Here is a 55,931-nt window from a genome sequence, read left to right as displayed (position 1 = left end):
GGCGCATCTGCAGGAGATAGCGCGGAACGTAGTCGGCGGGCGGCTTCTCCCGGTAGGCCTGCAGGCGCTTCAAGGCCTCCGCGCGCAGGTCGTTGACCTGCTCGGCAGGCAGTCCGTTGAGGCCGCCGAAGTCCTGGAGCGGACGCGCTCTGGCCAGCAGCAGGTCGCCCTTGATCAGGTGAGCCAGGCGGTAGTTGGGATATTGCTGGAGCAGGGACTCGGTCAACTGCAGTGCGTTGCCCAGATTGCGTCCCTCGATCTCCCGGAAAATCCGGGCCAGTTGCGATTCCGGTCCGGCGTCACCAAGCGTGGGCGGAAGGCCGGTGGGCTCGGCCCCCGTGTCGGCACGCACCGGCCACACCGGCAGTTCGCCGGCATGGCTGGCGGGTGCAGCCGCAGCAGTATCGGGTTCTTCCTCGCCCTGGAAAAAAAACACCATCGCAACAACGACTGCCAGCCCCAGAAGGGCGGGCAGGACCAGCTTCAACTTCTGCATCAGCGAGCGTTTTCTTCCTTGATCAACCACTTGCCACCGGTGCGGACAAAGACCAGGGTCTTGTTGCTGGAGCTATTCAGGCCGGGGGCCTTGTAGTGCTGGCGGAAACGTGCGGTGGCGCGATCGCCGTCGATGGTGATGCGCGGTTCGTCGTAGGTGACGGAGATGCTGCCCGGGCGATCGCCGATGCGCTGCTGGCGTTCCGCTTCCCAGGCCTTGCGGCCGCCCTTGCCCGAGGTGAAATCACTGGTGTAGGCCGCGAAATAGCCCTTCATGTCCTTGCGCGACCAGGCACGCGCCCAGGCGGCAATGGCCTTGGCCACATCGTCGCGGGCGCTGTCCTGAACAGGTGCCGGCTGGGCCGGTGCCGGACGCGGTTCGCTAGCCACCGGTGCCGGGCTGGAAGCGGCCGGCGTCGTCGCGACGACAGTCGCCGTCGGCGCAGGGGCGGCCGGCTTCGGCTGCGGGGCAATGGCGGCGGCAACCGGTGCCGGTGACGGCACGGGAGCCGGCGGGCGAACATTGCCCTTGCCGGAGGTGCTGATCAGGTCGCGGATCAGGGCCAGCTTGTTCTGCGTCGTGGCATTGGCGCCGTCAAGTTGCAATGCCTTGTCGTAGGCCTGGCTGGCCAGCTTGGCGTAGACGTCGCCAAGGTTTTCGTAGGCGATGGCGTAGGAAGGATGGGTGCGGATGGCCATTTCCAGCGCCGTGCGGGCCTTGTCGTACTGCTTCTGCTGGGCGTAGAGCACGGCCAGATTGTTGTAGGGTTCGGGCAGTTCCGGGTAATCCTCGGACAACTTGGTGAACACGCCGATCGCGTCGGCCGGGCGGTTCATCTCCGTCAGGATCAGTCCCTTGAGGAAGCGGCCCTGAGCGTCCTTGGGGCGGCTGCTCAGATATTGATCGACCTTTTCCAGTGCCTGGGCATGCTGACCTTGGCGGATCAGGCGCTGGATATCAGGCAGGTTATCGGCAAAAACCGGGGCGGCAAAGCCGATGGAGAGACCGAAGGCCAGGGCGCGAAGTGCCCGGAAGCGAGGCTGGAACAAGGATTTGGTGGTCATCGCCGTGCTATAATTTCCGAGGTTTTCAATCGCCCAATTCTATCAAAGAAGCGCGCGATGCCATAGGTTTCAAAGGTATCCCGATACTTCTTTTCATTCCGTCATGCTAAAGATATTCAACTCACTCAAGCGCGAGAAGCAGATTTTCGAACCGATCGAGGCCAAAAAGGTTCGCATGTATGTCTGTGGGATGACGGTTTATGACTATTGTCATCTCGGGCATGCACGGGTGATGGTGGTTTTCGACATGGTCTATCGCTGGTTGAAGGCGTCCGGCTACGATGTCACCTATGTCCGCAACATTACCGACATCGACGACAAGATCATCAAGCGGGCGCTCGAAAACGGCGAAACCATCCAGCAGCTGACCGATCGCTTCATCGCCTACATGCATGAAGACGCCGATGCGCTGGGCGTGCTCCGGCCCGATCATGAACCGCGGGCGACCGAATTCGTGCCGCAGATGCAGGAAATCATCCGCGAGCTTGAGCGCAAGGGCCTAGCCTACCAGGCGGCAGACGGCGACGTCAATTACGCGGTGCGCAAGTTCCCCGGCTACGGCAAGCTTTCGGGCAAGTCGCTCGACGACCTGCGCGCCGGCGAGCGGGTCGAGGTCGATAACGCCAAGCAGGATCCGCTCGATTTCGTGCTCTGGAAACATGCCAAGCCGGGTGAACCGGCCTGGGAATCGCCCTGGGGCGACGGTCGGCCGGGGTGGCACATCGAGTGCTCGGCGATGAGTTCGTCGCTGCTCGGCAAGCACTTCGACATCCATGGCGGCGGCCAGGATCTGCAATTCCCGCACCACGAGAACGAGATCGCCCAGTCCGAGGGCGCCAACTGCTGCAGCTACGTCAATTACTGGATGCACAACGGCTTCGTGCGGGTCGACAACGAGAAGATGTCGAAATCGCTGGGCAATTTCTTCACCATCCGCACCGTGCTCGAGAATTACGACGCAGAAGTCGTCCGTTTCTTCATCCTGCGTGCGCACTACCGCAGTCCGCTGAACTACTCCGACGCCCATCTCGACGACGCCAAGCGTTCGCTCGACAGCCTCTACTTCACGTTGCGTGACGTGCCGCCCAAGCCGGTCGAGATCGACTGGACGCAAGGGTATGCCGCCCGCTTCGCGGCGGCGCTGAACGAGGATTTCGATTCGCACGGGGCGATTGCCGTACTGTTCGAACTGGCCGCCGAGGCCAATCGCCAGAAATCGGGCGACTTGTCCGGCTTGCTCAAGGCGCTCGGTGGCGTCATCGGTCTGCTCGAGCGCGAGCCCCTGGCTTACCTGCGCGCCGGCCCCGCGGCCGGCGGGCTGGATGAAGCAGCGATCGAGGCGCTGATCGCGCAGCGTGCAGAAGCCAAAAAAGCGCGTGATTTCGCGACTGCCGACCGGGTTCGCGACGAGCTCAAGGCGGCCGGCATCGTTCTCGACGACAGTCCGCAAGGCACGACTTGGCGCCGGGCCTGAGCATCCCCCGCCCGAAATGAAAACGGCCCGCACTGGCGGGCCGTTTTCATTGATATCGCCAGGGTTTCAGCGCAGGACTTTGCCGCCCGGGCCGATCACGGTCAATTCGACAAACCGCGAGCCGTGACGCGCCGTCCCCGAATAGTTGATGCGGTAACCGCCGAGATCGGCGCCGCTCATCGATTCCAGGGCGGTGATCAGCTTGTCGCGCGACAGGTCGCGGCCGGCACGACGCAGGCCTTCGACCATGGTGCGTGCGGTCAGGTAGGCTTCCAGGCCGTAATAGGAGAAGTTGCCGCCCTTGGATCCGAGTTTCTGGTAATCGCGGACGACCGGCACGATGTCGTTCCAGGGGTAGGGGACAACCTGGGAAATGCCGATGCCGCGGGCTTCGGGGCCCAGTTCCTGGACCAGTTGCTCGGTACCGACCGGCGACAGGGTCATGAACATCGGATTCTGCCCGGCGCGCTTCATCGCCCGGACGAAGGCTGCGGTCGGTTTATAGAGCGTGACCATGACCACTGCCTGGGGGTTGCTCTTGGCGATCGACTGGACCGCAGCATTGACGTTGAGCGAATTACGCTCGACGGTACCGACCGCCGAGGGGGTCAGGTTGTGTTTTTTCAGCGCGGCGGTGACGCCGTCGAGGCCGGCCTTGCCGAAGCCATCGTTCTGGTAGAAGACAGCGATGCTGCGCAGGCCGATCGAAACCATCTGGTTGACGATGGCTTCGGTTTCATCGGCATAGCTGGCGCGGACGTGGAACATGTAGCGCGAGTTCGGATTGGCCGAGATCGGCTGGCGCAGCGTGTCGGCGCCGGAAATGGTCCCGACCAGCGGCACCTTGGCCGGCCCGAAAACCGTGTTCATGGCCTCGGTGGTCGGGCTTGAGCCGTAGAAGGAGAGCAGCGCGAAGGCGTTCTTCTCGGTGATCAGGCTGCGCGTGTTGGCAACCGTGCGTTCCGTTTCATAGCCGTCGTCGAGCGCCACCAACTGCAGCTTGCGGCCGTTGATGCCGCCGGACCTGTTGAGTTGCTCGAAATAGGACTGGATGGTTTGCTGCATGTCTTCGCCGTAGGCGCCGTTGGGCCCGGAGAAGGGGGCGGACATGCCGATGGTGATGCTGGTATCGGTCAGCCCGGGGTCTGCCCAGCTAACCGTGGAAAGCGCCATGGCACAAGCCGCGGCAATTTGCTTGAAAACCTTCATGCTGTAGCCTCTCTCCCTGGAACCTGCTGCGATTCTAGCAGTGGAAAGGCTGGGCGGGACAATCGTGGCGACACAATGTGCCACGATTGTCCCTCGACGAAAGCCGGTTACTCGCCAAAGAACTCCCGCACTTTGTCCATCCACGACTTGGCGCGGGGATTGTGCTTATGGTCGGAGTCCTTGCTCGATTCTTCCAGTTCGCGCAGCAGTTCCTTCTGGCGGTCGGTCAGGTTGACCGGCGTTTCGACGACGACATGGCAGAGCAGGTCGCCGTGCGTATGGCTGCGAACCCCCTTGATGCCCTTGCCGCGCAAGCGGAAGACCCGGCCGGACTGGGTTTCCGGGGGGATCTTGATGGCCGCGGCGCCGTCCAGTGTCGGGATTTCGATCTCGCCGCCGAGGGCGGCGGTGGTGAACGAGATCGGCATCTCGCAGTGCAGGTCATTGTGATCGCGCTGGAATACCGGGTGCTGCTTGAGATGGATCTGTACGTAGAGGTCGCCCGGCGGGCCGCCGTTGACGCCGTGCTCACCTTCGCCGGCGAGCCGGATGCGATCGCCCTCATCCACGCCGGCCGGGATTTTCACCGCCAGCGTCTTGTGCTGCTTGATGCGACCGGCGCCGCTGCAGTTCTTGCACGGGTCGGCAATGAAGCGACCGGTGCCGTGGCACTTGTGGCAGGTCTGCTGGATCGAGAAGAAGCCTTGTTGCAGGCGGACCTGGCCGGAGCCGCCACAGGTCGGGCAGGTTTTCGGCTGGGTACCGGCCTTGGCGCCCGAGCCGTGGCAAACGTCGCATTCCTCCATGGTCGGGATGCGGATCTTGGTCTCGGTGCCGTGCGCGGCCTGTTCAAGCGTGATTTCCAGGTTGTAACGCAGATCGGCACCGCGGTAGATGTTGGAACGTCCGCCGCCACCGCCGCTGCGGCCACCGAAGATTTCGTCGAAGATGCCGCCGAAGGCGTCGGCAAAACCGGCACCGCCGCCACCGCCGAAGCCGCCCATGCCGGCCTGCGGGTCGACGCCGGCATGGCCGTACTGGTCGTAGGCAGCACGCTTCTGACCATCCGACAGGATCTCGTAGGCTTCCTTGGCTTCCTTGAATTTTTCCTCGGCCGCCGGGTTGTCCGGATTGCGGTCGGGGTGGTACTTCATGGCCAGCTTGCGGTAGGCCTTCTTGATTTCGTCGTCCGAGGCGTCGCGGTTGACACCGAGGATTTCGTAAAAATCGCGTTTAGACATGACTGGTTCCCGTCAGTTACTGCACAAAGGCCGGATCAAGCGGCGCCTGCGCGTCCGCTTCGATCCGGCCACTTGAAACGGCGCGCAGGCGTCCGTTTTAAGCCTTCTTGTCCTTGTTCACTTCCGTGAATTCGGCATCGACGACATCGCCTTCGACGGTCTTTTCCTTCGGCTGTTCGCCACCGGCGGCACCGGCGGCGCCGGCTTCGGCCTGTTGTTGGGCGTACATCTTTTCACCCAGCTTCTGGGCCGCGGCCGACAGGGCCTCGGTCTTGGCGGTGATGACGTCCTTGTCGCCGTCGCGCAGCACGTCTTCGACGTCCTTGATCGCGGCTTCGATGGCTTCCTTCTCGGTCGCATCCAGCTTGTCGCCGTATTCGGTCAGCGACTTCTTGACCATGTGCACCATGCCGTCGGCCTGGTTGCGGGCGTCGGCCAGTTCGTGCGCCTTCTTGTCCTCTTCGGCGTGCAGCTCGGCGTCCTTGACCATGCGTTGAATTTCTTCTTCGCTCAGGCCGGAGTTGGCCTTGATGGTGATCTTGTTTTCCTTGCCGGTGGCCTTGTCCTTGGCGGTGACGTGCATGATGCCGTTGGCGTCGATGTCGAAGATGACCTCGATCTGCGGCGTGCCGCGCGGGGCAGGCGGGATGCCTTCCAGGTTGAACTGGCCGAGGCTCTTGTTGCCGGACGCCACTTCGCGTTCACCCTGGAGCACGTGGATGGTCACGGCGGCCTGGTTGTCGTCGGCGGTCGAGAAGACTTGCGAGGCCTTGGTCGGGATCGTGGTGTTCTTCTGGATCAGCTTGGTCATGATGCCGCCCAGGGTTTCGATGCCGAGCGACAGCGGGGTCACGTCGAGCAGCAGCACGTCCTTGACTTCGCCCTGCAGCACGCCGCCCTGGATGGCGGCGCCGACGGCGACGGCTTCATCCGGGTTGACGTCCTTGCGCGGCTCGCGGCCGAACACTTCCTTGACCTTCTCTTGGACCTTGGGCATGCGCGACTGACCACCGACCAGGATCACGTCGTCGATGTCGCCGATCTTGCAGCCGGCGTCCTTGAGCGCGGTCAGGCAGGGGGCGACGGTGCGCTCGATCAGTTCGTCGACCAGCGACTCAAACTTGGCGCGGGTGATCTTCAGTGCCAGGTGCTTCGGACCGGAAGCATCGGCAGTGATATAGGGCAGGTTGACTTCGGTCTGCTGGCTCGAGGACAGCTCGATCTTGGCCTTCTCGGCGGCTTCCTTGAGGCGTTGCAGGGCCAGCACGTCCTTCTTCAGGTCGACGCCGGATTCCTTCTTGAACTCGTCGATGATGTAGTCGATCAGGCGCTGGTCGAAGTCTTCGCCGCCGAGGAAGGTGTCGCCGTTGGTGGCCAGCACTTCGAACTGCTTTTCGCCATCGACGTCGGCGATCTCGATGATGGAGATGTCGAAGGTGCCGCCGCCGAGGTCATAGACAGCGATCTTCTTGTCCTTGCCGGACACTTTGTCCATGCCGAAGGCCAGTGCGGCAGCGGTCGGCTCGTTGATGATGCGCTTGACTTCCAGACCGGCGATGCGGCCGGCGTCCTTGGTTGCCTGGCGCTGGCTGTCGTTGAAGTAGGCCGGCACGGTGATGACCGCTTCGGTGACTTCCTCGCCGAGGTAGTCTTCGGCGGTCTTCTTCATCTTGCGCAGCACTTCGGCGGAAACCTGCGGCGGCGCGATCTTCTTGTCGCGGGCTTCGACCCAGGCGTCACCGTTGTCGGCCTTGACGATCTTGAACGGCATCAGCGCGATGTCCTTCTGCACTTCCTTCTCTTCGAAGCGGCGGCCGATCAGGCGTTTGACGGCGTACAGCGTGTTCTTCGGGTTGGTCACGGCCTGGCGCTTGGCCGGGGCGCCGACCAGGATCTCGCCGTCGTCGGTGTAGCCGATGATCGACGGCGTGGTGCGAGCGCCTTCCGCGTTTTCGATGACCTTGGGGGTGCCGCCTTCCATGATGGCGACGCAGCTGTTGGTGGTGCCGAGGTCGATACCGATGATCTTGCCCATGATGTTCTTTCCTGAAAGTGAATTACCGATGTTCGTGAATTGGGGGCGGCGCCCCGGATTTCAAGTGGATTATTTGCCCTTGGCGACCATGACCAGCGCCGGACGCAGCACGCGGTCGGCGATCAGGTAGCCCTTCTGCAAGACGGTGACGACGGTGTTGGCTTCCTGGTCGGAATCGACCATGCCGATCGCCTGGTGCTTGTGCGGATCGAACTTCTCGCCGGCCGGATTGACCTCGATCAGCGCATTCTTTTCAAAGGCGGCAACCAGTTGCTTGAGCGTCAGCTCGACGCCGGACTGGAAGCTTTCGACGGTCTGTTCCGGCACGGCCAGCGCGGCCTCCAGGCTGTCCTTGACGGCCAGCAGTTCGCCGGCAAACTTCTCGACGGCAAACTTGTGCGCCTTGCTGATGTCTTCCTGGGCGCGGCGGCGGATGTTCTCGCCTTCGGCCTTGGCGCGCAGCCAGGCATCGTGGGTTTCGGCGACCTTGAGTTCGAGGTTGCGGATCTGTTCTTCGATGCTGGGCAGGGTGTCGGTATGCGATTCCTGCGGCGCTGCTGCGGCATCAACTTCGATGTCGGGCTGGTTTTCCTGCGGGGTTTCCGGATTGGACATGCACATTTCTCCAAAAAGACTGTCGAAGCAGTTGGGGATCGTTCGCCGGTTTTCAAGAGGCTTTCGGGAACTTTTTGATCACACTTGTTTACAGTGCTGCTGCCGCGCCCGTGCTAGCATCCGGGCAGCAGGGCATCTTCAGATCGTCGGCCATGGAAACGATAGGCAAATACCGCGTAATTCGAGAGTTGGGCAAGGGCGCGACCGCCACGGTCTACCTTTGCGACGACCCGGACGAGGGGCGCCAGGTGGCCGTCAAGGTCATCCGCTTCGGCCAGGATTGCGCCGCCATGTCGCGGCGCATGCGCAAGCTGTTCCAGAATGAAGGCATGGTCTCGAAGCGGCTCGATCATCCGAACATCGTGCGCGTCTACGATGCCGTGGTCGAGGACGATTTTGCCTATCTGGCGATGGAATATGTCGACGGTTTCAGCCTCGAACAGCACTGCCGGATCGACAAGCTGCTGCCCATGCACCGGGTCATCGGCATCATCTTCAAGTGCTGCATGGCGCTTGACGCCGCCTACCGGCAGGGCATCATCCATCGCGACATCAAGCCGGCGAACATCATGGTTGCGGCCAACGACGAAGCCAAGATCGCCGACTTCGGCCTGGCCCTGAACATGAACAAGGACATGGACCGCGACTCGACCTTCATCATGGGGGTCGGCTCGCCCGCCTACATGTCGCCCGAGCAGATCAAGGCCTATCCGCTCAATCAGAAGACCGATCTCTACTCGCTGGGCGTGGTGCTGTTCCAGTTGCTCACCGGGCGGCTGCCGTTCCGTGCCAACAACCAGGCGACGCTGGTGTACAAGATCGTCAATACCGATGCGCCGGCGGTCACCTCGCTGAATCCGAACCTGCCCGAAGGGCTCAACGCCATCCTGCGCAAGGCGCTGGAAAAGGACCTCTACAGCCGCTACCGCAACGGGGCGGAAATGGCCAAGGATCTTTCCGCCGTTCGCTACCAGATGCTCGAAGAGGACCAGACCGAGCAGGACAACCGTCGCTTCGAGCAGTTGCGGCGGCTGCAGTTCTTCACCGAGTTCGAAAACATCGAACTGTGGGAGGTGCTGCGGGTTTCGGTTTGGCGCGAAATTGCGCCGAATGTCGCGCTGATCCGCGAGGGCAGCAACAACAAGCTGTTCGGGATCATCATTTCCGGTTGCGTCGAAATCTCGATCGCCGGCAAGGCGCTGTGCCGTCTGTCAGCCGGCGAACCGGTCGGCGAGGTGGCCTTCCTGCATCCGTCGAGCGATCTGCGTCATGCCACGGTGGTCTCGCTCGAGCCGACGCTGTTCCTCGAAATCAATGCAGCCGCGCTGGCTCTGTCGTCCGAGGAACTGGTCGAGCGCATGCGCAACGCCCTGCTGGCGAAGATGATCGAGCGCATGCGCGAGGTCAACAAGATCGCCGCCAGTCTGGGGCAGGCGGCGCTGGCGCCAGAGAAAAGCTCCCAGTACGGCAGCGGTTTCAGCCTCGAACTGGCACCCGATTGATTCATCCCGGCAGGCCGAAGGCGCTGCCGGGATCCTGAAACTCAGACCTTGAAACGGCCGACCAGGTTGGCCAGGCCATCGGCCAGGCGCTTGAGATCGTGCGCGGCACCGGCCGTCTGCTCGACGGCGCCGGTATTGCTGCGCGCCATGCCGGCAATCGCCTCGATACTCGTCTCGACATCGCCGGAGAAGCGTCGTTGCTGCTCGGTGGCGGCAGCGATGGCGTCGAGCCCCTGACCGACTTCGCTGACCGAGCCGTTGGTCGCCTGCAGGACGCTGGAAACCGAGGCGACGGCGGCCTGGCTGCTTTCCAGATGGTGCATGCCGGCCTCGATGCTGCGGCGGACGGCCACCGACTGGGCGCTCAGGCTGGCGGTGATGGTGTCGATCTCGCTGGCCGAGCGCGACGATTTTTCGGCCAGCTTGCGGACTTCGTCGGCAACCACGGCGAAGCCGCGGCCCTGTTCGCCGGCGCGGGCTGCCTCGATGGCGGCGTTGAGCGCCAGCAGGTTGGTCTGCTCGGCGATGTCCTTGACCTCGCGGGTCATCATCGTGATCGATTCGGTGTTGCGCACGAAGTTGTTCACCGAGTCGGCCATTTCCTTGACGGCGCTTTCGACGACATTCATTTCGCCGAGCAGGGTCTGCAGGTTGCGGCTGCCTTCGTTGGCCCGGGCCAGGCTTTCCTGCGATTGGTGCTGAACATGTTCGGCGCTCTGGGCGATCGACGAGATGCTGGAGACCAGTTGTTCGACCGCAGTCGCCGCATCGTTGGACTTCTCGTTTTGCAGGTGCGAGCTCTGGGAAACCCGGTCGGCACTGTCGGACAGCGCGGCAACCCGGGCCGAAACCTGGGCGGCGGCATCGCGGACCTGGCTGACCAGTTGCTGGAAGTTGCCCATCATTTCGTTGAATACCTGGGCCGACTGACCGACCTCGTCCCGTCCCTTGACCGGCAGGCGACGGGTCAGGTCGCCTTCGCCGCGGGCGATGTCGCGCAGGCCGCTGCGCAGGTGGTCGAGCGGTACGGTGACGAAATGGTGGGTCAGGAAGTAGATGATCAGCAGCAGTGCGCCGAGGGCGCCGAGGGCGGCGCCGGCAATCTTCAGGCGGAAGCTGGCGACTTCGGCCTCAACCGAGTCGAGCGAGACCTTCATGCTGACCAGACCGAGAACGGTGCCTTCCGGAGCCTGGTGGCAAACGATGCAGTCCTTGCCGAGGTAGTTGGACGAGGCGTTGGTCGGGTTGATCACCCGCAGGAAGGAACTGCCGCCCTCGTGTTCGACGGCGATGTAAGGCTTGCCTTCGCGCATCACCTTCTGCTCCTGCGCGTCGAGTTCGCGGTTGCTCTTGGTGTCCGGGCCGTACAGCTTGATCACGGCTTCGCTGCGGGCAACGTGCAGGTCCTTGATGATCGACAGCTGCTTGATCTGGTCGAGGAAGACCTCGCGCTGATCGACGGTGCCGGTGATCATCATGCCGGTGAGGCCGGCCATGGTCATTTCGTGAATGCTCTGCGAGAAATCCTTGGCCTGGTTGATCGCGGTATCGCGATTGACGTTGGTCATCCAGACGATGGCTCCGGCCCAGATCAGTGCGAGGACAACCCAGATGGCAGCAGTCAGGCGAACCCAGATTTTCAAGTCGGCAAAGCGCGGCATTTTTATCAACCCTTGTTGTGACGACTTGGTCAGTTTGTCTCAGACGGCCAAGTCTATTTGTTGGATTGTGCCAGCAGCGCCATTCTCATGCAAAAAAATTCCTGAAGTGCGAATTTGTCCAAAAAGCGTATTCGTGTTTCCCTTGAGGTCAAATGGCGTCGCCACGCGCGCCAGCGCGATCGCGCCAACGCCGCTTTCGCTCAAGGATTTCAACTCGCCCGAACCATTTTCATCGGGTTGCCACAGGCTAAGCTTCTGCCAAGCCTTGTCGTTCTCGTCGATCCAGCCGTTACCGTCGTCGTCGAGTTGCGCCAGTTCGGCAAAGCCGTCACCGGAATTCGGGCCAAACATTTCATTGCCGTTGTTGATCTTGCCATCGCCATTGCGATCGAAGACCAGGTAGGCGCTGCCACTGGCCAGGCGGGAAATCTGCTCCTCCTTGCCATCGCTGTCGAGGTCGAAGGAGAAGCGTTGATCCAGCAGGCTGGCGGCGTTGCCCGAGAAGTTGAGAACCAGGGGGTCGACCTTGCGCGCCGCATCACCCAGTCGCAGGCTGATCGAACTTTCCTCGTGATAGGCGCGCGACATCATCAGGGTGATGTCAAAGCGGATTTCCTTGCCGTCGGCGGTCTTGACGGTGCCGCTGGCGGTGAAGCTGGTGGCTTCAACCTCGGTATAGGATTCGTGATAGTCGTATTCGATGCCGAAACCGGCCGGGGCGTTCGCATTCTGGCCGCCGGCGTTGCCCGGCGGGGCCGGAACATCGACCGGACGGGAACGATCCGCGAGTTCGCGCGCGTCGAAGATGCGGGTCGACTTGCCGGTCAGTGCCTCGAGCATCAGGCGCATCAGCAGCATGCGCGGATCTTCGTCGATGCGGTCCTCGATTTCCTTGTCGATACTGTCGGCCGCTGACGCCGCCGCTGCCGCCTTGCCGGCCTCGGAAATCACCACCAGGGGGCGGGCAGGTGCATCACCCGCCGCGCCCCGGCCTTCGAAATCGGGGCGCTGGGGGCCAACCCAGGCACGCAGCGACTCGCTGACCTCGTGACGCTGCATGCTGCTGTGCGATGAGGCCAATTGCAGTTCGGCACTGGCGATTTTCATGTTGGCCTCCCGGCAATGTGATCAGACACATTGTTAACGGCAGGCGCGGCGGGAAATTAAGTTGCGGCCCCGAATTTTCTGGCTTCGTCCAGGCTTCTGGCGAGCGCTTGCGGATTGTCTTCTGCCTTCGTCTCCCAGCCGCCAAGGTGGCGCTCGACGAGGTCGCCGAGCGCGGCAATCCAGTCCGGGGCCTCGTTGAGTGCCGGAATGTAGTGGTATTCCTTGCCGCCGGCAGCAAGGAAATCGTCGCGGCCTTCCTGGGCGATTTCTTCGAGCGTCTCCAGACAGTCGGCGGAGAAGCCGGGACAGATCACGTCAACCCGACGGACGCCGGCCTGACCCCAGGCGTGCAGGGTTGGCGCGGTGTAGGGCTGCAGCCATTCGGCCTTGCCGAAGCGGGACTGGAAGCAGATCTGGTACTGGTCGTCGCGCAGGCCAAGCCGTTCGGCGAGCAGTCGGCCGGTCTTGTGGCATTCGCAGAAGTAGGGGTCGCCAAGGTCGAGGCTGCGTCTCGGCAGGCCGTGGAAGCTCATGAGCAGCCGGTCGCCGTCGGCCAGTGGACCGACCTGCTGCCAGTGGCGACGGACGCTGACTTCGAGTGCCGCCAGGTAGCCGGCGTCGTCGTGGTAGTTGCGCAGGAAACGCATCTCCGGTTGGTTGCGCGTCTGCAGCAGCCAGCGAGCGGCTTCGTCGACGACGGTGGCGGTGGTGCTGGCGGCGTACTGCGGGTACATCGGCACGATCAGGATGCGCCGGTGGCCGGCGGCTTTGAGGCGGTCGAGTACGGCGCCGACCGAGGGCTGGCCGTAACGCATCGCCCAGGTGACCTCGACCCGGTGGCCGCGCTCGCCGAGCAGTCCCTTGAGCAGCTTGGCCTGGCGTTCGGTATGTACGCGCAGCGGCGAACCTTCGTCGGTCCACACGGAGGCGTACTTGGCGGCGGATTTCTTGGGCCGGATATTGAGGATGATGCCGTTCAGGATCAGCCACCACAGCGCCTTGGGGATTTCGACGACACGCGGGTCGGAGAGGAACTGCTTGAGATAGCGGCGCAGCGCCGGCGCGGTCGGCGCCTCGGGCGTGCCGAGGTTGACCAGGATGACGGCGGTGCCGGCGGGCGTGCCGTGGCGGTACGGCGGTTCGGGCTGGAAGCGGGGCATCAGTTGTCGTTCTTGCCGGAAAGGGCGGAGGTGAGCAGGCGGGCGGTGATGTCGACGATGGGGATGACACGCTCGTAGGCCATCCGGGTCGGGCCGATGACGCCGACCGAGCCGACCACCTGGCCGTCCACGCTGTAGGGGGCGGCGATGACGCTGCATTCGTCGAGCGTGGCGATGCCGGATTCGCCGCCGATGAAGATGCGCACGCCTTCGGCGCGGTTGGAGATATCGAGCAGGCGCATCAGGCTGGAGCGTTGTTCGAAGAGGTCGAACAACTGGCGCAGGCGTTTCATGTTCGACGACAGTTCCTCGACGTCGAGCAGGTTCTTTTCGCCGCTGATCACGTAGGGTTGGGCATTTTCGGCCAGGGCCGCATCGCCGGCCTCGAGCGCCAGCGACATCAGCGGCTTGATGTCCTCACGCAGTTGCTGGATTTCGTGCGCCAGGCGCTGGCGGATCTGCTCGAAATCGAGGCCAGCGAAGTTCTGGTTCAGGTAATTCGCCGCGGCGACCAGTTCCGACGGGCTGTAAGACTTGTCACTGGTCAGGATGCGGTTCTGGACATCGCCGTCGGTGGTGACGATGATCAGCAGGATGCGCTTTTCGGACAGGCTGAGGAATTCGATCTGGCGGATGCGGTTGGCGGCACGACGCGGAGCGATGACGACACCGGCGAAGTGGGTCAGGTTGGACAGCAACTGCGAGGCGTTGGCGATCACCTGGTTGGCCGGCAGGCCGTGCAGGGCTTCTTCCATCGCGCCCATCTGGCGGGCTTCGAGCGGCTGCACGGTGAGCAGGCTGTCGACGAACAGGCGGTAACCGCGCGCTGTCGGCACCCGTCCGGCCGAGGTGTGCGGGCTGGCGACGAAGCCGGCCTCCTCGAGGTCGGCCATGACGTTGCGGATCGTCGCCGGCGACAGGTCGAGGCCGGAAAATTTCGACAAGGCGCGCGAGCCGACCGGTTGCCCGTCGGCAATGTAGTGTTCGACCAGGGCCTTGAGCAGGGTGCGCGAGCGATCATCAAGCATGGCGTGGATTCTACCCAAAAGCGGCGGCGGCACGGCAAGCCGTTTTTTATGCAAGAATTCGCACCCATGAACCGCCTGCGCCAACCCCGAACCATCGCCCTCGTCGGCAAGTACCACAGCCCGGAAATCGCCGAATCGTTGCGGCGTCTGGCCGAGTACCTGCACGAGCGCGGCGTCTCGGTCTTCGTCGAGCGCGAGACCGCCGAACATATCGGCAAGCTGGTCGACCTGTCGCGCTGGGTCACCTGCGGCTTCAACGACATCGGCGCCCATGCCGACGCGGCCATCGTGCTTGGCGGCGACGGCACCATGCTCAACGCGGCGCGCCGGTTGGCCCGCTATTGCGTGCCGCTGGTCGGGGTCAACCAGGGGCGGCTCGGCTTCATGACCGACATCGCCCGCCAGGACATGCTCAGTTGCATGGACGACCTGCTCGACGGCCGTTTCCTGCGCGAGAACCGCATGCTGCTGGCGGCCGAAGTGATCCGCGACGGCAAGGAGTTGGCGACCAACATGGCGCTCAACGATGTCGTCATCGACAAGGGTGCAATCGGCCGGATGATCGAATTCGAATTGTTCATCGACGGCGAGTTCATCTACAACCTGCGTTCCGACGGCCTGATCGTGTCGACGCCGACCGGTTCGACCGCCTATTCGCTGTCGGCCGGCGGCCCGATCCTGCATCCGACGCTGACCGGCATCGCGCTGGTGCCGCTGTGTCCGCACGCGCTGACCAACCGCCCGGTGATCGTCAATGACAACGCCGACATCGAACTGCGCGTCACTCACGCCGACGACCCGCGGGTGCACTTCGACGGTCAGCTGACGCTCGACCTGCAGACCGGCGACAGCGTCCGTCTGCGCCGTTCCGAACACACCATCTGTTTCCTGCATCCACCGGGTTACAGCTACTTCGCCATGCTGCGGCAAAAGCTGCAGTGGAGCGAGCGGCCCAAGGGATAAGCATGCTCCGCCACCTGACTCTGCGCGACTTTGTCATCGTCGACCGCCTCGAACTCGAATTTTCCGCCGGTTTCGGCACGCTGACCGGGGAGACCGGCGCCGGCAAATCGATCCTCATCGACGCCCTGGCCCTGGCGCTTGGCGAGCGTGGCGACGCCGGCGTCGTCCGTGCGGGCTGCGACAAGGCCGAGATCGCCGCCACCTTCGACGTTGCCGCCTTGCCCGAAGTCGCTGCCTGGCTCGACGAAAACGGACTCGATGCCGGCGACGAACTGCTGCTGCGCCGGGTGGTCGATGCCAACGGCCGCTCGCGTGCCTGGATCAACGGCTCGTCGGCGACCGTCCAGCAGTTGCGCGAAGTCGGCGAGTGGCTGGTCGATATTCACGGTCAGCACGCCCACCAGTCGCTGTTACGCGCCGATGCGCAGCGCCAGTTGCTCGACGGCCACGCCGGTCTGGGCGAATTGGTACGCGAGGTCGGCGGTGCCTGGAAGTCCTGGCGCGATGCGGAACAGGCCTGGCGGATGGCGAGCGAAGGGGCGGCGGCACTGTTGCGCGAGCGCGAGCAACTGGAATGGCAGGTCGGCGAACTGGCAGCGCTGGCTTTCACCGCCGACGAGTGGGCCGAGCTCGACCTCGAGCATCGCCGCCTCGGCCATGCGGCCAGCCTGATCGAGGGGGCCCAGTACGCACTCGGCGTGCTCGCCGAAGACGACGCCGCCTGCGAGCGCCAGATCGACCGCGTCGCCACCCGGTTGGCCGGGTTGGCCGATTATGATCCGGCACTGGCCGAGGTCGCCGGGCTGCTCGGTTCGGTTCAGGCCGAGTTGGCGGACGCCGTGTCGACGTTGCGCCGCTATGCCGACCGCGCCGATCTCGATCCGTCGCGGCTGGCCGAAGTCGAAGCGCGGATGGACGCAGTCATGGCCCAGGCGCGCAAGCACCGGGTGCCGCCGGTCGAGTTGCCGGCGCTGCTTGCTGGCTGGCAGGCGCGACTGGCCGAACTGTCGGCGGCGGCCGATCTCGAAGGGCTGCAGGCGCGTGTCGATGCGCTGCGCAGTGCCTATCTGGAAGTTGCCGGGCGTTTGTCGGCAGGACGGCGCCAGGCCGCCGAAGAGATGGGCGCCCGGGTTAGCGAGATCATGCGCCAGCTGGCGCTGTCTTCCGGCCGTTTCGAGGTGGCGTTGCTGCCGCTCGATAACGGTGCGGTTTACGGCCTCGAACAGGTTGAGTTCAGGATCGGCGGCCTCGCCGGCAACGAAGCCAGGCCGCTGGCCAAGGTCGCTTCCGGCGGCGAACTCTCGCGCATCAGCCTGGCCATCCAGGTGCTGACCTCGCGTTCGGCCAGCGTGCCGACGCTGATTTTCGACGAGGTCGATGTCGGTATCGGCGGCGGTGTTGCCGAAATCGTCGGTCGCCTGCTGCGCGAACTCGGCCGCGAACGCCAGGTGCTGTGCGTCACCCACCTGGCGCAGGTGGCGGCGCAGGCCGACTGGCAGTGGCAGGTGAGCAAGGCGGGTCGCGACGGCGTCGTGCTGTCGGCGATCAAGGCGCTCGACGACGACGGCCGGGTCCGGGAAATCGCGCGCATGCTGGGCGGCGTCGAAATCACCGACATCACCCTGCAGCACGCCCGCGAGCTGTTGCGCCTGGACGCTTAGGCGAACACCTTGGTGGCCGCGAAAGCGGCCAGCAACAGGAAGAAGACGCCGCTGACGCGGTGAATCCAGACCAGCGGCAGACGATTGAGCAGGCGGCGGCCGGCGATGATGCCGAGCAGCGAGGTGGTGGCCAGCGCCAGCGTGGCGCCGGTCCAGATGGCGGCGGCGCTGCCGGTGCTGCCCAGGCCGGCGACGGCAATCTGCGTCTTGTCGCCGAATTCGGCCAGGAAAATCAGCAGGAAGGTGGTGGCGAAGATGCCGTGCCCCGGTTTTTCCTCGATTTCCTCGTCGTCTTCCTCTTCCCGGTAGCGCAGGGCGCTGATGCCGAAGGCGGCGAACAGCACGGCAACGGCCAGCGCCACCAGCCAGCCCGGCAGCCAGGCAGCAACGGCGGCGCCGAACAGCACGGCGAGCAGGTTGAGTATGGCAAAGGCGGCGATGGCGCCGAGGGCGACCGGCAGTCCGCGGTGGCGCGAGGCCAGGGTCATACAGACGAGCTGGCTCTTGTCGCCGAATTCGGCCAGGCCGATGACCAGGAAAGTCGTGCCGACCGACGACAGCCAGGCGCCGCTGCCCGGCGGAATTGCATCAATCATCAGTGATTATCGGTGGTCGGCGGTGTTGCTGGCGGGGACCTGGGTGCGGTGCGGGCAGGCTTCCTTGGTGCAGTGCGCGTAGAGGTAGAGCGCGTGATCCTGGATCTTGAAGCCGCGTTCCTCTGCGATCATGTTCTGCCGGCGCTCGATTTCCGGATCGTAGAATTCCTCGACCTTGCCGCAGTCGATGCAGACCAGGTGATCGTGGTGCTTGCCGCGGTTGATTTCGAACACCGCTTTGCCGGATTCGAAGAAGTGGCGCTCCAGCAGACCGGCCTGTTCGAACTGGGTCAGCACGCGATAGACGGTAGCCAGGCCGATGTCCATGTTTTCGGCGAGCAGCATGCGGTAGACATCCTCTGCCGTCATGTGACGCATCGTGCCCTTTTCGAACAGCTCAAGAATCTTCAGGCGTGGAAAGGTGGCTTTCAGGCCGATGCTCTTGAGGCTCTGCGGGTCGCTCATCGTAGGGATTCCTGTTCTTTTTGCGAGGCTGGGAGTGTGAGGATTTCGGGTATGATATACCGCTTCACAGTCGATACGAAACTTCCGGAAATCCGCATGCGCCGTTCCCGCTCCCTGTTGCTTGTCGCCGCCTGCGCGCTGCTGACAGCCTGCTCATACAAGCCGAGTTTCATCAACGAGTACAAGATCGATGTCCAGCAGGGCAATGTGCTGACCCAGGACATGGTGGCGCAATTGAAGCCCGGGCAGAGCCGGGAGCAGGTGCGCTTCATTCTCGGTACGCCCTTGATCACCGATATTTTTCATCGGGACCGCTGGGATTACGTCTATCGCTTCCGCGAAGGGCGTAGCGGTCAGGTTCAGTCGCGCAAGTTTTCCGTGTTTTTCGACGGCAACGGCCAGCTTGAGCGCGTTTCCGGCGATGTCGAGCTGGCTTCGGTCGAAGAGCTGACGATGCCGGCGTCGAAAATGCGCTTGGTCGATCTCGGCTCGATCGGTGAGGATGGCGCCGCGCAACCCTTGCCGCCGCCCGAAGAGCCGGGTTTCGTCCGGCGCATGTTGAACCGTATTGGATTGTAAGCAATGAGCAAAGCACGTATCGGCATCGTCGGTGCCGGCGGCCGCATGGGCCGCATGTTGATCGAAGCCGTTCTCAAGGACGATTCCGTGGTCCTCGGTGCCGCTTTCGATGTTCCGGGCAGCCCGGTGATCGGCGCCAGCGCCGGGGCACTGGTCGGCATGGACAGCGAAGTCGTGGTGATCAGCGATCTGGTCGCCGGCATGAAGCAGATCGATTGCCTGATCGATTTCACGCGTCCGGAAGGCACGCTGGAGCATCTGGAAATCTGCCGTCGGGCGGGCGTCGGCATGGTTATCGGCACGACCGGTTTCGACGCTGCCGGCAAGGCAGCCATTGCCGCCGCCGCCAAGGATGTGCCGGTGGTCTTTGCACCGAACATGGCAATTGGCGTCAATCTGGTTTTCAAGTTGCTGGACACGGCAGCGCGCATCCTCAACGAAGGGTACGACATCGAGATCGTCGAGGCTCATCACCGGATGAAGGTCGATGCCCCGTCGGGTACCGCCCTGCGCATGGGTGAGGTCGTCGCCGCCGCGCTGGGACGCGATCTTGCCGATTGCGCGGTGTATGGCCGCGAAGGCGTCACCGGCGAGCGCGATCCCTCGACCATCGGTTTTGCCACGGTGCGCGGCGGCGATATCGTTGGCGATCATACGGTCATGTTCTGCGGTCTCGGCGAGCGCGTCGAAGTCACGCACAAGGCCGGCAGCCGCATGCCCTACGCCCTGGGCAGCTTGCGCGCGGCGCGTTACCTATCCGGTCGCAAGAACGGGCTGTACGACATGCAGGATGTGCTCGGCTTCCGCTGACAACGATGAAATCCCGACTGCTGCAGCGCCAGATCGAGGAGTTGTTCGGCGGCGACGGTGAAGCCACCCTGCGGCAGCTGCTCGAATCGGCCCGGCAGCAGGGCGGTCAGGTGTTGGCGCAGGCGGTCGAGAAGTTGATCGAGCGGGTCGATGCCTCCTATGTCGCCTATGCCGGCCTGAATAACTGGACCACCGCCCTGTCGGGCGACGCCTTGGTCGACTGGAACCTGCGCAGCGGCAACATCGATGCAGGGCGGCAATGGAAGGAGATGCTGGGCTATGCCCAGGAAGATCTCGACAACTCCATCGTTCAGTGGCAGCGCCTGCTTCATCCCGAGGATCTGCGCAACCTGCAGTCCAGAATCACCCGTCATGTGACCAGCCGGGATCGCTGGTTTGAGCTTGAGTGCCGGTTCAGGGCGAAGGACGGTGCCTGGCGCTGGTTCATGATTCGCGGCGCGGTCGCCGCCCGCGACGGTGATGGCGAGCCGGTGCGCATGCTGGTTCTGCAGCGCGACATCAGCCAGATCAAGGCGGCCGAGTCGGCGCTGATCGCCGCCAAGGAATCGGCCGAGTCGGCGAACAAGGCCCGCGGTGCTTTCCTGGCCAACATGAGTCACGAAATCCGGACGCCGATGAACGGCATCATCGGCATGACCGAACTGGCGCTCGATACCGAACTGGATGCCGAGCAGCGCCACTATCTGAAAACGGTCAAGTCGTCGGCGGAGTCCTTGCTGACCATCGTCAACGACATTCTCGACTTCTCCAAGATCGAAGCCGGGCGCATGGAAGTCGAGGCGGTCTCCTTCCTGGTGCATGATGTCGTCCTCGAGGCGGTTCGCGTGCTGGCCATCAACGCCCATCGCAAAGGACTGGAACTGGTCGTCGACATCCGCCCGGATGTGCCGGGGCGGATGGTCGGCGACCCGACCCGCCTGCGTCAGGTGATCATCAATTTGGTCGGTAATGCGATCAAGTTCACCGAGGCCGGGGAGGTGGAGGTGACGGTGGCGGTCGGCAAGGCATCGATCAAGGAAACCGAAATCCTGATATCGGTTCGCGATACCGGCATCGGTGTGCCGGCCGACAAGCAGCAGGCGATTTTCGATGCTTTCTCGCAGGCCGATGTGTCCACGACCCGGCGTTATGGCGGGACCGGTCTCGGTCTGGCAATCTGCGCCAAGCTGGTGCAGCTGATGGGCGGGCGCATCTGGCTGGAGAGCCAGGAGGGGCAGGGGTCGATTTTTCATTTCACGGTTGGCTTGCGAGTCGATCCTGCGGCACCGGCGACCGGTGCGGCACCGGTCGCGGCCTATCGCGGACGGCGGGCCCTGATCGTCGAGGACAATACGGTGGCCGGTCGATGCCTGCAAGGCGTGCTCGAGGGGCTGGGCATGCAGGTGTCGCTGGTCGACGACCCAGTGCAGGCGACGGCGGTCATGAACAAGAGCCGAGCCATGGATTTTCCCTTCGACTATCTATTCGTCGATGCCGCCATGGCGGCACCGGCCGGTATGGCCATGGTCGAGAACTGGCGGCTTGGCGGGCAGCGTGAGCGGATGATGGTCATGCTGACGACCGAGAATCAGCGCCAGGATCTGGCGCGCCTGCGCGATCTCGGCGTGGCGGTGCATCTGGTCAAGCCGGTAGGTGCGGGCGACGTCGAGGTGGCGCTGGGCCTGGCCGAAGTCTCCGGGGCGGCCCAGCCCGGTAGTGTCGAACTCGAGCCTTTCGACGTCGATGCGCCGGCGGGGCGGGCGGCGGCGCGCAACCAGCGCGTCCTGCTGGTCGAGGATAATCCGGTTAACCAGGAACTGGCCCTGCGCCTGCTCGAACGCGAGGGCTACCGTGTCAAGGTGGCGAACAACGGGGCGGAAGCTGTCGACATGTTCGATCAGGGAAGCTTCGACATCATCCTGATGGACATGCAGATGCCGGTCATGGGCGGGATCGAGGCGACCGAGGCCATCCGTTCGCACGAGATGCGCCGGAGCTGGGTGATCTCGCACGAACTGAAGCCGATCTACATCATCGCGATGACGGCGAATGTCATGGAGAGTGATCGCGAACGCTGTCTGGCGGCGGGGATGAACGATTATGTCGCCAAGCCGCTGCGGCCCGAGGTGCTCTACGCCGCGCTGGAGCGGGCCGGCGGTGACGACTCGCTGCGCGTGTCGGTGATCGGTCCGGTGGGTGCGCGCCCGCATGTTTCGGGGATCAACCTTCAGGCGGCCCTGGATAATCTCGGCGATGCCGATCTGCTGGCGACCATGGCTGAAATGCTGCTGGCCGAGTGGCGGGGGCATCTGGAGCAGCTGAAGCAGGCCATTGTGGCGCAGGATGCGGTCAATGCCCGCATGCATGCCCACACGCTGAAAAGCCTGGTGGCGATGTTCCATGCCGAGGATGCGCGGGGGCTGGCGGCCCGGATAGAAAACGACATGATGGCGGAAGTCATCGACTGGGCCGGCGGCCTGCAGTTGTTCGCCTCGCTGGCGGCGGAAATGGAACGTATCCGTCCGCATCTGGAGGCTTTCGTCGAGACGCGTGTAATGCCTTGAATTTGCCTGAAAAGGCTCTTTTCGGCTAGAATGGGAAGGTTAAAAAAGCACAAGCGGGGAGGCGCGAGCCTCCCCGCTTGGCACATGAACGAGCAGAAAAATTACAGGAGAGCTGACGTGTCGCTGCTGCCCTCATTCACACCCGCCATCCTCGCCCTCGCCGACGGGACGGTTTTCAAGGGCCAATCCATCGGCGCCGACGGCGTAACCAGCGGTGAAGTGGTTTTCAACACCGCGATGACCGGCTATCAGGAAATCCTGACCGATCCGTCGTATTCGCGCCAGATCGTCACGCTGACCTATCCGCATATCGGCAATACCGGCTGCAATGCCGAGGACTTCGAGTCGCGCGCCAACTACGCTGCCGGACTGGTGGTCAAGGACCTGCCGCGCCTGGCCTCGAACTGGCGTTGCCAGGAAGATCTCGGCGCTTACCTGAAGAAGCACGGCATCGTCGCCATCGCCGGCATCGATACGCGCAAGCTGACCCGCGTCCTGCGGGAAAAGGGCGCCCAGGCCGGCTGCATTCTCGCCGGCGAAGCCGACGAAGCCAAGGCGCTGGCCGCCGCTCGCGCCTTCCCCGGGCTGGCCGGCATGGATCTGGCCAAGGTCGTCTCGGCGACCGAGCGTTACACCTGGAGCGAGGCCGAATGGACGCTCGACGGCTACAAGCAGCGTGCCGAGGAGCGTTTCCACGTCGTCGCCTACGACTTCGGTGTCAAGAGCAATATCCTGCGCATGCTCGCCGAGCGCGGTTGCAAGCTGACCGTCGTGCCGGCCCAAACGCCGGCGGCCGACGTGCTGGCAATGAAACCGGACGGTGTCTTCCTGTCCAATGGTCCGGGCGACCCGGAACCCTGCGACTACGCGATCGCCGCGATCCGCGAGATACTCGCCGCCGGCGTGCCGACCTTCGGCATCTGCCTTGGCCACCAGTTGCTGGCGCTGGCTTCCGGCGCCAAGACGTTGAAGATGAAGTTCGGCCACCACGGTGCCAACCATCCGGTCAAAGACATGGATACCGGCCAGGTGCTGATCACCAGCCAGAACCACGGTTTCGCGGTCGATCCGGCGTCGATGCCGGTCAACCTGCGAGTCACCCATGTCTCGCTGTTCGACGGTTCCAACCAGGGGATCGCCCGCACCGACGTGCCGGCCTTCTCCTTCCAGGGGCACCCGGAAGCCAGCCCCGGCCCGCACGACGTGGCCTACCTGTTCGATCGCTTCCTCGACACCATGACGCGCGGCGTGGCTGCGCTCAACAACGCGCAATAAGCGGCACAGAGAGAGATAACGATGCCGAAACGTACAGACATCAAGAGTGTTTTGATCATTGGTGCCGGCCCGATCATCATCGGCCAGGCCTGTGAATTCGACTATTCAGGCGCCCAGGCCTGCAAGGCCCTGCGCGAAGAGGGTTACAAGGTCATCCTGGTGAACTCCAACCCGGCGACGATCATGACCGACCCGGAAATGGCCGACGTCACCTACATCGAGCCGATCACCTGGCAAGTCGTCGCCAAGATCATCGAGAAGGAGCGTCCGGACGCGCTGCTGCCGACCATGGGCGGCCAGACCGCGCTGAACTGCGCGCTCGACCTCGACCGCGAAGGCGTGCTGGCCAAGTTCAACGTCGAACTGATCGGTGCGTCCAAGGAAGCCATCGACAAGGCCGAGGACCGCCAGAAGTTCAAGGACGCGATGACCAAGATCGGTCTCGGTTCCGCCAAGTCGGCCACCGCCCACAGCATGGAAGAGGCCTACCAGGTGCAGGCGATGATCGGTTTCCCGACCATCATCCGCCCGTCCTTCACGCTCGGCGGCACCGGCGGCGGCATCGCCTACAACATGGAAGAGTTCGAGACCATCTGCAAGCGCGGTCTCGAAGCCTCGCCGACCAACGAGCTGCTGATCGAAGAGTCGCTGCTTGGCTGGAAGGAATACGAGATGGAAGTGGTCCGTGACAAGGCGGACAACTGCATCATCGTCTGCTCGATCGAGAACCTCGACCCGATGGGCGTGCATACCGGTGACTCGATCACCGTCGCGCCGGCGCAGACGCTGACCGACAAGGAATACCAGTTGCTGCGCAACGCGTCGATCGCCGTGCTGCGCGAGATCGGCGTCGATACCGGCGGTTCCAACGTGCAGTTCTCGATCAATCCGAAGGATGGTCGCTGCATCGTCATCGAAATGAATCCGCGCGTCTCGCGTTCCTCCGCGCTGGCCTCCAAGGCGACCGGCTTCCCGATCGCCAAGATCGCCGCCAAGCTGGCCGTCGGCTACACGCTCGACGAGTTGGCCAACGACATCACCGGCGGCAAGACGCCGGCGTCGTTCGAGCCGTCGATCGACTACGTCGTCACCAAGGTGCCGCGTTTCGCCTTCGAGAAATTCCCGCAGGCTGACAACACCCTGACCACGCAGATGAAGTCGGTCGGCGAAGTCATGGCCATGGGCCGCACCTTCCAGGAGTCGCTGCAGAAGGCCTTGCGCGGCCTGGAAGTCGGTGTCGATGGCTTCAACCTGAAGACGGTCGATCCGGAAACCATCGACGAGCAACTGGCCCGGCCGACGCCGGATCGCCTGTGGTACGTCGCCGACGCCTTCGGCATCGGCATGTCGGTCGAACGCGTTTTCGAACTGACCAAGATCGATCCGTGGTTCCTCACCCAGATCAAGGAGATCGTCGATCTCGAACTGGAAGTGGAGAAGCGTGACCTGGCCTCGTTGTCCGCTGAAGAGATCCGTTTCCTCAAGCAGAAGGGTTTCGCCGACCGTCGTCTGGCCTACCTGCTGAAGACCAGCGAATCCGAGTTTCGCGCCCGTCGTCATGCCCTCGGCGTGCGTCCGGTGTACAAGCGCGTCGATACCTGCGCCGCCGAATTCGCGACCGGTACCGCCTACATGTACTCGACCTATGACGAGGAATGCGAAGCGAACCCGACCGACAAGAAGAAGATCATGGTCCTCGGCGGCGGTCCGAACCGCATCGGCCAGGGCATCGAATTCGATTACTGCTGCGTGCATGCCGCGATGGCGATGCGTGAAGACGGCTACGAAACGATCATGGTCAACTGCAACCCGGAAACGGTTTCCACCGACTACGACACCTCCGACCGCCTCTACTTCGAGCCGCTGACGCTCGAAGACGTGCTCGAAATCTGTGCCATCGAGAAGCCGGTCGGCGTCATCGTCCAGTACGGTGGCCAGACGCCGCTCAAGCTGGCGCTGGCGCTGGAAGCCAACGGCGTGCCGATCATCGGCACGACGCCGGAATCGATCGACATCGCCGAAGATCGCGAGCGCTTCCAGAAGCTGCTGCACGATCTCGGCCTCAAGCAGCCGCCGAACCGCACCGCGCGCACCGAAGAGGACGCGTTGCGCCTAGCGGCCGAGATCGGCTATCCGCTGGTCGTCCGTCCGTCCTACGTGCTCGGCGGTCGGGCCATGGAAATCGTCCATGAGCAGAAGGACCTCGAGCGCTACATGCGTGAGGCGGTCAAGGTCTCCAACGATTCGCCGGTGCTGCTCGACCGCTTCCTCAACGACGCCGTCGAATGCGACGTCGATGCGCTGTCCGACGGCGAGGAAGTGATCATCGGCGGCGTCATGGAACACATCGAACAGGCCGGCGTGCACTCCGGCGACTCGGCCTGCTCGCTGCCGCCGTACTCGCTGTCGGCGGCCGTTCAGGACGAACTGCGCCGGCAGACCAAGCTGATGGCCAAGGCGCTCAACGTCTGCGGCCTGATGAACGTGCAGTTCGCGATCAAGGACAACGACGTCTACGTGCTCGAAGTCAATCCGCGCGCCTCGCGCACCGTGCCCTACGTGTCCAAGGCCACCGGTCTGCAGTTGGCCAAGATCGCCGCCCGCTGCATGTCGGGTCAGAGCCTGAAGGCCCAGGGCATCACCAAGGAAGTCGTGCCGCCGTATTTCTCGGTCAAGGAAGCCGTTTTCCCCTTCGTCAAGTTCCCGGGCGTTGATACCATCCTCGGTCCGGAAATGAAGTCGACCGGCGAAGTCATGGGCGTCGGTACCAGCTTTGCCGAAGCCTTCGTCAAGTCGCAACTGGCCGCCGGCGTCAAGCTGCCGGCGTCGGGCAAGGTCTTCCTGTCGGTCAAGGACAGCGACAAGCCGAAGGCGGTCGAAATCGCCCGCCACCTTCACGAAGCCGGTTTCCAGCTGGTCGCCACGCGCGGTACGGCACACGCCATCGAGGCTGCCGGCCTGCCGGTGCAGCCGGTCAACAAGGTGACCGAGGGGCGTCCGCACATCGTCGACATGATCAAGAACAACGAGATTGCGCTGATCATCAATACCGTCGAGGAAAAGCGCGGCGCGATCAACGATTCGCGTTCGATCCGGACCTCCGGCCTGCAGGCGCGGGTGACGATGTATACGACGATCTGGGGTGCCGAAGCGGCAGCCGAAGGCATCCGCAACCTTGGCGAACTCGTGGTGTATCCGATCCAGGCGCTGCACGCGCAGCTTCACTGAGACCAACCAGAACCACCGCCGGGCCGTCCCTTCCGGGCGCCGGCGGTTTTGCTTTTGCAGGGAAAAGAGATGAGCAAAGTTCCGTTGACCGTAACTGGCGCCGAAAAACTCCGCGAGGAGCTGCATCGGCTGAAGACCGTCGATCGCCCCTGGGTGATCGCTGCGATCGCCGAGGCGCGTGCCCACGGTGATCTCTCCGAAAACGCCGAGTACGATGCGGCCAAGGAGCGCCAGGGCTTCATCGAGGGGCGCATCCAGGAGGTCGAAGGCAAGCTGTCGAACGCCCAGATCATCGATCCCAAGCTGCTCGACGCCGACGGACGTTGCGTATTCGGCGCCACTGTCGAGATCGAGGATCAGGACAGCGGCGAGGTCGTCATTTACCAGATCGTCGGCGAGGACGAGGCTGACATCAAGAATGGCAAGCTGTCGGTGGCTTCGCCGATGGCCCGGGCGCTGATCGGCAAGTATGCCGGCGATATCGCCCAGGTCCAGGCGCCAGGAGGTATCCGGGAATTCGAGATTCTCGACGTCCGCTACGAATAATCATGCGCCGCCTGTCCGAAGCCCTCTACCTGTTTGCGATCACCTTGTGGATCGGTGGTTTGTGGGTCATCGGCTATCTGGTGGCGCCGGTCCTGTTCGCCAATCTCGGCGACCGTCAGTTGGCCGGCATGGTGGCCGGCAAACTGTTTGCCTTGATCGGCTGGATCGGTCTGGGGGCGGCTGCCTATCTGGTGGTGTTTCTGCTCGCGCGGCACGGCGTGCGTGCTTTGCGCGGTGCCGGACTGTGGCTGGTTCTGCTGATGGCGGCGCTGGCGGCCGCCCAGTTGTTCGGAATTCAGCCGCTGATGGAGCAACTCAAGCTGGCGGCCGCGGCACAGGAAGCGATGGCGAGCGTCGTTCGTGATCGCTTCGCTGCCTGGCACGGGATTTCGAGCATCGTTTACCTGATCCAGAGCCTGCTCGGTTTGTGTCTGCTGTTGTGGAGCGGGCGAGGGCTGCGCTGAATCAACCCTGGAAGCTGCGCTTGGTACGGCGCGGTGCCGCCGGACGCGGTTTTGCCGTATTCTTCGCTGCGGATTTGTCCGGATTCTCGCGATAGACGACCAGCAGCTTGCCGATGTGCTGGACCGGCGCCGCAGCAAGTTCCTGGCAGATACGTTCGTAGTAGGCCAGGCGATCCTCACGGCTGTCGCCATAGACGCGGATCTTGATCAGTTCGTGCGCCTTCAGGCAGACGTCGATTTCCTTGAGGACGGCGTCGGTCAGGCCGTTTTCGGAAATCGAGACGACCGGATTGAGGCCATGGGCCTGGGCGCGCAGTTCGCGGACCTGGGCAGAGTTCAGTTGTTGCATGTGAAAACCTTTCAAAAACGGCATTTTACCGAATGAAACGAACCAGAACCAGCAAGGCGTGGATGCGCGAGCATGTGAACGACCCCTACGTCCAGCTCGCCAAGAAGGAGGGCTGGCGTTCGCGCGCTGCTTTCAAGCTGATGGAGATCGACGACAAGGACAAGTTGCTCAAGCATGGCGAGGTGGTCGTCGACCTGGGGGCCACGCCGGGCGGCTGGTCGCAGGTGGCGGTGCAGCGGGTTGGCGGCGGCGGGCTGGTGTTTGCGCTCGACCTGCTGGAAATGGACCCGATCCACGGCGTGCACTTCATTCAGGGCGATTTTCGTGAGGATGAAGTGCTGCGTCAGCTCGAAGAAAAACTCGGAGACCGCCGGGTCGGGCTTGTAATGTCCGACATGGCCCCCAACATGTCCGGTGTACCGCTGGTCGATCAGGCCAGGGTGATGCACCTGGCGGAACTGGGGCTTGAGTTCTCGCGGGCGCATTTGAAACCCGATGGCGCTTTTCTGGTCAAAGTTTTCCAGGGCAGCGATTACGAAGCTTTCGTCAAGGCAATGCGCGAGACTTTCCGTACCGTTGCCGTGCGCAAGCCGGATGCTTCACGAGACCGCAGTCCGGAGATTTACCTGCTCGGCCGCACATTGCGGTGATGGTTTTGTTTAGAATGGTGTTTTTATCGCTCGACGAAGCAGAAGGAGAGCACGCTTGAACAACATGTTCAAAAATCTCGCAATCTGGATGGTGATCGGCCTCGTGCTGATGACCGTGTTCAATCAGTTCAACACCCGCCAGGTGGCGACTGGTGCCGTCGAGTATTCCCAGTTTCTCGAGGAAGTGAAGCAGGGGCGTATCGCCAAGGTGGTCATGGAAGGCCGCACGTTGAAGGCGACGACGACCGAAGGCCGACGTATCACCAGTTATGCGCCGCCGGATTTGTGGCTGGTCTCCGACCTGTTGAAGTACGACGTCAAGATCGAGGCCAAACCGGAAGAAGAACCCTCCTTCCTGATGAACATCTTCGTCAGCTGGTTCCCGATGCTGCTGCTGATCGGCGTCTGGGTCTTCTTCATGCGCCAGATGCAGGGCGGCGGCAAGGGCGGTGCGTTTTCCTTCGGCAAGTCGAAGGCGCGGATGATGGACGAGTCCACCAACGCCATCACCTTCGCCGATGTCGCCGGTTGCGACGAAGCCAAGGAAGAAGTCCAGGAAATCGTCGATTTCCTGCGTGACCCGTCCAAGTTCCAGAAGCTTGGTGGTCGCATTCCCAAGGGCGTGCTCATGGTCGGCAACCCGGGTACCGGCAAGACCCTGCTGGCCAAGGCCATCGCCGGCGAAGCCAAGGTGCCTTTCTTCAGCATCTCGGGTTCCGATTTCGTCGAAATGTTCGTCGGCGTCGGCGCGGCCCGCGTTCGCGACATGTTCGAAAACGCCAAGAAGCACGCGCCGTGCATCCTGTTCATCGATGAAATCGATGCCGTCGGTCGCCATCGCGGCGCCGGTCTGGGCGGCGGTAACGACGAACGCGAACAGACGCTGAACCAGTTGCTGGTCGAGATGGATGGTTTCGAAGGCCATTCGGGCATCATCGTCATTGCGGCGACCAACCGTCCGGACATCCTTGATCCGGCGCTGCTGCGTCCGGGCCGTTTCGACCGTCAGGTCGTCGTGCCGCTGCCGGATATCCGCGGCCGTGAGGAAATCCTCAAGGTGCACATGCGCAAGGTGCCGATTGCCGGCGATATCAAGGCCGACGTGATCGCCCGTGGTACGCCGGGGTTCTCCGGTGCCGACCTGGCCAATCTGGTCAATGAGGCGGCGCTGTTCGCTGCCCGGCGCAACAAGCGTCTGGTGGACATGGACGACTTCGAAATGGCCAAGGACAAGATCATGATGGGCGCCGAGCGGCGCAGCATGGTCATGACCGAGGAAGAAAAGATGAACACGGCCTACCACGAGTCGGGTCATGCCGTGGTTGCCAAGCTGGTGCCGAAGTCGGACCCGGTGCACAAGGTCACGATCATTCCGCGCGGTCGCGCCCTCGGCTTGACCATGCAGTTGCCCGAACAGGACCGCTACGCTTACGACAAGCAGTATCTGATGTCGCGCATTGCCGTGTTGTTCGGTGGGCGTATTGCCGAAGAACTGTTCATGAACCAGATGACCACCGGCGCTTCCAACGACTTCGAGCGGGCAACGGCGATGGCGCGTGACATGGTGACGCGCTATGGCATGTCCGATCTCGGCGTGATGGTCTATGGCGAGAACGAGGGCGAGGTTTTCCTTGGTCGCTCGGTCACCCAGCACAAGAACGTTTCGGAAGCGACGATGCAGAAGGTCGATGCCGAGATTCGTCGCATCATCGACCAGCAATACGCGCTGGCCCGTCAGTTGCTCGAAGACAATCGCGACAAGGTTGAAGCGATGACCAAGGCGCTGCTCGAATGGGAAACCATCGATGCCGACCAGATCGACGACATCATGGCCGGCAAGCCGCCGCGGGAACCCAAGCCGAAGCAGGACATCAAGCCTTCCAGTCCGCCGGACGAAAAGCCTGATGCCGAGCCGAGCGCTCCGGCAACGGCCTGATCGAAAGCTATCGAACAAGCCGGGAGCGTGCTCCCGGCTTTTTTCATCATGAATACCATTCACTGCGGCAAATACCGGCTGGGGCGTGAACGCCCGCTGATCATGGGCATCGTCAACCTGACGCCGGATTCATTTTCCGGCGACGGTCTGACTGGCGATTTAGACCGGGCGATTGCCCATGCGCGAGCGCAACTCGATGCCGGCGCCGACATTCTCGATATCGGTGCCGAATCGTCGCGCCCCGGTGCCGTACCGACCCCGGTTGACGAGGAATTGCGCCGTCTGTTGCCGGTTCTGCGCGAGATTACTGGCTGGGGAGTGCCGGTTTCGGTCGATACCTACAAGCCCGAAGTCATGCGCGCTGCGCTGGAAGCCGGCGCGAGCATGATCAATGACATTGCCGGAATGGCCAGTGACGCGGCGCTGTCGGCCGTGGCCGGCAGTGATTGCGCGGTGTGCGTGATGCACATGCAGGGGGTTCCCGGAACGATGCAGCAGGCGCCGGTGTACACCGATGTCGTCGCCGAGGTCGATGACTGGCTGGCGGCAACAGTGGCGCGTTGCCTGGCTGCAGGTATCGCGCGCGAGCGGCTGATCGTCGATCCCGGCTTCGGCTTCGGCAAGACGCTCGAGCATAATGTTTCGCTGTTCCGGGCCATGCGCCGCGATGATGCGGCGTTGCCGGTGCTGGTCGGCGTGTCGCGCAAGTCGATGCTCGGTCAGATCACCGGGCGGCCGGTCGGTGAGCGCCTGGCTGCCAGTGTGACGGCGGCCGTACTGGCGGCGCAGCGCGGCGCGGCGATCCTGCGGGTTCATGATGTCGCGGAAACAAGAGATGCGCTGGCGGTCTGGTCGGCGTTGAAACAGGGAGAGTGAGCGTGACGAGAAAATATTTCGGTACCGACGGCGTGCGCGGTCGGGTGGGGCAGGCGCCGATTACCCCGGACTTCGTGATGCGCCTCGGCTATTCGGCCGGCAAGGTGCTGCTGGCCAAGGGCGAAATGCCCGCCGGCGAGCGTCCGTCCGTGCTCATCGGCAAGGACACCCGGGTTTCCGGGTACATGCTGGAATCGGCGCTGGAGGCGGGGTTTTCGGCGGCCGGTGTCGATGTCTGCCTGGTCGGGCCGATGCCGACCCCGGCCATCGCCTACCTGACCCGGGCGCTGCGCCTGCAGGCCGGGATCGTGATTTCGGCGTCGCATAATCCCTACTACGACAACGGAATCAAGTTTTTCTCGGCGCAGGGCACCAAGTTGCCCGACGAGGTTGAGCAGGCCATCGAGGCCGGCATCGATCAGGAGATCGTCTGCGTCCAGTCGCCGGATCTTGGCCGGGCGCGCCGGATCGACGATGCCCGCGGTCGCTACATCGAGTTCTGCAAGAGCACCTTCCCCAACGAATTCGACCTGCGCGGACTGAAGATCGTTGTCGATTGCGCGCACGGTGCCGCCTATCACATCGCCCCGGACGTGTTCCATGAACTGGGGGCGGAGGTGGTGGTGATCGGCGGCCAGCCGAACGGCCTGAACATCAACGAGAAGGTCGGGGCGACCGCGCCGAAGGCGCTGTGCGATGCGGTCCTGGTCAATCGTGCCGATCTCGGCATCGCACTCGACGGTGACGCCGACCGCATCATGATGGTCGACGCCGAGGGCAATCTTTACGACGGCGACCAGTTGCTGATGGCCATCGTTCGCAGTCGTGCCGCCAAGGGGCCGGTCAATGGCGTGGTCGGTACGCTGATGAGCAATCTTTCGCTGGAGCGGGCGCTGGCCGGGATGAATATTCCCTTCGTGCGGGCGGCAGTCGGCGATCGCTATGTGGTCGAGGCGCTGCATCGCAACGGCTGGCTGTTCGGCGGCGAAAATTCCGGACACATCCTGGCTCTGGACCGTCATTCGACCGGCGACGGCATCATCGCCGGCCTGCAGGTGCTGGCCGCCTTGCGCGAGTCGGGCGGCGACCTCAAGACCCTGCTTGGTGCCTTGCCGCTTTATCCGCAGAAACTGATCAACGTCCCGGTCGTTCGCGGCTTCGACTGGCAAGCCAGCCCGGCCATCGCGGCAGCCCGCGATCTCGTCGAGCGGCGTCTTGACGGTCGTGGCCGTGTCCTGCTGCGTCCTTCGGGGACCGAGCCGCTGCTACGGGTGATGGTCGAAGGCGAGGATGCGCAGGCGGTTGTTGCCGCTGCCGAAGAGATTGCGGCGGCGGTCAGGGTGGCGGCTGGCGAGGGGTGAGCATTGACCGGCCGGGTGGCCAATCGATATAATCCTCAGGTTTTAGCCATCGGAATCACCGAGCCATGCGCCGCAAGCTAGTCGCTGGAAACTGGAAGATGAACGGCAGCCTTTCCGCCAATGGCGGATTGCTGGCGGATATTCTCGCCGGTCTGGGCGATGTCCCCTGCGAAGTCATGGTCTGTCCGCCTTTCCCTTATCTGGCACAGGCGCAGGCCGTGCTTTTGGCCAGTCCGGTCGGGCTGGGGGCGCAGACCCTGAGCGAATACCCGGCGGGCGCCTTCACTGGCGAAGTCGGGGCGGAAATGCTGCGGGAGTTTGGCTGTCGTTATGTGCTGGTCGGTCATTCCGAGCGACGCAGCCTGTTCGGCGAGTCCGATGCCGTGGTTGCGGCCAAGCTGGCTGCGGCACTTGCCGCCGGTCTGGTGCCGGTGCTGTGTCTCGGCGAAACCCTGGCTGAGCGTGAGGCCGGGCAGACGGAAGCGGTTGTCTCGCGGCAGTTGCAGGCGGTTCTGGATCGTGTTGGTGTTGCCGCGTTGTCGGGTGTCGTGCTGGCTTATGAGCCGGTGTGGGCCATCGGTACGGGGCTGACGGCGACGCCGGCGCAGGCGCAGGCGGTGCATGCCCACATTCGGGCCTGTCTGGCGGCGCACGATGCAGCGGTGGCAGCGGAGGTGCGCATCCTCTATGGCGGTAGTGTCAAGCCGCAAAATGCGCAGGAGTTGTTCGGGCAGCAGGACATCGATGGTGGTCTGATCGGTGGGGCTTCCCTGGTGGCAGAAGATTTCTTGGCGATTTGTCGCGCCGCAAACTGATAGGCATAAAAATGAACTGGTTGTTTTCTGTGGTTTTGACGGTCCATATCCTGGTCGCCCTGGCGATCATCGGCCTGGTGCTGATGCAGCACGGCAAGGGCGCCGACATGGGAGCGGCTTTCGGTAGCGGTTCCTCGGGCAGCCTGTTCGGTGCGTCGGGGTCGGCGAACTTTCTCAGCCGTACCACTGCGGTGCTGGCGACGGTGTTCTTCCTGACCAGTCTTTCGCTGGCCTACATTGCCTCAGACAAGCCAAAAACGGCTGGTAGTCTGATGCAAGAGGCTGTACAATCGCAGCCTGTTTCGACGGTGGTTCCGGCTGCTGGCGAGGCCGCCGGAGCGCCTGCTGGTGCGGGTTCGAAGGCGCAGGAAGTACCGAAGTAATTTCAAAGTAACGCAAGGAAATTCGCCCGGCACGAGTCCTCGTCGGGTGGGTTGAAAAATACACGTGCCGACGTGGTGAAATTGGTAGACACGCTATCTTGAGGGGGTAGTGGCGCAAGCTGTGCGAGTTCGAGTCTCGCCGTCGGCACCAAAATATAAAGTGGGCTGGCCGTTGCAATCCGGTCGTCCCGAATAAAAACTTACAACTTGGCGGCGGATCATGGAAGCCTACTTTCCAATCCTGATGTTCGTGCTCGTGGGGGTCGCGGTCGGTGTCTTGCCGATGGCGATGGGCTTTGTGCTCGCTCCGCGTCGCCCGGATCCCGAAAAGCTCTCGCCCTATGAATGCGGCTTCGAGGCCTTCGAAGACGCGCGCATGAAATTCGACGTGCGCTATTACCTGGTTGCGATCCTGTTCATCCTGTTCGACCTCGAAATCGCCTTCCTCGTACCGTGGGCGGTCGTTTTCTCGGACATGGTGGCAATCGATTCGCTGAAGGTTTTCGGCTTCGTCGAAATGTTGATCTTCATGGGCATTCTGGCACTGGGCGACATCTACGCCTGGGCCAAGGGTGCGCTTGAGTGGGAATGAGGGCGCCAAATGGCAATCGAAGGGATTCTGCAAGAGGGTTTTGTCACCACCACGGCTGACAAACTCATCAACTACATGCGCACCGGCTCGATGTGGCCGATGACCTTTGGCTTGGCCTGCTGCGCCGTGGAGATGATCCACGCCGGCTGTTCCCGCTATGACCTGGACCGCTTCGGCATCGTCTTTCGGCCGAGTCCGCGTCAGTCCGACGTGATGATCGTCGCCGGCACGCTGACCAACAAGATGGCGCCGGCGCTGCGCAAGGTCTATGACCAGATGGCCGAGCCGCGCTGGGTCATTTCCATGGGCTCCTGTGCCAATGGCGGTGGCTACTATCACTATTCCTACTCGGTGGTGCGCGGCTGCGACCGCATCGTCCCGGTCGACATCTATGTGCCGGGCTGTCCGCCGACGGCTGAGGCCCTGCTCTACGGGCTGATCCAGCTGCAGAACAAGATCCGCCGCACCAATACCATTGCCCGCTAACTTTCGAGGCTGATCCCTATGTCCGCCAAGCTGGAAACGCTTAGCCAGAAATTGCAGGATCGTTTCGGAGACAAGCTGCTGTCGACCAAGCTCGCCCTCGGTGAGCTGACCGTGGAAGTCGCCGCCAACGATTATTTTGCCTTCATGCAGACGCTGCGCGACGACGCCGACCTTTCCTTCGAGGAATTGATCGACCTCTGCGGCGTCGATTACTCGACCTGGGGCGACGGTGCCTGGACCGGCAAGCGTTTTGCGACGACCGTGCATCTGCTGTCGATTGCCCACAACGTTCGCCTGCGCGTCCGCGTCTTCGCCGATAACGACGATTTCCCGGCAGTTGATTCGGTGACCTCGCTGTGGACCAGTGCCAACTGGTTCGAGCGCGAGTCCTTCGACCTCTACGGCATCGCCTATGTCGGTCACGAGGATCTGCGCCGCATCCTGACCGACTACGGTTTCATCGGTCATCCCTTCCGCAAGGATTTCCCGATTTCGGGCCATGTCGAGATGCGCTATGACCCGGATCAGGGTCGCGTGATCTACCAGCCCGTTACCATCGAACCGCGCGAGAACACGCCGCGCATCGTCCGCGAAGACACCTACGGGGATCCGGCACATGGCTGATATCCGCAACTACACCCTCAACTTCGGTCCGCAACACCCGGCCGCGCACGGCGTGCTGCGTCTGGTGCTGGAAATGGACGGCGAAGTCGTCCAGCGTGCCGATCCGCACATCGGCCTGCTCCACCGCGCCACCGAAAAGCTGGCCGAAACCCGGACCTGGGTCCAGTCCGTGCCCTACATGGACCGTCTCGACTACGTGTCGACGATGTGTAACGAACACGCCTACTGCCTCGGCGTCGAGAAGCTGCTGCAGCTCGAAGTGCCAGAGCGCGGCAAGTACATCCGCACGATGTTCGACGAAGTCACGCGTATCCTCAACCACCTGTTGTGGATCGGCTGTCACGCCCTCGACGTCGGCGCGATGACCATGGCACTGTACACCTTCCGCGAACGCGAAGACCTGATGGATGCCTACGAGGCGGTCTGCGGTGCGCGTCTGCACGCGGCCTACTACCGTCCGGGCGGCGTCTATCGCGACCTGCCGGACCGCATGCCGCAGTACCGCGAGTCCACCTGGACCAGCGCCAAGAAGGCCAAGGAACTCAACGACAATCGCAGTGGTTCGCTGCTCGACTTCCTCGAGGATTTCACCGACCGCTTCCCGAAATACCATGCCGAGTACCACACGCTGCTGACCGACAACCGGATCTGGAAACAGCGTCTGGTCCATGTCGGCGTGGTCAGCCCGGAACGGGCCATGCAACTGGGCTTCACCGGCGCCATGCTGCGCGGTTCCGGGATTGCCTGGGATCTGCGCAAGAAGCAGCCCTACGCGGCCTACGACAAGGTCGACTTCGATGTGCCGGTCGGCGTCAATGGCGACAGCTATGACCGCTACCTGGTGCGCATGGAGGAAATGCTCCAGTCGAACCGCATCATCAAGCAGTGCATCGCCTGGTTGCGCGCCAACCCGGGTCCGGTGATCACCGACAATCACAAGGTGGCACCGCCGAACCGCGAGGCGATGAAGTCGAACATGGAAGAGCTGATCCACCACTTCAAGCTGTTCACCGAAGGCATCCACGTGCCGCCGGGCGAGGCCTATGCCGCGATCGAACATCCGAAGGGCGAGTTCGGCATCTATTTCGTTTCCGACGGTGCCAACAAGCCCTACCGGATGAAGATCCGCGCGCCGGGCTTTGCGCATCTGGCGGCGATGGACGAAATGGCGAAGGGCCACATGCTGGCCGACGTCGTGACGATCATCGGTTCCCAGGATGTTGTTTTTGGCGAGATTGACCGCTGATGTTTTCCGCTGACACCCTACAGAAATTCGCCCGCGAGGTCGCCAAGTACCCCGCCGAGCAGAAGCAGTCGGCCGTCATGGCCTGTCTGGCCCACGCCCAGGAAGAAAAGGGCTGGCTGCCGCCCGAGGCCATCGAAGCCGTTGCCGATTATCTCGGCATGCCGCCGATCGCTGCCTACGAGGTTGCTTCCTTCTACAACATGTACGACCTGAAGCCGGTCGGCAAGTACAAGATCACGGTGTGTACCAACCTGCCGTGCGCGCTGTCCGGCGGCTATCACGCCGGCGAGTACCTGCAGCAGAAGCTCGGCGTCGGTTACGGTGAGACCACTGCCGACGGCAAGTTCACGCTCAAGGAAGGCGAGTGCATGGGCGCCTGCGGTGACGCGCCGGTGTTCATCGTCAATAACCGCTCGATGTGCAGCCACATGCATCCGGAACAGATCGACAAGCTCCTCGAGGAGTGCAAATAATGGCCATGATGGGGGCAATCAATCCGGTCCTGATGGCCGGCCTGAATGGTGATGACGGCTGGCGCCTGAAGGATTACGTCGCCCGTGGCGGCTATGAGCAGTTGAAGCGCATCCTGCAGACCGGCATGACCCAGGAAGACGTCATCGGCGAAGTCAAGAAGTCGGTCCTGCGTGGCCGTGGCGGCGCCGGTTTCCCGACCGGTCTGAAGTGGTCGTTCATGCCGCGCTCCTTCCCTGGTGACAAGTACGTCGTCTGCAATACCGACGAAGGTGAACCGGGGACCTTCAAGGACCGCGACATCATGCGCTACAACCCGCATGCGGTCATTGAGGGCATGATCATCGCCGGTTTCGCGATGGGCGCCAATCGTGGCTACAACTACGTGCACGGCGAAATCTGGGAAATCTACAAGCGCTTCGAGGAAGCGCTCGACGAAGCCCGCGCCGCCGGTCTGCTCGGTCAGAACATCCTCGGTACCCAGTTCGGCTTCGAACTGTTTGCCCATCACGGTTACGGCGCCTACATCTGCGGCGAGGAAACCGCGCTGCTCGAATCGATCGAGGGTAAGAAGGGCCAGCCGCGCTTCAAGCCGCCGTTCCCGGCTTCCTTCGGTCTGTACGGCCGGCCGACGACGATCAACAACACCGAGACCTTCGCTTCCATCCCCTTCATCCTGAAGATGGGCGGCGAGGAATTCCTCAACCTGGGCAAGCCGAACAACGGCGGCACCAAGCTGTTCTCGGTGTCCGGCCACGTCAATCGCCCGGGCAACTACGAAATCCCGCTCGGCACGCCGTTCTCGACCCTGCTCGAAATGTGCGGCGGCATGCGCGGCGGGCGCAAGCTGAAGGCGGTCATCCCCGGCGGTTCGTCGGCGCCGGTCATGCCGGCCGACGTGATCATGGACTGCACCATGGATTACGACTCGATCAGCAAGGGCGGGTCGATGCTCGGTTCCGGCGCGGTCATCGTCATGGACGAGACGGTGTGCATGGTCAAGGCGCTGGAGCGTCTGTCCTTCTTCTACCATGAGGAATCCTGCGGCCAATGCACCCCCTGCCGCGAAGGTACGGCCTGGATGTACAAGGTCGTGCATCGCATCGAGAACGGGCAGGGCAAGCCGGAAGACCTCGACCTGCTCAACAGCGTGCTCGGCAACATCGCCGGACGGACCATCTGCGCGCTCGGCGACGCGGCGGCCTTCCCGGTGCAGAGTTTCCTGAAGCATTTTGGCAGCGAATTCGAGTACCACATCGAGCACAAGACCTGTCTGGTCCCGAAGGATGTCCAGTGGGCCGGCAGCGGCTTCCACAAGATCCCGGCCTGACGGCTTACGCGTTAGTTACGAAAGAACTGGCTACAAGGTAGCGACATGCTAGAAATCGAAATCGACGGCAAGAAAGCGCAAGTGCCCGACGGCAGCACGGTGATGGATGCCGCGCAGCAGTTGGGTGTCTATATCCCGCACTTCTGCTACCACAAGAAATTGTCCATCGCGGCCAACTGCCGGATGTGCCTGGTCCAGGTGGAAAAGGCGCCGAAGCCGCTGCCCGCGTGCGCGACGCCGGTGACCAACGGGATGAAGGTGTTCACCCACTCCGACCTGGCCGTCAAGGCGCAGAAGGGGGTGATGGAATTCCTGCTGATCAACCACCCGCTCGACTGTCCGATCTGCGATCAAGGCGGCGAATGCCAGCTGCAGGACATGTCGGTCGGTTACGGCCCGATGAAGAGCCGTTACACCGAGGAAAAGCACGTCGTCTTCCACAAGGAGGTCGGCCCGTTGATCTCGATGCAGGAAATGAGCCGTTGCATTCACTGTACGCGCTGCGTCCGTTTCGGCCAGGAAGTCGCCGGCATCATGGAACTGGGCATGGCCAACCGCAACATGCACTCCGAGATCATGACCTTCGTCGGTCGTTCGGTCGATTCCGAACTGTCCGGCAACATGATCGACCTGTGCCCGGTCGGCGCGCTGACCTCGAAGCCTTTCCGCTACACCGCCCGCTCGTGGGAACTGCAACGGCGCAAGTCGGTCAGCCCGCACGATTCGGTCGGCGCCAACCTGGTCGTCCAGGTCAAGCACGACAACGTGATGCGCGTTCTGCCGCGCGAGAACGAAGCGGTCAACGAGTGCTGGATTTCCGACAAGGAACGCTTCTCCTACCAGGCACTGAATTCCGATGCCCGCCTGAGCAAACCGATGGTCAAGCAGGGTGGCGAGTGGCGTGAGGTCGAATGGAATGTCGCTCTCGACTACGTCGCTCACGGCCTCAAGGACATCGTCCGCGATCACGGCGGTGACGCCGTCGCCGCGCTGGCCGCACAGCATGCCACGGTCGAGGAACTGTTCCTGCTGGGCAAGCTGATGAAGGGCATGGGCAGCGGCAATATCGATTTCCGCGCCCGCCAGTCCGACTTCGGCACTGACTTCAAGCGCGCCGGTGCGCCCTGGCTGGGCATGCGCCTGGCCGAGATCAAGGATCTCGACGCCGCGCTGGTGGTCGGCTCCTTCCTGCGTAAGGATCATCCGCTGATCGCTCAGCGCCTGCGTCAGGCCGCCAAGAAGTGGACCAAGGTCAGCCTGTTGTCGGTGGCCGGCGACGATCAACTGATCAAACTCTACGGCAGCCTCACCGTGGCGCCGTCGCAACTGGCGCTGGCGCTGGCCGCGGTGGTTCGCGCCGCTGCCGAAGCCAAGGGCACAGCCGTCCCGGCCGGTCTGGAAAACGCCGCCGTCTGCGACGAGAGCCGCAAGATTGCCGCCAGCCTGCTCGAAGGCGAGAAGCGTGCGATCTTCCTCGGCAACGTCGCCACCCAGTGTGCCGACGCCACCCAACTGCACGCGCTGGCCAACCAGCTTGGCGCCATTACCGGGGCCACCGTCGGTTTCCTCGGCGAGAGCGGCAACACGGTCGGCGCTCACCTGGCCTGGGCGCTGCCGAGCCAGGCCAATGCGCGCCAGATGTTCGAGCAGCCGCGTCGCGGCTACGTCCTGTACGGTGTCGAACCGGAACTCGACTGCGCCAATCCGCAGCCGGTCTTGGCTGCGCTGAAGCAGGCGGCGATGGTCGTCGTCATGTCGCCGTTCAAGTCGCCGGCGGCGCTTGAATACGCCGACGCGATCCTGCCGGTGGCACCCTTCACCGAAACCTCGGGCACCTTCGTCAATATCGAGGGCCGCATCCAGTCGTTCAACGGCGTCGTCAAACCGCGCGGCGAAACCCGTCCGGGCTGGAAGGTGCTGCGCGTGCTCGGTAACGTCCTCAATCTCGACGGCTTTGCCTACACCAGCAGCGAGCAGGTCCGTGACGAAGTGCTCGGCGCCGGTGCCGAATTCGCCGCTGGTCTCGATAACGGCCTGAACGGCGTCGCCATCGCCCTGCCGGGTGCGCTGGCAAACGGCCTGCAACGCATCGCCGACGTGCCCATTCACTTTGCCGATCCGCTGGCCCGCCGGGCGCCGGCGCTGCTGCAGACGGCCGACGGCGCCGCCCCGACGCTGCGCGCCGCCGCGGCAACGTTGGCCGCGATCGGCGTCGAGTCCGGCGCTTCGGTACGGGTCCGCCAGGGTCACGGCGAGACCGTGCTGGTCGCCCGTCTCGACGACAAGGTGCCGGCCGGCTGCGTCCGCGTTGCTGCGGCGCATCCGACGACTGCGATGCTGGGCGAAATGTTCGGCGACATCACCGTGGAGCGTGCATAAATGGACGCACTGATGAATTTCGGACAAGGGATCTTCGGCGGCGCCTGGCCGGCCGTGTGGACCCTGATCAAGATCGTGCTGATCGTCGCCCCGCTGATGCTCGGCGTCGCCTACCTGACCTACTTCGAGCGCAAGGTCATCGGCTTCATGCAGGTGCGTATCGGCCCCAACCGGGTCGGTCCCTGGGGTCTGATCCAGCCGATCGCCGACGGTCTGAAGCTGCTGCTCAAGGAAATCATCGTTCCCAGCGGTTCGAGCAAGGCAGTCTTCGTCATCGCCCCGATGCTGGCCATCGCACCCGCGCTGGCCGCCTGGGCGGTGATCCCCTTCACCGACACGCTGGTCCTCGCCAACATCGACGCCAGCCTGCTCTATATCCTGGCGATCACCTCGATGGGCGTCTATGGCGTCATCCTCTCCGGCTGGGCGTCGAACTCCAAATACGCCTTCCTCGGCGCGATGCGTTCGGCAGCGCAGATGGTGTCGTACGAAATCGCCATGGGCTTCGCCTTGATCACCGTGCTGATGATCGCCGGTACGCTGAACTTCATCGACATCGTTGAAGGGCAGAACAAGGGGATGTTCGCCGACATGGGCCTGGGCTTCCTGTCGTGGAACTGGCTGCCGCTGCTGCCGATGTTCCTGGTGTACCTGATTTCCGGTACCGCCGAACTGAACCGCGCACCGTTCGACATCGCCGAAGGCGAATCGGAAATCGTTGCCGGTTTCCACGTCGAATACTCGGGCATGGCCTTCGCGCTGTTCTTCCTGGCCGAGTACGCGAACATGATCCTGGTGGCGGCGCTGACCTCCATCCTGTTCCTGGGGGGCTGGCTGTCGCCGGTCGGTTTCCTGCCGGATGGAATCTGGTGGATGTTCGCGAAGATGTCCTTCGTGCTCTTCCTGTTCCTGTGGTTCCGCGCCACCTTCCCGCGTTATCGCTACGACCTGCTGATGCGCCTTGGCTGGAAGGTCTTCCTGCCGCTGTGCTTCTTCTGGGTCATCATCGTCGGCGCGTGGATGATCAGCCCGCTGAACATCTGGAATTGAGGAGAGAAGAATGGGTTCGATGAAGGAAGTCTTCAACAGCCTCTTCCTCAAGGAGCTGCTGAAAGGCATGTCGGTGACGGGCAAGTATTTCTTCGCCCGCAAGATCACCGTCCAGTATCCGGAAGAAAAGACGCCGCAGTCCTTCCGTTTCCGCGGCCTGCATGCGCTGCGCCGCTACGAGAACGGCGAGGAACGCTGCATCGCCTGCAAGTTGTGCGAGGCGATCTGCCCGGCCATGGCCATCACCATCGAGGCCGAGCCGCGCGACGACGGTTCGCGCCGGACGACGCGCTACGACATTGATCTGACCAAGTGCATCTTCTGCGGTTTCTGCGAGGAAGCCTGCCCGGTCGATGCCATCGTCGAGACGCGCATTTTCGAATATCACGGCGAGAAGCGCGGTGATCTCTACTACACCAAGCAGATGCTGCTGGCCAACGGTGATCGCTACGAACAGCAGATCGCCGAAGACCGCGCACTCGATGCGCCCTACCGCTGACAGGTGCCTGTAATGGATTTTCAAACCGCTGTCTTTTTCTTCCTCTCGGCGATCCTGGTGTTTGCCGCGCTGCGGGTGATCACCGCGCGCAACCCGGTCTATGCCGCCTTGCACCTGATGCTCGCCTTCTTCACCACCGGCGGCCTCTGGCTGATGCTGCAGGCCGAGTTTCTCGGCATTGCGCTGATCGTCGTCTATGTCGGCGCAGTGATGGTGCTCTTCCTGTTCGTCGTGATGATGCTCGACATCAACATCGACCGCATCCGCGAAGGCTTCTGGCGCTACCTGCCGCTCGGCGCCGTGCTCGGTCTGGTCATGGTGCTGGAAATGGGCCTGGTGCTCGGCAGCAAGTACTTCCAGGTGCCGATCTCGGAAGTCGTGGTCCCGGCCGGTGTGTCCAACACCAAGGAAATCGGTGCGCTGCTGGTGACCGATTACGTCTTCCCCTTCGAACTCGCCGCCGTGATCCTGCTGGTCGGCATGATCGCCGCCGTGGTGCTGACCTTCCGCGGCCGCAAGGCATCGAAGATCTCGAATCCGAACACGCAGGTGTTCGTCAAGGCCAAGGACCGCGTGCGCGTGCTCCAGATGCCTGTTGAAAAGGACTGACCGGGGCGACCATGCTGACACTTTCCCTTTCGCACTTCCTGATCCTCGGCGCGATCCTGTTCGCCATCGCCGTGGTCGGCATCTTCCTCAACCGGAAGAACCTGATCGTGCTGCTGATGGCCATCGAACTGATGCTGCTGGCGGTCAACATGAACTTCGTGGCGTTTTCGCATTTCCTTGGCGATCTCTCCGGGCAGGTCTTCGTCTTCTTCATCCTTGCCGTCGCGGCGGCCGAGGCCGCCATCGGCCTGGCCATCCTGATCGTGCTGTTCCGCAACCTCAAGAGCATCCATGTGGATGACCTGGGCAGCCTGAAGGGTTAAACATGGACATGAAATCGCTCTATCTGCTCGTACCGCTGGCGCCGCTGGTCGGTGCCATCATCGCCGGCCTGTTCTGCCGCATCATCCCGCGCTGGGTCGCCCATACCGCGACCATCGCCGGCGTCGGCATCGCCTTCGCCGCCTCGGTGGTGATCTTCATGGACGTGATGGCCGGCAATACCTTCAACGGCACGGTCTATACCTGGCTGACCTCCGGTACCTACACCTTCGAAGTCGGTTTCCTGATCGACACGCTGACCGCGACGATGATGCTGGTCGTCACCTCGGTGTCGCTGATGGTGCATATCTACACCATCGGCTACATGCAGGATGATCCGGGTTACAACCGTTTCTTCAGCTACATCTCGCTGTTCACCTTCTCGATGCTGATGCTGGTGATGGCCAACAACTTCATGCAGCTGTTCTTCGGCTGGGAAGCGGTCGGCCTCGTCTCCTACCTGTTGATCGGTTTCTGGTACACGCGGCCGACGGCGATCTTCGCCAACATGAAGGCCTTCCTGGTCAACCGTGTCGGCGACTTCGGCTTCATCCTCGGCATCGGCCTGGTCCTGGCGCACTTCGGTACGCTCGACTACGCCACGGTGTTTGCCAAGGCGCCGGAATTCGCCAACGCCACGATCAACATCTGGGGCGATCAGGAATGGTCGCTGATGACCGTCACCTGCATCTGCCTGTTCATCGGCGCCATGGGCAAGTCGGCGCAAGTGCCGCTGCACGTCTGGCTGCCTGACTCGATGGAAGGTCCGACCCCGATCTCGGCACTGATCCACGCTGCAACCATGGTGACCGCCGGTATCTTCATGGTGGCCCGGACCTCGCCGCTGTTCGAACTGTCGACCACGGCCCTGTCCTTCGTCATCGTCATCGGCGCCATCACCGCGCTGTTCATGGGTTTCCTCGGCATCATCCAGAACGACATCAAGCGCGTCGTCGCCTACTCGACGCTGTCGCAGCTCGGCTACATGACCGTCGCCCTGGGCGCATCGGCCTACTCGGTGGCGATCTTCCACCTGATGACGCACGCCTTCTTCAAGGCGTTGCTGTTCCTTGCCGCCGGCTCGGTGATCATCGGCATGCATCACGACCAGGACATCCGCAACATGGGCGGCCTGCGCAAGTACATGCCGATCACCTGGATCACCTCGCTGATCGGTTCGCTGGCCCTGATCGGGACGCCTTTCCTGTCCGGTTTCTATTCCAAGGACTCGATCATCGAAGCGGTCAAGTACTCCGACATCCCGGGCGCCGGTTTTGCCTACTTCGCCGTGCTGGCCGGTGTCTTCGTCACCGCCTTCTACTCCTTCCGCATGTACTTCCTGGTCTTCCATGGCGAGGAACGTTTCGGCAAGGATGACCATGGTCACGGTCATGACGACCACGGCGACGATCATCACCACGGCCTGGCCCCGGGCCAGAAGCCGCACGAAACGCCTTGGGTGGTGACGCTGCCGCTGGTGCTGCTGGCGATTCCGTCGGTGATCGTCGGTTACCTTGCCATCGGTCCGATGCTCGCCGGTGACTACTTCAAGGATGTGATCTACGTCGATCAGGCTGCCCACCCGGCGCTGGCCACCTTCCTCAGCACCTTCCATGGCGCGGCCGCGATGGGCATGCACGCCTTCGTCACCCCGGCCTTCTACCTGGCCTTCGGCGGTGTCGCCCTGTCGTGGTTCTTCTACATGAAGCGTCCGGACATTCCGGCGGCGATCCAGCGTCGTTTCTCCGGCATCAACACGCTGCTCGAGAACAAGTACTACTTCGACAAGATCAACGAATTCGTCTTCGCCGGTGGCGCCCGGGTGCTGGGCAAGGCCCTGTGGCGCGGCGGCGACGTCGGTCTGATCGATGGCCTGATCGTCAATGGCTCGGCCCGACTGGTCGGCTGGGTGTCCTCCATCAGCCGCCTCTTCCAGACCGGTTTCGTCTATCACTACGCCTTCGCGATGATCATCGGCCTGATTGCCCTGATGACGCTCTGGCTCAACCGCGCATAGTCTGAATCGCACGCAGAACAGCAAGGAATAACATGTCGAATTACCCGCTGCTATCTCTCGCCATCTGGATCCCCATCGGGGCGGGCCTGCTCGTCCTGATGACCGGCGGTGACCGCAATGCGCCGCTGGCCAGAATGCTCGCCCTCGCCGGCGCCGTTGCCGGCTTCCTCGTCACCGTGCCCTTGTGGCTCGGCTTCGACGTCAGCCAGGGCGGCATGCAGTTCGTCGAACTGGCCAACTGGATTCCGCGTTTCAACATCAATTACCACCTCGGTGTCGATGGCATCTCGATGCTCTTCGTGGTGCTCAACGCCTTCATCACCATCATCGTCGTCGCTGCCGGCTGGGAAGTGATCCAGAACAAGGTCGCCCAGTACATGGCAGCCTTCCTGATCATGTCCGGCCTGATGAACGGCATCTTCAGCTCGCTCGACGGCATCCTGTTCTACGTCTTCTTCGAAGCCTCGCTGATTCCGCTGTACCTTATCATCGGTGTCTGGGGCGGTGCCAACCGCGTCTATGCAGCGTTCAAGTTCTTCCTCTACACGCTGTTCGGCTCGCTGCTCTTCCTGCTGGCGCTGATGTATCTGTTCTTCCAGTCCGGCGGCAGCTTCTCCATCCTTGACTGGCACAAGCTGCCGATCGAGCTGACGCCGCAGATCTGGGTCTTCCTTGCCTTCCTGATCGCTTTCGCGGTCAAGGTACCGATGTGGCCGGTGCATACCTGGTTGCCGGATGCCCACGTCGAAGCGCCGACCGGCGGTTCCATCGTGCTGGCGGCCATCGGCCTCAAGCTCGGTGCCTACGGCTTCCTGCGCTTCTCGCTGCCGATCGCGCCGGATGCCTCGCAGGAACTGGCCGGCTTCATCATCGTCCTGTCGCTGATCGCCGTGGTTTATATCGGTTTCGTCGCCCTGATCCAGGCCGACATGAAGAAACTGGTCGCCTACTCGTCGATCGCCCACATGGGCTTCGTCACCCTCGGTTTCTTCATGTTCAGCGCGCTGGCCATCGAAGGCGCGCTGGTGCAGATGATCTCCCACGGCTTCGTCTCCGGCGCCATGTTCTTCTGTATCGGCGTCATGTACGACCGCGTGCATAGCCGCCAGATCGCCGATTACGGCGGCGTGGTCAACACCATGCCGAAGTTCGCTGCGCTGTTCATGCTGTTCACCATGGCCAATGCCGGCCTGCCGGCGACTTCCGGCTTCGTCGGCGAATTCATGGTCATCCTGGCTGCCGTCGAATTCAACTTCTGGGTGGCTGTCCTTGCCGCCAGCTCGTTGATCATGGGTGCCGCCTACTCGCTGTGGATGTACAAGCGGGTGATTTTCGGCGCCGTGGCCAACAAGCATGTCGAGGAACTCACCGACATCAACGGGCGCGAGTTCGCCATCCTCGCCGTGCTGGCCATCTGCACGCTGTGGATGGGTCTGTACCCGCAAGTTTTCACCGAAGTCATGCACGCCTCGGTCAATGACCTGCTGCGTCACGTGGCCGTCAGCAAGATTCACTAAACGGTAGCCGACATGTTCGACAATTTCGTTATTCCCGACCTCCTGCCGGCTGCTCCGGAAATCTTCCTGGCGACGATGGCCATGGCCATCCTGATGATCGATCTCTTCGTCAAGGACAGCCGTCGCACCGTGACCTTCGTGCTGACCCAGCTGACCCTGCTCGGTGCGGCCGCGATCCAGATCTACACGAGCAGCGGCGAAGTCACCTACACCTTCAGCAACATGTTCGTCGACGACATGATGGCCGACCTGCTGAAGCTGTTCCTGTACATGACCATGATCGTCGTCATGTTCTACTCGCGCGGTTACCTGTTCGACCGCCCGGAAATGAACAAGGGCGAGTACTACGTGCTGGCGCTGTTTGCCACGCTGGGCATGCTGGTCATGATTTCGGCCAACAATTTCGTCACCCTGTACGTCGGTCTCGAACTGCTGTCGCTGTCGCTGTATGCGATGGTGGCGATGAACCGCGATTCGCTGGCCTCGACCGAGGCCGCGATGAAGTACTTCGTCCTCGGCGCCCTGGCGTCCGGCATGCTGCTCTACGGCATGTCGATGATCTACGGTGCCACCGGCACGCTGGAAATCACCGAACTGGCCGAAGTCCTGTATCAGGGTGAGAGCAACCGTACCGTGCTGATCTTCGGTCTGGTCTTCCTGGTCGCCGGTCTGGCCTTCAAGTTGGGCGTCGTTCCGTTCCACATGTGGATTCCCGACGTCTATCACGGCGCGCCGACCCCGGTGACCCTGCTCATCGGTTCCGCACCCAAGCTCGCTGCCTTCGCCATCGTCATGCGTCTGATGGTCAGCGGCCTGATCACCCTGGCTGAAGACTGGCAGGGCATGCTGATCATCCTGTCGGTGCTGTCGATGGCCGTGGGCAACCTGGCCGCCATCGCCCAGACCAACCTCAAGCGCATGCTGGCCTACTCCGCGATCTCGCACATGGGCTTCATGCTGCTCGGCATCGTTACCGGCGTCGTCGGCGGCGACCCCCGCTACGCCCTGAATGCCTACAGCTCGGCGATGTTCTACGTGATCGTCTATGTGCTGACCACGACGGCCGCTTTCGGCATGATCCTGCTGATGGCGCGGGCCGGTTTCGAAGCCGACGAGCTCGACGACTACAAGGGGCTGAACAAGCGTAGCCCGTGGTTTGCCGCGATCATGCTGATGATCATGTTCTCGATGGCCGGCGTGCCCTTCTTCGTCGGTTTCTTCGCCAAATTCTCGGTGCTGCAGGCGGTTGTCGCCGGCGGTTACATCTGGCTGGCGGTCGTTGCCGTGCTGTTCTCGCTGATCGGCGCCTTCTACTACCTGCGCGTGGTCAAGCTGATGTATTTCGATGCACCGGTGGACGAAACGCCGATCTCGGCCGGTCTCGACATGCGCATCCTGATCTCCGCGAACGGTCTCGCGGTGGCGGTGCTCGGTCTGTTTCCGCAGATGATCATGTCGCTGTGCGCTTACGCCTTGCTGCGCTCGCTGTGACCCGCTAGCCACAGACAGACGCCCCGCCAGTCGGGGCGTTTTCCTTTTGGGGAAGTTGAACATGTCCGATACGCATCTGATCGAATCCGAATTGAGTTCCGAAAGCGTCTTCGAAGGTTCCCTGCTCAAGGTGCGCAAGGACACGGTGCGCCTGCCCAATGGTGCGACCTCGGTGCGCGAATACATCCATCATCCCGGCGCCGTGGTGATCCTGGCTTTCCTGCCCAACGGCAAGCTGCTGTTCGAGCGCCAGTTCCGCTATCCCTTACGCCAGGTGTTCCTCGAATTGCCCGCCGGCAAGATCGATCCCGGCGAAGTGCTGGCCGAAACGGCGCGCCGCGAATTGCTCGAGGAAACCGGCTACCTGGCCAGCCAATGGGAGCACCTGGGGGTCATGCATCCCTGCATCGGTTATTCGGACGAGCGCATCGAGATCTTCGTCGCCCGCGATCTGCAGGGCGAGGGATGCCAGCAACTCGACGACAACGAATTCCTCGAAGTGGTCGAGCTGTCGCCGGAAGAAGCGCGACAGGCCGTATTCGACGGCCGGATCACCGATGCCAAAACCATCACGGCGCTGTTCTGGCTGGAGCGCTGCTAAAAAAAATCCCGCCTCAAGGGCGGGAACGAAGTCTCGAACCGGGGGTGTTCGAGGGAGGCATTCAGGATTCGTCCTCGGATCGGTTGCGCTCGCGCCAGCGACGGAAGACGAAGACGCTGGCACCGAACAGTAGCGCCGGAACGATTGCGTCGATCAGCCCGGCTTGGCCCGAAACCAGCCACTGAAAGCCGGCAACGCCGAAGAATACGGCCAGGCTTTCACTGATCGGCAGGTCGTCGGGCAGGGCCATTACTGCCGACGGACGGGGATGGTTGCCAGTTGTACCCCGCTTGCCGGTGTGTTGGGAACCAGGCCAAGCAGGTAGGCGCGGGCGGCAGCCAGAAATTCGCGGATATTGTTCTCGATCATCATTTTTTCCTTGGTTTGCTCATGCGCTGAAGACATGAATGCATTCTAAGGAAGGCGATGCGTAGCGACTGTTGCGCCTCGGTGGCGGACCGGTAACCTTGCTCGCTTGATCAATGACGAACTGTAACCGCGCCTACTGATGGGCCTGCCAGGTTAGCGTGAAGCGTGCGCCACCCAGCGGGCTGCTGCTGGCGAAGGCGGTGCCGCCATGCAGTTCGAGGACGCGGCGGGCAATGGCCAGCCCCAGTCCGTAACCGCCGGTCGAACGGTCGCGCGAGCGGTCAAGGCGGGTGAAGGCAGAAAAGATGTGCTCCCGTTCTTCCTCGGGGATGCCGATGCCGTCGTCGTCGACGTGGATGGCGATGCGCTCGCCGAGCATTTCTGCGCTGACCCGGATCTCCCGGCTGGCGTACTTGAAGGCGTTGCGCAGCAGGTTGCGCAGGGCGTAGGGCATGGCCTTGCGGTCGAGGTCAATGTGCAGGTTGTCGGGCAGGGCAGCGGTATCGACGGTGACCTGGAGTTGCCGGCCGAGCAGGCGAACGGAATCGACTTCGTCGGCCAGCCATTCGGCGAAGCGGACGCTGGAGAAGTGGGCTTCCGGCGCTTCCCGTTCGAAACGGGCATAAGTCAGGCTGGTATCGATCAATTGATCGAGTTCGTCGAGGTCGGCCTCCATCATCGCCCACAGGCGCCGGCGTTCGTCGATGTCATCGGTTTCCGAGAGCATTTCCAGGGCAAAGCGCATTCGTGCGATGGGGGTGCGCAATTCGTGGGAAATGCCGCAGGAGAGTTCGCGGTGTGTAGCCAGCAACTGGCGCACGCGTTCGGCCATGCTGTTCAGCGTGTCGGCCAGCGGTGAGAAAAGCTGGGTCTGAACGACCGTGCTGCCGATATCGAAATTGCCGTCACCGAAATCCCGGGCGCTCTGGCGCAGGGTTTCCAGGTCGCGCCAGACCGGACGTACCCAGAACCACAAGGCGATGGCGAAGATCACCCCGATCAGGCTCCAGGTCAGCAGGCGCAGGCGGAGATCCAGCGGCAGGCCGGTGCTTTCCTCGGGGTTGCGGCTGGCCGACAAAGGCCCAACCACCAGCACCTTGCTGGTGTTGCCTAGGCGGTGATACATCACGTCGTGGTCGTGGGCGATGGCGATATCGCCGGCATCCAGTTTGGCGACCTGGGCGCTGGTCAGGCGCGTATCGAGCGTGCGCCGCTCGACGATGCCGAGTTTGTAGGAGAACTTGCCGTCGATTTCCTCGATCCGGCGCTCCCATTGCCGGCGCGGGTGGCGAAACAGTTCGTCTTCGATCAGGGTGATCGTGCCGCGCATGAAGCGCCGGGCATAATCGTCGGTAATGCCCTGCTGCGCGGTCGAGATGATGAAGTCGGCGGTGAAGGCAATGGCGACGAAGGAGCCCATCGCCAGCAGATAGAAGTTGAGGAACAGCTTGGACAGGCTGTAGCGTCCGCCGCGCCAGCGCGGCAGGCTGCCCCGGAACAGCGATCGGGCCAGGCCCTGGCGCCCGGGGGGCGCGTTGTCCGGCGTATCCGGCTCAGTTCCAGTCATGTTTGCTGAACAGGTAGCCTTTACCGCGGACGGTCTTGATGCGGGTCGGGTTTTCCGGGTCGTCGTTCAGCTTCTTGCGCAGGCGGGAAATGCGCGCGTCGATGGAGCGGTCGAGGCCGTCGAAACCGATGCCGCGCAGCTCCTGCAGCAGGTCGTCGCGGGACAGGACGTTGCCGGCGTGCGAGGCGAGCAGCCAGAGCAGATCGAATTCGGCGGTGGTCAGGTCGATGCTCTGACCGTTCAGTGTGGCGGTGCGGGTGGCCTGGCTGATGCGGAACTGGCCGAACACCTGACTGTCGCCGGTATCGGTGTCGCCGGGCGTCGGCAGGCGACGCAGCAGGGCCTTGATGCGGGCGAGCAGGACGCGGGGTTGTACCGGTTTGGCGATGTAGTCGTCGGCACCGAGTTCGAGACCGAGAATCTGGTCGAAATCCTCATCGCGTGCCGTCAGCATCAGGATCACGCCACGGTACTGCTGGCGCACGGCGCGGCAGACCTCGAAGCCGTCCTTGCCGGGCAGCATCACGTCAAGAATCACCAGATCCGGCTGCTCGGCCAGTATCCGGGTTTCGGCAACATCGCCGCGGGCCTCGATGGCGACATCGAGGTCGTTGCGGGAGAGGTATTCGGCTGTCAGCTCAGCCAGGCGTTCATCGTCTTCGACGAGCAGGATGCGCGTAGTCATGCGCGCAAGTTTAACCACCCCGGCGGCGACGGTCCACTGGTAGTGCCGGCGGCACGCTGACGATCAGCGCATCGCCGCCGGGCAGGGCGACGACCAGCGTTTCGCTCTGCTGGTCCCGGCAACGATAGACATGGCTGCCGTCCATGGCTTCGGCGGACAGGATGTCGCGCTGGGCCAGGTAGTCGGCGAGTTCGCCACGGTCTACGTGCCGGTAGTCCAGTTTCTGCTTCATGTTTTGTCGAGATCGCCCAAGCTGCGTTTCTTGCCGAGCATCAGGCTGAATTCGCCAACCGGGACCGGGCGGCTGAACAGGTAGCCCTGGATTTCGTCGCAACTGAATTCGCTGAGCAGCTTGAGCTGGTCGCGGGTTTCGACGCCCTCGGCAATGACCTTGATGCCCAGTTTATGGGCCATGGCGATGACCGCGTGGGCGATGGCCGCATCGTCCTTGTCCTGGTGGATGTCGCGCACGAAACTGCGGTCGATCTTCAGCGTGTCGATGGGGAAGCGCTTCAGATAGGACAGGCTGGAGTAACCGGTGCCGAAATCGTCGAGTGAAATCGTCGCACCCAGCTTTTTCAGTTCACGCAAGGTGACCAGGGTGTTTTCGACGTCGTGCATGACCATGCTTTCGGTCAGCTCGAAGGCCAGGCGACCGCCATCGACCCCGGTTTCGTCGAGAACGTTGCGGATGGTGGCGGACAGGTCGTCCTGGCGGAACTGGCGGGCCGAGAGGTTGATCGAAATCTTCACCGGGGGCAGGCCGGCTGTCTGCCAGTCGAGAATGTCTGTACACACCTGGCGCAGCACCAGTTGGCCGAGCGGGATGATCAGGCCGGTATCTTCGGCCAGCGGAACGAATTCGCCGGGCTGGATCATGCCGATGCGCGGATGCTGCCAGCGCACCAGTGCCTCGGCGCCAACAATGTTGCCGCTGCGCAGGTCGACCAGCGGCTGGTAGTAAACCTGCAGTTCGTCGCGTTCGAGCGCCCGGCGCAGGTTGCCTTCCATGTCCAGGCGATCGATTGCCATGTGCGTCATTTCCGGCGCGTAGAAACGGTAGTTGTTGCGGCCGTGCTCCTTGACCCGGTACATGGCCACGTCGGCGTTGCGCAGAAGGATTTCGCCGTGATCGCCGTCGCGCGGGTAGAGTGCGGCACCGACCGAGGCAGTGACGAAGATCTCCTTGCCTTCCATGATGAAGGGCTGGTTCAGCGAGCGCAGGATCTTGCCGGCGACGATGGACAGATCGTCGGCCGACTGCAGGCGACCGATGACGACGACGAACTCGTCGCCGCCCAGGCGGGCAACGGTATCGGTGTCGCGCACGCTCTGGTTCAGCCGGTGGGCGACCGATTTCAGCAGTTCGTTGGCCGGCGAGTGGCCGAAGCCGTCGTTGATCAGCTTGAAACGGTCGAGGTCGAGCAGCAGCACGCCGACCATCAGCCCGTCAGCCCGCGCCTGGGCGAGCGCCTGGGCAATGCGGTCATTGAGCAGGTTGCGGTTGGCCAGTCCGGTCAGCGCATCGTGATTGGCGTGGAATTCCAGTTGCTGCTCGTAGCTGATCCGCTCGCTGACGTCGTTGAGGATGCTGACGAAATGCGTGGTCATGCTGCCGCTCTCGTCGCGAACCGGGGCGATGAACAACTCGTTCCAGAACAGCGAGCCATCCTTGCGGTAATTGCGCAGGATGGCGTGGGCTTCGCGCCGGCAACGCAGGGCTTCGCGGATGGTGCCGAGGCCGCGCTGGTTGAAATCGTCGCGGACCAGGAAGCGGCCGCTCTGGCCGATCACTTCTTCGGCGCTGTAGCCGGTGATGCGTTCAAAGGCCGGGTTGACGTAAACGATGGGGTGGTCGAGCTGGGTCGACGAGGTGATCATGACGCCGTTGAGGCTCGATTCCATGGCCCGGGAGAGCTGGCGCAGGCGCGATTCCATCTGCTGGTTGGCCTCGTCCTGGCGAATCTGGAGCAGGGTCTCGCCGATGCTGTCGGCGATGATCTGGAGGGCCAGGCGCTCTTCGGCAGTAAAATTGCCGCTGGCAGATTCGACGTACAGTTCGCCTTTGCCCTGGTGTGCATCCTTCCAGGTCAGCTTGAGGCCGGCGGCTTTTGCTTTTGCCGCCGGTGCGTCCGGTGGGTAACTGGCCGCCCGTTGCAGTTTGGCCTTGCCGGGCTTGTCGATGCTCCGTGGCTGGATGTCCAGGCTGGCGCTGCGAAAGCCGCCGGTTTCCACCAGCAGGCGGCATTGCTGCTGTAGCATCGCGGTTTCGTCGCCGGTCTGATGGCGTGCCGTATTGCTCGCCGCGAGCAGGGCGAGCAGACGCTGGTTCTCAGACGGGTGAGAAGGAGTTGGCAAAACTTGTCTCCGCTATGAAAGTGGTTGCCTGAAGGCTTTTTGTAACATTCTGCCGGCGGATGTGCGGTTTTTGCAAGATGTTTTGCGAATTGTTGTGTTAATTGTCACTTTTGGAGAGTTTTGATGTTCCGTTTGCTGAGCAAATGTGTCGCTTGCTATCCGTTGCGGGCCTGGTTCGGGGCGTTGGGGGCGGGCTGCATCGGCGTGGCTTTTGCCGGCCTGCAGCTGCAGACCATGTTGAGCCTGGCGCCTTGTCCCTACTGCATCTTCCAGCGCCTGCTCTACCTGCTGATCGGCGTGCTCGCCCTGCTCGGGCTGATGATGCCGGTGGCCGGTCTGTTCTGGCTGGGCGCCATCGCCCTGCTGGCGTTGCTGGGGCTGGGTGTTGCCGCTTATCAAAGCTGGATGCAGGCCTTTCCCGACCTGGCACCCGAATGCAGCTTCACCGACCCCAACCTGATCGAGCGCCTGGTGGACATGCTGGGCATGCAGTGGCCGTCGCTGTTTCTTGCCACCGGTTTCTGTACCAGCAAGGAGTGGGTGTTTCTCGGCCTGTCGATGGCCAACTGGTCGGTCTTTTTCTTCGCCGGCGTGATCGTCTATGTGCTGCTCCTGATGAAACATCCGGGGCGTTGATCGAGGCGTAGAAAAACAAAAACCCGCCAGCGGCGGGTTTTTTGTCGAGCGTGAAGTGCTTACTTCAGCTTCACTTCCTTGTAGGCCACATGCTTGCGGGCCTTCGGGTCGTACTTCATGAATTCCAGTTTTTCAGGCGTCGTGCGCTTGTTCTTGGAAGTGGTATAGAAGTGACCGGTACCTGCAGTGGATTCCAGCTTGATCTTTTCGCGACCGCCTTTGCTAGCCATTTTTCAGTTCCTCTCGATTAGATTTCGCCGCGGGCGCGGAGATCGGTCAGGATGGCATCAATGCCCTTCTTGTCGATCAGACGCAGACCGGCGTTGGAAACGCGCAGGCGAACAAAGCGGTTCTCGCTTTCGACCCAGAAGCGACGATACTGCAGATTCGGCAGGAAGCGGCGCTTCGTTTTGTTATTGGCGTGGGAAACGTTGTTCCCAACCATCGGGCCTTTACCCGTTACTTGGCAGACTCGCGCCATGATGGTGCTCCAGAATTTGCTAGAAGAAAGCCCGCGATTTTATCCGGAACATCTTTATGGATCAAGTGTTTTTTCGTTGGCTAGAGTAAACCGCGCTCGGCAAATGAGAGCGGCCGGGCGTTGCCGGCAACGATGAAATGGTCGAGTAGCCTGACGTCGACAAGGGTCAGCGCTTCACGCAGGGTGCGGGTGAGCATTTCGTCGGCAGCCGAAGGTTCGGCAACGCCCGACGGGTGATTGTGCGCCAGGATCACTGCGGCGGCGTTGCGGGCCAGCGCCTGTTTGACGACTTCGCGGGGGTAAACCGAGGTCTGCGTAAGCGTTCCGGTAAACAATACCTCACTGTGCAGCAAGCGGTTCTGGGCATCGAGCCACAGGGCCATGAACATTTCCTGCTGGCTGTGCGCAAGTTTCAGGCGCAACCAGTCGCGGACGGCGCCGGGCGAGGTGAAGTTGTCGCGCTCTTCCATTTCCTCGTTCAGCGCCCGG

Annotated in this window: 55 protein-coding genes and 1 tRNA gene (2 of these 56 running past the window's edge); 34 read left to right on the top strand and 22 right to left on the bottom strand. The window is 62.7% G+C overall.

Translation table 11 applies throughout. The features are described from left to right. A protein-coding gene (locus Q0799_RS13495; RefSeq protein ID WP_298399230.1) for a L,D-transpeptidase family protein crosses the window boundary here: on the bottom strand, nt 1-496 show its start. 806 nt of this gene lie to the left of the window's left edge; the window shows 496 of its 1,302 coding nt (coding positions 1-496); the start codon lies at nt 494-496; its stop codon lies beyond the left edge, outside the window. Beyond that, complete coding sequence (locus Q0799_RS13490) at nt 496-1,560, bottom strand: tetratricopeptide repeat protein (protein ID WP_298399228.1); 1,065 nt, start codon at nt 1,558-1,560, stop codon at nt 496-498. Before Q0799_RS13490 ends, Q0799_RS13495 begins: the two co-directional genes overlap by 1 nt. Nucleotides 1,561-1,663: 103 nt before the next feature. Here Q0799_RS13490 and cysS point away from each other — a divergent pair, with 103 nt between their 5' ends. Further along, a complete protein-coding gene (gene cysS, locus Q0799_RS13485) occupies nt 1,664-3,034 on the top strand; it encodes a cysteine--tRNA ligase (RefSeq protein ID WP_298399226.1) in 1,371 nt (456 codons plus the stop codon). A gap of 66 nt (nt 3,035-3,100) precedes the next feature. Here the strand turns inward: cysS and Q0799_RS13480 are convergent, their stop codons facing one another. The 4 genes from Q0799_RS13480 to grpE form a co-directional block, all read right to left on the bottom strand. After that, nucleotides 3,101-4,243: an ABC transporter substrate-binding protein gene (locus Q0799_RS13480; RefSeq protein ID WP_298399224.1), complete on the bottom strand. Its 1,143-nt coding sequence runs from the start codon at nt 4,241-4,243 to the stop codon at nt 3,101-3,103. A gap of 107 nt (nt 4,244-4,350) precedes the next feature. Then, the gene (gene dnaJ / locus Q0799_RS13475; RefSeq protein WP_298399222.1) at nt 4,351-5,484 is read right to left on the bottom strand and encodes a molecular chaperone DnaJ; all 1,134 of its coding nucleotides are present in this window, start codon (nt 5,482-5,484) and stop codon (nt 4,351-4,353) included. Nucleotides 5,485-5,581: 97 nt separating this feature from the next. Next, the gene (dnaK, locus tag Q0799_RS13470) at nt 5,582-7,519 is read right to left on the bottom strand and encodes a molecular chaperone DnaK (RefSeq protein ID WP_298399219.1); all 1,938 of its coding nucleotides are present in this window, start codon (nt 7,517-7,519) and stop codon (nt 5,582-5,584) included. A 69-nt stretch (nt 7,520-7,588) separates the two neighbouring features. Continuing rightward, the gene (grpE, locus tag Q0799_RS13465) at nt 7,589-8,134 is read right to left on the bottom strand and encodes a nucleotide exchange factor GrpE (protein WP_298399217.1); all 546 of its coding nucleotides are present in this window, start codon (nt 8,132-8,134) and stop codon (nt 7,589-7,591) included. 152 nt (nt 8,135-8,286) lie between these two features. Between grpE and Q0799_RS13460 the strand changes: the two genes are divergently transcribed. Then, nucleotides 8,287-9,636, top strand: coding sequence for a protein kinase (locus tag Q0799_RS13460; RefSeq protein ID WP_298399214.1), 1,350 nt, complete (start codon nt 8,287-8,289; stop codon nt 9,634-9,636). A 41-nt stretch (nt 9,637-9,677) separates the two neighbouring features. Here the strand turns inward: Q0799_RS13460 and Q0799_RS13455 are convergent, their stop codons facing one another. From Q0799_RS13455 to hrcA, 4 genes are read right to left on the bottom strand one after another with little or no spacing between them, the layout of a single operon-like run. Next, on the bottom strand, nt 9,678-11,297 hold the full coding sequence (locus Q0799_RS13455; protein WP_298399212.1) for a methyl-accepting chemotaxis protein: 1,620 nt from the start codon (nt 11,295-11,297) through the stop codon (nt 9,678-9,680). 39 nt (nt 11,298-11,336) lie between these two features. Next, nucleotides 11,337-12,404 (bottom strand): VCBS repeat-containing protein, encoded by a 1,068-nt coding sequence (locus Q0799_RS13450; RefSeq protein ID WP_298399210.1) that lies wholly within the window; start codon nt 12,402-12,404, stop codon nt 11,337-11,339. Between the two features lie 56 nt (nt 12,405-12,460). Then, nucleotides 12,461-13,564 carry a ferrochelatase gene (hemH, locus tag Q0799_RS13445; protein WP_298399207.1) on the bottom strand — a complete coding sequence of 368 codons (1,104 nt, stop codon included), beginning with the start codon at nt 13,562-13,564 and terminating at the stop codon, nt 12,461-12,463. After that, nucleotides 13,564-14,592, bottom strand: coding sequence for a heat-inducible transcriptional repressor HrcA (gene hrcA, locus Q0799_RS13440; RefSeq protein ID WP_298399204.1), 1,029 nt, complete (start codon nt 14,590-14,592; stop codon nt 13,564-13,566). Before hrcA ends, hemH begins: the two co-directional genes overlap by 1 nt. A 48-nt stretch (nt 14,593-14,640) precedes the next feature. On the opposite strand from hrcA, the gene Q0799_RS13435 reads away from it, so the two are divergent. After that, nucleotides 14,641-15,555, top strand: coding sequence for an NAD kinase (locus Q0799_RS13435; protein ID WP_298399201.1), 915 nt, complete (start codon nt 14,641-14,643; stop codon nt 15,553-15,555). A gap of 2 nt (nt 15,556-15,557) precedes the next feature. Then, nucleotides 15,558-17,216 carry a DNA repair protein RecN gene (gene recN / locus Q0799_RS13430; protein WP_298399199.1) on the top strand — a complete coding sequence of 553 codons (1,659 nt, stop codon included), beginning with the start codon at nt 15,558-15,560 and terminating at the stop codon, nt 17,214-17,216. On the opposite strand, the gene Q0799_RS13425 is transcribed toward recN, so the two are convergent. Both Q0799_RS13425 and fur read right to left on the bottom strand, forming a co-directional pair. Beyond that, a complete protein-coding gene (locus tag Q0799_RS13425) occupies nt 17,213-17,812 on the bottom strand; it encodes a TMEM165/GDT1 family protein (protein WP_298399197.1) in 600 nt (199 codons plus the stop codon). The genes recN and Q0799_RS13425 overlap by 4 nt on opposite strands. Before the next feature lie 6 nt (nt 17,813-17,818). Then, the gene (fur, locus tag Q0799_RS13420) at nt 17,819-18,277 is read right to left on the bottom strand and encodes a ferric iron uptake transcriptional regulator (protein ID WP_298399195.1); all 459 of its coding nucleotides are present in this window, start codon (nt 18,275-18,277) and stop codon (nt 17,819-17,821) included. A 96-nt stretch (nt 18,278-18,373) separates the two neighbouring features. Between fur and Q0799_RS13415 the strand changes: the two genes are divergently transcribed. The 7 genes from Q0799_RS13415 to Q0799_RS13385 all read left to right on the top strand — a co-directional run bounded on the left by Q0799_RS13415 (nt 18,374) and on the right by Q0799_RS13385 (nt 27,743). After that, a complete protein-coding gene (locus tag Q0799_RS13415) occupies nt 18,374-18,856 on the top strand; it encodes an outer membrane protein assembly factor BamE (protein ID WP_298399192.1) in 483 nt (160 codons plus the stop codon). Nucleotides 18,857-18,859: 3 nt separating this feature from the next. Continuing rightward, complete coding sequence (gene dapB / locus Q0799_RS13410) at nt 18,860-19,666, top strand: 4-hydroxy-tetrahydrodipicolinate reductase (RefSeq protein WP_298399190.1); 807 nt, start codon at nt 18,860-18,862, stop codon at nt 19,664-19,666. A 5-nt stretch (nt 19,667-19,671) separates the two neighbouring features. Further along, nucleotides 19,672-22,230 carry a response regulator gene (locus Q0799_RS13405; protein ID WP_298399187.1) on the top strand — a complete coding sequence of 853 codons (2,559 nt, stop codon included), beginning with the start codon at nt 19,672-19,674 and terminating at the stop codon, nt 22,228-22,230. Between the two features lie 126 nt (nt 22,231-22,356). Beyond that, nucleotides 22,357-23,505 (top strand): glutamine-hydrolyzing carbamoyl-phosphate synthase small subunit, encoded by a 1,149-nt coding sequence (carA, locus tag Q0799_RS13400; protein WP_298399257.1) that lies wholly within the window; start codon nt 22,357-22,359, stop codon nt 23,503-23,505. Nucleotides 23,506-23,526: 21 nt separating this feature from the next. Then, on the top strand, nt 23,527-26,733 hold the full coding sequence (gene carB / locus Q0799_RS13395; protein WP_298399186.1) for a carbamoyl-phosphate synthase large subunit: 3,207 nt from the start codon (nt 23,527-23,529) through the stop codon (nt 26,731-26,733). Between the two features lie 69 nt (nt 26,734-26,802). Next, nucleotides 26,803-27,279 (top strand): transcription elongation factor GreA, encoded by a 477-nt coding sequence (greA, locus tag Q0799_RS13390; protein WP_298399185.1) that lies wholly within the window; start codon nt 26,803-26,805, stop codon nt 27,277-27,279. A gap of 2 nt (nt 27,280-27,281) precedes the next feature. Beyond that, complete coding sequence (locus Q0799_RS13385) at nt 27,282-27,743, top strand: DUF4149 domain-containing protein (protein WP_298399183.1); 462 nt, start codon at nt 27,282-27,284, stop codon at nt 27,741-27,743. A 1-nt stretch (nt 27,744) separates the two neighbouring features. On the opposite strand, the gene Q0799_RS13380 is transcribed toward Q0799_RS13385, so the two are convergent. Further along, the gene (locus Q0799_RS13380) at nt 27,745-28,092 is read right to left on the bottom strand and encodes a YhbY family RNA-binding protein (RefSeq protein ID WP_298399181.1); all 348 of its coding nucleotides are present in this window, start codon (nt 28,090-28,092) and stop codon (nt 27,745-27,747) included. Between the two features lie 32 nt (nt 28,093-28,124). Here Q0799_RS13380 and rlmE point away from each other — a divergent pair, with 32 nt between their 5' ends. The 22 genes from rlmE (at nt 28,125) to Q0799_RS13270 (ending at nt 49,346) form a co-directional block, all read left to right on the top strand. Continuing rightward, nucleotides 28,125-28,742: a 23S rRNA (uridine(2552)-2'-O)-methyltransferase RlmE gene (gene rlmE, locus Q0799_RS13375; RefSeq protein WP_298399179.1), complete on the top strand. Its 618-nt coding sequence runs from the start codon at nt 28,125-28,127 to the stop codon at nt 28,740-28,742. A gap of 55 nt (nt 28,743-28,797) precedes the next feature. Then, nucleotides 28,798-30,678: an ATP-dependent zinc metalloprotease FtsH gene (gene ftsH / locus Q0799_RS13370; protein WP_298399177.1), complete on the top strand. Its 1,881-nt coding sequence runs from the start codon at nt 28,798-28,800 to the stop codon at nt 30,676-30,678. Between the two features lie 48 nt (nt 30,679-30,726). After that, on the top strand, nt 30,727-31,554 hold the full coding sequence (gene folP / locus Q0799_RS13365; protein ID WP_298399174.1) for a dihydropteroate synthase: 828 nt from the start codon (nt 30,727-30,729) through the stop codon (nt 31,552-31,554). A 2-nt stretch (nt 31,555-31,556) separates the two neighbouring features. Next, on the top strand, nt 31,557-32,915 hold the full coding sequence (gene glmM, locus Q0799_RS13360) for a phosphoglucosamine mutase (RefSeq protein WP_298399171.1): 1,359 nt from the start codon (nt 31,557-31,559) through the stop codon (nt 32,913-32,915). Between the two features lie 65 nt (nt 32,916-32,980). Beyond that, entirely contained in the window at nt 32,981-33,730 is a 750-nt protein-coding gene (gene tpiA / locus Q0799_RS13355) for a triose-phosphate isomerase (RefSeq protein ID WP_298399169.1), read from the top strand. Between the two features lie 11 nt (nt 33,731-33,741). Beyond that, complete coding sequence (gene secG, locus Q0799_RS13350; RefSeq protein ID WP_298399166.1) at nt 33,742-34,113, top strand: preprotein translocase subunit SecG; 372 nt, start codon at nt 33,742-33,744, stop codon at nt 34,111-34,113. A 66-nt stretch (nt 34,114-34,179) separates the two neighbouring features. Further along, nucleotides 34,180-34,264 (top strand) — tRNA-Leu (locus Q0799_RS13345). A 66-nt stretch (nt 34,265-34,330) separates the two neighbouring features. Next, nucleotides 34,331-34,705 carry an NADH-quinone oxidoreductase subunit A gene (ndhC, locus tag Q0799_RS13340; RefSeq protein ID WP_366940785.1) on the top strand — a complete coding sequence of 125 codons (375 nt, stop codon included), beginning with the start codon at nt 34,331-34,333 and terminating at the stop codon, nt 34,703-34,705. A 9-nt stretch (nt 34,706-34,714) separates the two neighbouring features. After that, on the top strand, nt 34,715-35,191 hold the full coding sequence (locus tag Q0799_RS13335; RefSeq protein ID WP_028994582.1) for an NADH-quinone oxidoreductase subunit B family protein: 477 nt from the start codon (nt 34,715-34,717) through the stop codon (nt 35,189-35,191). A gap of 18 nt (nt 35,192-35,209) precedes the next feature. Beyond that, the gene (locus Q0799_RS13330; protein WP_028994583.1) at nt 35,210-35,815 is read left to right on the top strand and encodes an NADH-quinone oxidoreductase subunit C; all 606 of its coding nucleotides are present in this window, start codon (nt 35,210-35,212) and stop codon (nt 35,813-35,815) included. Next, nucleotides 35,808-37,061, top strand: a complete 1,254-nt coding sequence (locus Q0799_RS13325; protein ID WP_298399159.1) for an NADH-quinone oxidoreductase subunit D — start codon at nt 35,808-35,810, stop codon at nt 37,059-37,061. Before Q0799_RS13330 ends, Q0799_RS13325 begins: the two co-directional genes overlap by 8 nt. Beyond that, entirely contained in the window at nt 37,061-37,534 is a 474-nt protein-coding gene (nuoE, locus tag Q0799_RS13320) for an NADH-quinone oxidoreductase subunit NuoE (RefSeq protein ID WP_028994585.1), read from the top strand. Before Q0799_RS13325 ends, nuoE begins: the two co-directional genes overlap by 1 nt. An 8-nt stretch (nt 37,535-37,542) precedes the next feature. Further along, nucleotides 37,543-38,862 carry an NADH-quinone oxidoreductase subunit NuoF gene (gene nuoF / locus Q0799_RS13315; RefSeq protein WP_298399252.1) on the top strand — a complete coding sequence of 440 codons (1,320 nt, stop codon included), beginning with the start codon at nt 37,543-37,545 and terminating at the stop codon, nt 38,860-38,862. Nucleotides 38,863-38,907: 45 nt separating this feature from the next. After that, complete coding sequence (gene nuoG, locus Q0799_RS13310) at nt 38,908-41,241, top strand: NADH-quinone oxidoreductase subunit NuoG (RefSeq protein ID WP_298399158.1); 2,334 nt, start codon at nt 38,908-38,910, stop codon at nt 41,239-41,241. Next, nucleotides 41,242-42,291, top strand: coding sequence for an NADH-quinone oxidoreductase subunit NuoH (nuoH, locus tag Q0799_RS13305; protein WP_298399156.1), 1,050 nt, complete (start codon nt 41,242-41,244; stop codon nt 42,289-42,291). It begins immediately after the preceding gene. Between the two features lie 10 nt (nt 42,292-42,301). After that, a complete protein-coding gene (gene nuoI / locus Q0799_RS13300; RefSeq protein ID WP_028994589.1) occupies nt 42,302-42,790 on the top strand; it encodes an NADH-quinone oxidoreductase subunit NuoI in 489 nt (162 codons plus the stop codon). A 12-nt stretch (nt 42,791-42,802) separates the two neighbouring features. Then, nucleotides 42,803-43,399 carry an NADH-quinone oxidoreductase subunit J gene (locus Q0799_RS13295; RefSeq protein ID WP_298399155.1) on the top strand — a complete coding sequence of 199 codons (597 nt, stop codon included), beginning with the start codon at nt 42,803-42,805 and terminating at the stop codon, nt 43,397-43,399. A gap of 14 nt (nt 43,400-43,413) precedes the next feature. Continuing rightward, nucleotides 43,414-43,722, top strand: a complete 309-nt coding sequence (gene nuoK, locus Q0799_RS13290; protein WP_211226400.1) for an NADH-quinone oxidoreductase subunit NuoK — start codon at nt 43,414-43,416, stop codon at nt 43,720-43,722. Between the two features lie 2 nt (nt 43,723-43,724). Then, entirely contained in the window at nt 43,725-45,737 is a 2,013-nt protein-coding gene (nuoL, locus tag Q0799_RS13285) for an NADH-quinone oxidoreductase subunit L (protein ID WP_298399154.1), read from the top strand. Nucleotides 45,738-45,769: 32 nt separating this feature from the next. After that, nucleotides 45,770-47,254, top strand: coding sequence for an NADH-quinone oxidoreductase subunit M (locus Q0799_RS13280; protein ID WP_028994593.1), 1,485 nt, complete (start codon nt 45,770-45,772; stop codon nt 47,252-47,254). A gap of 12 nt (nt 47,255-47,266) precedes the next feature. Further along, the gene (nuoN, locus tag Q0799_RS13275; protein ID WP_298399151.1) at nt 47,267-48,745 is read left to right on the top strand and encodes an NADH-quinone oxidoreductase subunit NuoN; all 1,479 of its coding nucleotides are present in this window, start codon (nt 47,267-47,269) and stop codon (nt 48,743-48,745) included. Between the two features lie 61 nt (nt 48,746-48,806). After that, nucleotides 48,807-49,346: an NUDIX hydrolase gene (locus Q0799_RS13270; protein ID WP_298399147.1), complete on the top strand. Its 540-nt coding sequence runs from the start codon at nt 48,807-48,809 to the stop codon at nt 49,344-49,346. 61 nt (nt 49,347-49,407) lie between these two features. Here the strand turns inward: Q0799_RS13270 and Q0799_RS13265 are convergent, their stop codons facing one another. The 6 genes from Q0799_RS13265 to Q0799_RS13240 all read right to left on the bottom strand — a co-directional run bounded on the left by Q0799_RS13265 (nt 49,408) and on the right by Q0799_RS13240 (nt 54,325). Then, the gene (locus Q0799_RS13265; RefSeq protein WP_298399145.1) at nt 49,408-49,596 is read right to left on the bottom strand and encodes a hypothetical protein; all 189 of its coding nucleotides are present in this window, start codon (nt 49,594-49,596) and stop codon (nt 49,408-49,410) included. Further along, entirely contained in the window at nt 49,596-49,751 is a 156-nt protein-coding gene (locus Q0799_RS13260) for a hypothetical protein (protein WP_298399143.1), read from the bottom strand. Before Q0799_RS13260 ends, Q0799_RS13265 begins: the two co-directional genes overlap by 1 nt. A gap of 97 nt (nt 49,752-49,848) precedes the next feature. Continuing rightward, on the bottom strand, nt 49,849-51,282 hold the full coding sequence (locus Q0799_RS13255) for an ATP-binding protein (protein WP_298399141.1): 1,434 nt from the start codon (nt 51,280-51,282) through the stop codon (nt 49,849-49,851). Continuing rightward, on the bottom strand, nt 51,269-51,967 hold the full coding sequence (locus Q0799_RS13250) for a winged helix-turn-helix domain-containing protein (protein ID WP_298399139.1): 699 nt from the start codon (nt 51,965-51,967) through the stop codon (nt 51,269-51,271). Before Q0799_RS13250 ends, Q0799_RS13255 begins: the two co-directional genes overlap by 14 nt. Nucleotides 51,968-51,977: 10 nt before the next feature. Continuing rightward, the gene (locus tag Q0799_RS13245; RefSeq protein WP_298399137.1) at nt 51,978-52,199 is read right to left on the bottom strand and encodes a hypothetical protein; all 222 of its coding nucleotides are present in this window, start codon (nt 52,197-52,199) and stop codon (nt 51,978-51,980) included. Beyond that, entirely contained in the window at nt 52,196-54,325 is a 2,130-nt protein-coding gene (locus Q0799_RS13240) for an EAL domain-containing protein (protein WP_298399134.1), read from the bottom strand. Before Q0799_RS13240 ends, Q0799_RS13245 begins: the two co-directional genes overlap by 4 nt. A 123-nt stretch (nt 54,326-54,448) precedes the next feature. Between Q0799_RS13240 and Q0799_RS13235 the strand changes: the two genes are divergently transcribed. Further along, nucleotides 54,449-54,961 (top strand): disulfide bond formation protein B, encoded by a 513-nt coding sequence (locus Q0799_RS13235; RefSeq protein ID WP_298399132.1) that lies wholly within the window; start codon nt 54,449-54,451, stop codon nt 54,959-54,961. A 59-nt stretch (nt 54,962-55,020) separates the two neighbouring features. Here Q0799_RS13235 and rpmG read toward each other — a convergent pair whose 3' ends face one another. The 3 genes from rpmG to radC all read right to left on the bottom strand — a co-directional run. Beyond that, entirely contained in the window at nt 55,021-55,191 is a 171-nt protein-coding gene (gene rpmG / locus Q0799_RS13230; RefSeq protein WP_028994601.1) for a 50S ribosomal protein L33, read from the bottom strand. Between the two features lie 17 nt (nt 55,192-55,208). After that, on the bottom strand, nt 55,209-55,442 hold the full coding sequence (gene rpmB, locus Q0799_RS13225; RefSeq protein WP_028994602.1) for a 50S ribosomal protein L28: 234 nt from the start codon (nt 55,440-55,442) through the stop codon (nt 55,209-55,211). An 80-nt stretch (nt 55,443-55,522) separates the two neighbouring features. Beyond that, nucleotides 55,523-55,931, bottom strand: partial view of a DNA repair protein RadC gene (radC, locus tag Q0799_RS13220; RefSeq protein WP_298399128.1) — the 3' portion only. 272 nt of this gene lie beyond the right edge of the window; 409 of the gene's 681 nt are visible here — the last part of the coding sequence; its start codon lies beyond the right edge, outside the window; its stop codon occupies nt 55,523-55,525.

This window comes from uncultured Azonexus sp., assembly GCF_937982035.1.
Lineage (GTDB): Bacteria > Pseudomonadota > Gammaproteobacteria > Burkholderiales > Rhodocyclaceae > Azonexus.
Note: the sequence above shows the minus strand (reverse complement) of the source record. Positions and strands in the feature narration are given on the sequence as shown.

What these genes read in the sequence shown, in the direction of transcription:
- nuoL (WP_298399154.1), top strand. Translation starts at nt 43,725, where the DNA reads ATGGACATGAAATCGCTCTATCTGCTCGTACCGCTGGCGCCGCTGGTC.
- Q0799_RS13405 (WP_298399187.1), top strand. Translation starts at nt 19,672, where the DNA reads ATGAAATCCCGACTGCTGCAGCGCCAGATCGAGGAGTTGTTCGGCGGC.
- Q0799_RS13295 (WP_298399155.1), top strand. Translation starts at nt 42,803, where the DNA reads ATGGATTTTCAAACCGCTGTCTTTTTCTTCCTCTCGGCGATCCTGGTG.
- rpmG (WP_028994601.1), bottom strand. Translation starts at nt 55,191, where the DNA reads ATGGCTAGCAAAGGCGGTCGCGAAAAGATCAAGCTGGAATCCACTGCA.
- Q0799_RS13270 (WP_298399147.1), top strand. Translation starts at nt 48,807, where the DNA reads ATGTCCGATACGCATCTGATCGAATCCGAATTGAGTTCCGAAAGCGTC.
- cysS (WP_298399226.1), top strand. Translation starts at nt 1,664, where the DNA reads ATGCTAAAGATATTCAACTCACTCAAGCGCGAGAAGCAGATTTTCGAA.
- Q0799_RS13385 (WP_298399183.1), top strand. Translation starts at nt 27,282, where the DNA reads ATGCGCCGCCTGTCCGAAGCCCTCTACCTGTTTGCGATCACCTTGTGG.
- nuoH (WP_298399156.1), top strand. Translation starts at nt 41,242, where the DNA reads ATGGACGCACTGATGAATTTCGGACAAGGGATCTTCGGCGGCGCCTGG.
- Q0799_RS13435 (WP_298399201.1), top strand. Translation starts at nt 14,641, where the DNA reads ATGCAAGAATTCGCACCCATGAACCGCCTGCGCCAACCCCGAACCATC.
- dapB (WP_298399190.1), top strand. Translation starts at nt 18,860, where the DNA reads ATGAGCAAAGCACGTATCGGCATCGTCGGTGCCGGCGGCCGCATGGGC.
- rlmE (WP_298399179.1), top strand. Translation starts at nt 28,125, where the DNA reads ATGAAACGAACCAGAACCAGCAAGGCGTGGATGCGCGAGCATGTGAAC.
- folP (WP_298399174.1), top strand. Translation starts at nt 30,727, where the DNA reads ATGAATACCATTCACTGCGGCAAATACCGGCTGGGGCGTGAACGCCCG.
- nuoF (WP_298399252.1), top strand. Translation starts at nt 37,543, where the DNA reads ATGGGGGCAATCAATCCGGTCCTGATGGCCGGCCTGAATGGTGATGAC.
- nuoE (WP_028994585.1), top strand. Translation starts at nt 37,061, where the DNA reads ATGTTTTCCGCTGACACCCTACAGAAATTCGCCCGCGAGGTCGCCAAG.
- greA (WP_298399185.1), top strand. Translation starts at nt 26,803, where the DNA reads ATGAGCAAAGTTCCGTTGACCGTAACTGGCGCCGAAAAACTCCGCGAG.
- carB (WP_298399186.1), top strand. Translation starts at nt 23,527, where the DNA reads ATGCCGAAACGTACAGACATCAAGAGTGTTTTGATCATTGGTGCCGGC.
- Q0799_RS13425 (WP_298399197.1), bottom strand. Translation starts at nt 17,812, where the DNA reads ATGATTGATGCAATTCCGCCGGGCAGCGGCGCCTGGCTGTCGTCGGTC.
- Q0799_RS13330 (WP_028994583.1), top strand. Translation starts at nt 35,210, where the DNA reads ATGTCCGCCAAGCTGGAAACGCTTAGCCAGAAATTGCAGGATCGTTTC.
- dnaK (WP_298399219.1), bottom strand. Translation starts at nt 7,519, where the DNA reads ATGGGCAAGATCATCGGTATCGACCTCGGCACCACCAACAGCTGCGTC.
- fur (WP_298399195.1), bottom strand. Translation starts at nt 18,277, where the DNA reads ATGAGCGACCCGCAGAGCCTCAAGAGCATCGGCCTGAAAGCCACCTTT.
- Q0799_RS13380 (WP_298399181.1), bottom strand. Translation starts at nt 28,092, where the DNA reads ATGCAACAACTGAACTCTGCCCAGGTCCGCGAACTGCGCGCCCAGGCC.
- Q0799_RS13415 (WP_298399192.1), top strand. Translation starts at nt 18,374, where the DNA reads ATGCGCCGTTCCCGCTCCCTGTTGCTTGTCGCCGCCTGCGCGCTGCTG.
- Q0799_RS13490 (WP_298399228.1), bottom strand. Translation starts at nt 1,560, where the DNA reads ATGACCACCAAATCCTTGTTCCAGCCTCGCTTCCGGGCACTTCGCGCC.
- Q0799_RS13450 (WP_298399210.1), bottom strand. Translation starts at nt 12,404, where the DNA reads ATGAAAATCGCCAGTGCCGAACTGCAATTGGCCTCATCGCACAGCAGC.
- hrcA (WP_298399204.1), bottom strand. Translation starts at nt 14,592, where the DNA reads ATGCTTGATGATCGCTCGCGCACCCTGCTCAAGGCCCTGGTCGAACAC.
- Q0799_RS13260 (WP_298399143.1), bottom strand. Translation starts at nt 49,751, where the DNA reads ATGTCTTCAGCGCATGAGCAAACCAAGGAAAAAATGATGATCGAGAAC.
- rpmB (WP_028994602.1), bottom strand. Translation starts at nt 55,442, where the DNA reads ATGGCGCGAGTCTGCCAAGTAACGGGTAAAGGCCCGATGGTTGGGAAC.
- nuoI (WP_028994589.1), top strand. Translation starts at nt 42,302, where the DNA reads ATGGGTTCGATGAAGGAAGTCTTCAACAGCCTCTTCCTCAAGGAGCTG.
- Q0799_RS13325 (WP_298399159.1), top strand. Translation starts at nt 35,808, where the DNA reads ATGGCTGATATCCGCAACTACACCCTCAACTTCGGTCCGCAACACCCG.
- Q0799_RS13255 (WP_298399141.1), bottom strand. Translation starts at nt 51,282, where the DNA reads ATGACTGGAACTGAGCCGGATACGCCGGACAACGCGCCCCCCGGGCGC.
- Q0799_RS13250 (WP_298399139.1), bottom strand. Translation starts at nt 51,967, where the DNA reads ATGACTACGCGCATCCTGCTCGTCGAAGACGATGAACGCCTGGCTGAG.
- secG (WP_298399166.1), top strand. Translation starts at nt 33,742, where the DNA reads ATGAACTGGTTGTTTTCTGTGGTTTTGACGGTCCATATCCTGGTCGCC.
- grpE (WP_298399217.1), bottom strand. Translation starts at nt 8,134, where the DNA reads ATGTCCAATCCGGAAACCCCGCAGGAAAACCAGCCCGACATCGAAGTT.
- dnaJ (WP_298399222.1), bottom strand. Translation starts at nt 5,484, where the DNA reads ATGTCTAAACGCGATTTTTACGAAATCCTCGGTGTCAACCGCGACGCC.
- Q0799_RS13455 (WP_298399212.1), bottom strand. Translation starts at nt 11,297, where the DNA reads ATGCCGCGCTTTGCCGACTTGAAAATCTGGGTTCGCCTGACTGCTGCC.
- nuoN (WP_298399151.1), top strand. Translation starts at nt 47,267, where the DNA reads ATGTTCGACAATTTCGTTATTCCCGACCTCCTGCCGGCTGCTCCGGAA.
- recN (WP_298399199.1), top strand. Translation starts at nt 15,558, where the DNA reads ATGCTCCGCCACCTGACTCTGCGCGACTTTGTCATCGTCGACCGCCTC.
- Q0799_RS13335 (WP_028994582.1), top strand. Translation starts at nt 34,715, where the DNA reads ATGGCAATCGAAGGGATTCTGCAAGAGGGTTTTGTCACCACCACGGCT.
- Q0799_RS13280 (WP_028994593.1), top strand. Translation starts at nt 45,770, where the DNA reads ATGTCGAATTACCCGCTGCTATCTCTCGCCATCTGGATCCCCATCGGG.
- Q0799_RS13235 (WP_298399132.1), top strand. Translation starts at nt 54,449, where the DNA reads ATGTTCCGTTTGCTGAGCAAATGTGTCGCTTGCTATCCGTTGCGGGCC.
- hemH (WP_298399207.1), bottom strand. Translation starts at nt 13,564, where the DNA reads ATGCCCCGCTTCCAGCCCGAACCGCCGTACCGCCACGGCACGCCCGCC.
- Q0799_RS13460 (WP_298399214.1), top strand. Translation starts at nt 8,287, where the DNA reads ATGGAAACGATAGGCAAATACCGCGTAATTCGAGAGTTGGGCAAGGGC.
- Q0799_RS13245 (WP_298399137.1), bottom strand. Translation starts at nt 52,199, where the DNA reads ATGAAGCAGAAACTGGACTACCGGCACGTAGACCGTGGCGAACTCGCC.
- tpiA (WP_298399169.1), top strand. Translation starts at nt 32,981, where the DNA reads ATGCGCCGCAAGCTAGTCGCTGGAAACTGGAAGATGAACGGCAGCCTT.
- Q0799_RS13265 (WP_298399145.1), bottom strand. Translation starts at nt 49,596, where the DNA reads ATGGCCCTGCCCGACGACCTGCCGATCAGTGAAAGCCTGGCCGTATTC.
- Q0799_RS13480 (WP_298399224.1), bottom strand. Translation starts at nt 4,243, where the DNA reads ATGAAGGTTTTCAAGCAAATTGCCGCGGCTTGTGCCATGGCGCTTTCC.
- nuoG (WP_298399158.1), top strand. Translation starts at nt 38,908, where the DNA reads ATGCTAGAAATCGAAATCGACGGCAAGAAAGCGCAAGTGCCCGACGGC.